We start from the raw sequence: 55,254 nt of genomic DNA, 5'->3' as shown, positions 1-55,254 counted from the left end.
GTGTCCTTGGGGGCGGCGTAGAAGGCGCAGAACTTGCACGCCGTCACGCAGACGTTCGTGTAGTTGATGTTCCGCTCGATGATGTACGTCGCGATGTGCTCCGTACCGGCGTAGCGCCGGCGGCGGATGGCGTCGGCGGCGGAGCCGAGCGCGTGCAGCGGGGCGTCCCGGTAGAGGACGAGCGCTTCCTCGGGGGTGATCCGCCCACCTGCGGCGGCACGGTCGAGGACGGCTGTGACATCAAACGACGTGAGGTCGGCCTTCTCGGTCACCGGGACGTCCCTTTCGTAAGGGTTGTGGACAGACCAAGCCAGCGTACGCCAGCCTTTCCGGGGCCCTGACGTCAGGCGGTGTACGCCCCGATCAGCACTCCCACGAAGGCGCCGCCCAGCAGGAAGGGCCCGAAGGGGATCGCCGTCTTGCGCCCGGCGCGGCGGGCGGCGACGAGCCCGATGCCGTACAGCGAGGCGAGCAGGAACCCGGCGAAGGTGCCGAGCAGCAGCACGCCCCAGCCGTACCAGCCGAGCACCGCCCCCAGCGCGAGGGCGAGCTTGACGTCACCGAACCCCATGCCGTTGGGGTTGACGAGGAACAGCACGAAGTACGCCCCGGCCAGCGCGAGCGCCCCGTACAGCGCCCCGGTCCACGAGCCGCCGTGCTCGGGCATCAGCGCGGCGCCCCCGAGCAGCGCGAGCGCGGCCCCGGCGAGCGGCAGCGTGAGGACGTCCGGCAGCCGGTGCACCCCGAAGTCGACGACGGTCAGGAGGACGCCGACGGGGGCGAGCAGCAGCCATGCGGCGAGTTCGGGGCGGGGCCCGGTGGCGGCGGCGAGGGCGGCGCAGACGAGGGCGGTGGTGGCGGTGACCAGGGCGGTGCGGGGTCCGTAGTGGTCGCCGTGCCCGCACCGCGCGAACCCGACCCAGCCGCCGAGGGGGTGTCCCTCGGGGCACTCCGCTCGCCAGGTGCCGTCCGGCGGTACGCAGAGCCGGTAGGCGGCGCGGGGAACGAGGGCGCCGACGAGGGCGCCCCAGAGCGCGCCGCCGAAGGCGAGGAGCACGAGCACGAGGTTCACCCCGCCGCCGAGACCCCACCGCGCCACGCGGGCAGCAACTCGTCCAGGAGGGCCTCCGTGCGGGGCGGCAGCCCTCGCGCCCCGCTCCGGGCGAGCAGATCCGCGGCCACCCGCTGGAGCCGGGCGGGATCCTCCGTGGCGGCGGTGGCCCGCAGCAGCTCGTTCCAGAGCCGCTCGTCGCCCGGCGCCGAGCCGAGCGCGGCGTTCAACGCCTCGATCGCCTTCTCCGCCCGCCCCTTCTCCAGGTGGAACTCGGACAGGGCGAGCCCGATGTCGGCGACGAGCAACGGCAGCTGCGCGTCGATGATCTCGTGCGTGAGCCAGGCGTAGCGGCCCTGCGGCCGGTCGGCGAGGAGTGGTCCGCGTACGAGCACCAGGGCGTCGGTGAGCATCCGCCCGCGCACGGCGCGGTTGCCGGCGCCGCGTCCCTGCGTGGCCTCGTGGTAGAGCGAGCGCAGCACGTCCAGGTCCGAGACGACGGACTTGGCGAGCGTGAGCCGCCCGTTCCGGTCGGCCCGCAGCCGGGGCGAGCCGTCGGGGTCGGTGCCGAGCCACTCGCGCAGCCGCTCGACGAGCGCGTCGCGTACGTCGTCGGTGACGCCGCGCGGCCAGAGCGCGGAGGCGAGCACGCGGGGGTGCACCCCTTCGCGGTGCATGAGCAGCAGGGCCAGAGCCTCGTGCATCAGCGCGCTGCGCTCGCCGTCCGGCGTGTCGAGGCCGATGATCTCGTACGTGCCGACGAGGCGGGCGTAGACCGCGGGCCGCCCCTGCTCGGTGACGTCGACGAGGAACGGCGGCGCGGCGCCCGTGGGCTCGTCGTCGGGGCCCGTGGGGCCGGAGCCGCTCTCCGGGTCCGCCTCGGTGAACAGCCGCACGACGGCGCGCTGTTGGGCCTCGGGCAGCGTCTGGGCCTGAAGTTCGAGGCCGAGCAGGGGCGCGAGGAGCTTGCCCGCGCGGGTGATCTCCATCTCCCAGGCGGCGCCGGGCAGGTCCCCGGACTCCGTACCGACGAGGTAGCCGATGCCAAGACGGCCGGCGTCGGCGGCGAGTTCGGCGAGCTTGACGGCGTCCTCACCGGTCGGCTCGGCGGCGAGCAGGACGAGGTGCGGGGCCCAGCGGGTGTGCCGGGCGGGCCCGGTGCGGCCGGTGAGCACGGAGTCGTGCCCGGCGGCGCCGAGCGCGCCGCGCCGCTGCCGCGTCTCGGCCTCCATGGTCTCCAGGAGGGCCTCGACGTCTTCGAGGTGCCGCAGCCGGTTGGGCGCGAGCGGGGTGAGGTCCTGGCCGAAGCCGACGACGGTGATGGTCATGCGGTCCGACCAGCCGTTGGTGGCGAGTTCGGCGGCGACCGAGGCGAAGACGGCGGCGCGGTCGCTCTCGCTGCCGCTCAGCGAGACGATGCCGGGCACGGACTCCAGGTTGAGGAGCAGCCGCGAGTCATCAAGGGTGCCGAGGCTGACGAGCCCCGGGTAGGGCGCGGCGGTGTCCACTTCCTCGTACCGCTCGGCGTCGGTGCGCGCCAGCACCCAGAACGTCTGGTCCTGCCCCAACTGCCAGGGCGCGGGCGGCCGTCCGGCGGGCTGGGCGAGCTGGAGGTGCAGGTCGCCGTTGGTCAGCCAGGCCGCGTACACGGTCGGCAGCTCGCGGTTCTCCTCGGCGAGGGAGGCGGCGAGGCCGCGCAGCGACAGGTCGAGCAGGCGTACGCCCTCGGGGTCGGCGCCCACGAGCAGCGCGTCCTGCGCGTCGGCGGCGTCCCCGGTCGGGGTCCGCGGCTGCATCCCGCGGTGCCCGCCGACCGCGCCCATGGCCGACTGCCACAGGGCGTGGCGGCGACGGCGGCCGAGGGCGCCGAGCAGGCCGGCGGCGAGGAGGGGCGCGCCGAGGAGGGCTTCCGGCAGGCCGAAGCCGGAGCCTTCGGACGTGCTGCCGCCGGTGGCTTCGGGAGCCTCGGGAGCTTCGGCGGCGGGTGTCTCGGGGGTGGCCGGGGCCTGCGGCATGGCGGGCTTCTCCGGTGCGGAGGGCCGCTGCTCGGGGAGGACGATGTGCGCGGTGTCGCGGTCGACGGAGCTGCCTCCGCCCTGCTCCTGGCCGCCGCCCTGCTCCTGGCCGCCGCCCTGTTCCTGGCCGCCGCCCTGTCGCTGGTCGCCGGTCTTGGAGTAGTCGGAGATCTGCTCCTTGACGTCCTTGGAGATCTTGGGGGCCTCGTCGGGCATCTCGACGAGCTCGCCGCCGTGCGCGTCCGCGGGCATCTCCATGATCCAGCCGGGCCGGATGAGGCTGGCCTCGGAGAGCTTCGAACCGTCGGGCTGCTCGCGGTCCTTGTTGAGCTGGTAGATCTCCTTGTACCGGCGGCCGTCGCCCAGGTGCCGCTCGGCTATCTCCCACAGGGAGTCGTGATGGCGGCCCTCGGGCGGCTGGATCCGGTAGTACTTCGTGTCCCCGTCCTTGCCGCTGCCGCCGACCTCGGCGTGCGCGGCGGCCTGCTCGGCCTGCGCGGCGAGGGCGTCGGCGGCGGACGCGGCGGCGTGCTGCCCCTGGCCGAAGAGGCCGGGGGTCTGCTGGGCGCTCGCGGCGGACGCGGGCTTCTGGTTCCCCTCCAGCGACTGCCCGAACTGCGAGAGGCCGGGCGCGAAGCTCGCGGCGGTGGCGCCGACGAGCAGCAGGGCGGCGACGAGCTGCCGCGCGAGCATCTGACTGCCACCGGCACCCGGCACCCGGCTCGGGATCCCGACCCCGGACAGCGCGGCCTTTATCTCCACGAGCACGCAGGCGGTGAACTGCGCCCAGGCGAACCAGACGACGACGGTCAGTACGTTGATGAACGTACTGACGGTGATCTCCTGCTGGAGCCAGCTCAGCGAGGGCGCCCCGCCCGGCAGCGGCCACCCCACGAACACCACCAGGGCCGCGGGCACGCCGACGAGGAGCACGGCCAACGCGACAAAGGCGAGGAAGGCCTTGACGAAGTCCCCGACGGTACGCCCGCGCCTCGGCAGGGGCTGCGGCGTCCGGTTCCGCGGCGACCGCGGGTCAGGCGGGCTCGTCGAGCGTGAGGTGGTGCGCGCCATGGCGGGTGTCCTGGTGTCCTGTGGGGGAGGAGTGGATGGGCAAGGGGTCCGGTGCGGTACTGATCCGGTGGGGTTACTGATCCGGTGGGACCACTGAGGTGATGGTACGGAAGGTGCGTCGCCCGGAGCGAGGTCACCCGTCACAGTTCCGGTACGGATCCGGGAGGCTGTCGGAGCCACGCGATAGCGTCGTCATGTCGCTTCCCGCGTACGGGAGGTGGTGGCTCGGCGAAGGGGGACACGACCATGGGTGGCAAGGGCAAGAGCGACCTCTCGATCCCGCTCACGGATCTGGAGGACTACGGCAGCAGGCTGCGCTCCATCAAGACCCGTATGAACCGCACCAAGAAGATCTTCGAGTCCTACCGCGACGACATAGGCGACGGCGGTGTCTACGACTCCCTCGACGACTTCGAGTCCAACTGGGAGGACGGCCGCGAGGACATCGGCCAGCAACTGGACCAGCTCGCGGACCTGTCCGACGCGGTCGTACGCGAGTTCAAGAAGCTGGACGACGACCTGGCGAAGGCCGTCAACGACGCGGTGAAAGTCAACGAGGGCAAAGGCGGCAAAGGCGGCGGGAAGGACACCAAAGGTGACGGAAAGGGCGGGGGCGGCGCCAAGTAGCCGCGCACTGCGCTCCGGAGGGGGCCGCGGTCTCAGCCCACCTCGTTCTCCGCGACCGCCCTGCCCTTCACCGTCACGTCCCCGCCGTAGAACATGCCCGTGAAGACGGGGCTGTAGGTCATCTGGACCTCGACCTCGACCTGCTGCGGGTTCGCCGTCACACACTGCGTGTTGGCCACGTCCGCGCCCCTGAGACCCGCCTCCTCCACGAAGGCCCTGACTCTGGCCGCGCAGTTCTCGTAGTTGATGGGCGCGCCCTTCACGCCCTCGTAGATGTCCTCCAGCTGAAGGTCCTGGGCGGCATAGCGGGCGGCCTGTTCCGCGATGTCCGCGGCGCGCTCCCGCTTGGAGATGGAGAGGCCGCCGTCGATGACGAACGCCGACAGTGTGAGGAAGACGATCGCGAAGACGATGACCGCGCCGGCGCCCGAGCCCCGGTCGTCGAGGTGGGCGCGGCGGGACGCGATCCAGTCGCGTACGACACGAGGGTGTGTCACGCCGACCTCCGGTACGGGTCGAGCGGCGAGCTGAAGGTGGCCTCCAGCGTCGTCGGGATGTCCAGGCCCAGCATGGCCAGGCCCTTGACCTCACAGCTGACCTCGACGGTGAAGAACGGGTCGACGTCCTCGTCGAAGCCGGTGCTCTTCTGGACGACCGAGACGGGGCCCGAGCACACGTCGGCGAGGTCGGCCGCCGCGGCCTTGCGCGCCTCGGCCATCGCCGTCCCGTGATCCTTCTGGATCGATCCCGCGCGGGCGGCGTCGCGCGCCGCCCCGTCGATGGCCCCCCGGCCCTCGACGAGCTGACCGAAGGCCACGAGGACCAGGATGAAGAGGATCATCACCGGGGCGAGGATCACCACTTCGACGGTCGAAAGGCCCCGGTCGTCCCGACGGCGGCGGCGCTCCCCCACCGCCGCCCGCGTCCCGGCCCACGCGCCCCGTGCGCTCCGCATCAGTCGGTCTCCTCCACGAACCGCTCCACCGGCCCCGCGGACCGCGCGTGCACCGTCAGGTCGAGACCCGGGAAGACCGTGGGGATGCGGGCCGTGATCTCCACGCCGACCGTGTTCTGCTCGGGCTGGATGGTCTTCACGTCCGGGCCGAGCACCAGCTCCGGGCCGAGCTGGCGGATGTACGCGTCGGCCACGCCATGGGCCTCGCCGCGCCAGCCGCCGGGGTTCTCGTCGGCCGTGGCGCGGGCCTTGCGCGCGCCCGCCTGCGCCGCCGCCTGGGCGACGTGGTCGGCGAAGAAGTACAGCGCGAACTGCACCGTAGCGAAGATCATGAAGAACAGCACCGGGGTGAGCAGCACGAACTCGATCGCGGTCATGCCGGATTCGCCGCGGGTGGAGGCGGCCTCCACCCTGCGGCGTACGAATCCCCGCATTCCGCGCGTTTCCCGCACCCCGTCGCCTTTCACGATGCCGTCAGCAGCCTGTCGTCAGTTCGTCAGTCGGTCCTCAGCCGTGCCGAGGTCAGCAGGTGCTGCCGGCGTCCGCGCCCTTGATGCAGTCGCTGACCTTGTCGGCGCCGCCCTTCAGCGCGGCGTTGATGACCGCGGCCACCACGCCCACGATGGCCACGACGACCGCCGAGATGATGACCCACTCGACCGCGGACGCGCCGCGGTCCAGCTCGCCGGAGCGGGCGCGCTGGACGCGGCCCCGCAGGAAGGTCACGAGGAAGTCGACAGCCGGGTGGCGGAAGTTCCGTCCGTTCATGATGTGTTGTCCTCTCAGGAGTGGTGGGGGGAAGGGCTGACGCCGAGCCACGACGTCATAGGGCCGCTAGACCTGGAACACGCGCATCGCCGCCGGGAAGATGAGGAAAACCAGGAACCCGGCGCACAGCAGCAGCTGCGCCACCAGCATCGACTGGGATTTCTCGCCCGCGCTGCCCTCGATCTCGGCCAGCTCGCGGTGCCGCATCGTCTCCGCGCGGGAGGCGAGGGACTCGCGCACCTTCGCGCCGTCGTCCGCCACCAGCGCCAGGGACGCCGACAGGTCCTTCAGTTCCTCGACGCCCAGTTCCTCGCCGAGCGCGCCGAGGGCCTGCCACTGGCTGACGCCGGTGATGCGGGCGTCGGCCAGTGCGCTGCGGATGCGTTGCGTCGCCCAGCCGTCGGAGACCTCCGCCGCCGCCATGAGCGCCTCGGGGAGGCCGCGACCGCCCGCGAGGCTCATCGACACCAGATCGAGATAGGCGCCGATGACGCGGCGCAGGTCGCGCCGCTTGTCCGCCGCGTCCCTGCGTACTTCCAGGTCGGGCAGGAAGAAGAAGAGCGCGCCGAACATCAGCGCGAGCCAGACCGGGATGATCGGGCTGCGGCCGACGCCGAGCGTGTAGATGACGGCGAAGAGGAACGGGCCGAAGAAGACACCGGCCGCGGCCAGCAGCACCTTCGTCGCGAGGAACTTCTCCCAGCTGCGGTCGAGGACCGCGAGGTCGGCCCGCAGCGACCGCTGCTCCCACCCCTGCTGAAGGTAGAAGTCGGCGACGCGCATGCCGACGCGCGCCCGCATCGACCCGATACGGCCCGGCTTCTCGGTGTCCGAGGTCGCCCGGTGCGACTCGTACGCCGCGCCGCGCGCCCGCATCGCGTCGATGCGGGCCACCGTGGCGACCGCGCTGCGCTTGGACGGCATCAGGGCGCGTACGAGGGTGAAGATGCCGAGGCCGAGGATCGCGCCGATCACTATCGGCGTCGTCACGCTCATCGACGTACCCCCTCGGGAGAGTTGGCATAGCCCGGCAGGCCCTGCTGGGACGGCTGCTGCGACGGCTGCGGGGGCTGGTCGGCCGTGGCGGCCGGGCCCCTCGGGCGGACGAACTGCACGCCCGGCTCGTCCCTGACCAGGAAGCGGTCCGGCGTCTCCACCGTCGACAGCTTCCGCAGCCACCAGAAGCCGAGCGCGAACAGCGCGCACACCATGGCGAGCACGAGCTGGCCGATGGGCGTGCCGTAGGGCTCTACGAACTCGCGGTTGAAGATGGACAGGCCGAGCACGAAGGCGATGGACACCGCCACCACGATCTGCACGGAGCGGCGGGTCGACGCGCGCTGCGCCATGACGCGCTGGCGCATGTCGACCTCCTCGCGCGCGGACTTGGCGAGCGCGCCGAGGACCTGACGCAGGCCGGGGCCGCGCAGCTTGGCGTTGAGGATGAGTGCCGCGACGATGATGTCGGCCGAGGCGTCGTCGATCTCGTCGGCGAGGATCTGGAGGGCCTCGGGGAGCGGGGTGCGGGCCCGCAGCCGGTCGACCAGGGCGTCCAGGTGGGGGCGGAGCACCGGCGCCGCCGCACGGGCGGAAGCGGGAATGGCCTGCTCCAGGCCGACCGCGCCCGCGATGGTGTCGCGCAGCGACTCCGTCCAGGCGGCGAGGGCCTCGACGCGCTTCATCTGCGCCCGCTCCTCCGCGGCGCCGCCGAAGAGCTTGTCCCAGAAGAAGACGAGGATGCCGGCGGCGATGCCCGCCACCGCCCACTGGGTCAGCAGGAGGACGACGAGGCCGACACCGGCGGCCAGGGATCCGCGCCGGCCCGCGAAGCGCAGCAGTTCGCTCGCGCGCTCGCTCGCCTTGTGCTTCTCGTGGGCGGGCTTGGCGGGCAGGCCGCGGAGCGCGATCGCGAGGAGCGCGAGGCCGCCGCCCGCGGCGACACCGCAGCCCAGCGCGTACAGGACGGGCAGCGAGAAGAGGCCGCCCATGGAGCCCAGCGTGTTCATGTCGTGCTCACCCCCATTGCCCGGCGGGGCGGTAGCCGAACGCCGCCAGGTCGTCCATGCAGGCTATCGGCGCGTGCGCGACGACCCGTCCGTCGGGGGCCTCCGCGAAGACCTCGCTGGACAGGACGCGGCCGTCGACGCCGTTGACCTCGCGGATCGAGGTCACCATGCGCTGGAGCTTGCCGCCGGACTGGTAGTTGTTGCGCCGCTGGATGAAGACGACGAAGTTGACCGCTCCCGCGACGAGCATCTGGCTCGCCTCGATGGGCAGCCGCTCGGACGCCTGGAGCGCGTAGGTGGAAATACGGTTGAAGACCTCGCTGGAGCTGTTGGCGTGGATCGTGGAGAGCGAGCCGTCGTTGCCCTGCGACATCGCGTTGAGCATCGTCACGATCTCGTCGCCGAGGACCTCACCGACGATGACGCGCGAGGGGTTCATGCGGAGCGAACGGCGCACCAGCTCCGCCATCGAGATCTCGCCCTGCCCCTCGGAGTTGGGCAGCCGTTCCTCGAACGCGACGACGTTCGGGTGCAGGTCGGCGAACTGGTCGAGGCCGAGTTCCAGGGCGCGTTCGACGGTCACCAGGCGCTCGTGCGGCGGGATCTCGTTGGCGAGGGCGCGCAGGAGCGTCGTCTTACCGGCGTTCGTCGCGCCCGCGATCATGATGTTCTTGCGGGCGCGGACCGCGCAGGCGAGGAAGTGGCCGATCTCCGGGGTCAGCGTGCCGTTGCCGACCAGGTCCGACATGAAGACCTTGCCCATGCGGGCGCGGCGGATGGAGAGGGCGGGGCGGCGCGTGACGTCCATGACCGCCGACAGACGCGAGCCGTCGGGCAGCCGCAGGTCGAGCTGCGGGTTGGCGGAGTCGAAGGGGCGCGAGGACAGGCCCGAGTACGCGCCGAGGACCTGGATGAGCTCGACGAGTTCCTCGTCTGTCTCGGCGACCGGGTCGGCCTTGGTCTCGCGGCCGTCGGCGTACCCGACGAAGACCTGGTCGCAGCCGTTGATGTCGATGTTCTCGACCTCGGGATCGTCGAGCAGCGGCTGGAGCCGGCCGACACCGAAGAGCGCGGCGTGCACGGCGGCCGCGTACTGCTCCTCGGTCTCCGCGTCGAGCGGGGTGCGCCCGGCGTTGATCTCCGCGCGGGCGTACTCCTCCAGGATCTGGGCGATGACGGCGCGGGCGTAGTGCCGCTCGTCCTCGCCCGACATCGGGGTGACGCCGGATATCTGGTCGAGGCGGCGCTGCTCGGCTATGCGGTCACCGGCGTCCTGCCGGAACCGCTTCACCAGCTGGTGGTCGACGGGCGTGCTCATCGGCCCGCTCCGGGCTGCGGCCGCTGGGCCACGCGGCCGGGCTGCTGCGCGACGGGGTTGGTCCAGGCGGCGCCGTACTGCTGGTACAGGTCGGCGGTGACCTTGCGCGCGGAGCGGATGAGCAGCGACTTGTCGAGCCGTCCGCGCTTGCGCCCGGCCAGCTGGTCGGCGCCCGACGGGTCGTCGGCGAGGGTGCCGACGACGCGGGCACCGGTCTGCGCGGCCATCAGCATGTCGTTGACCTGATGGACGAGCTTGGCCGAGGCCGACGGGTCCGTGATCAGCAGGACGCCGATGAGCGGGGTCGCGAGCGAGGCGGCGCCGCGCGAGCCGCCGTGCAGCTTGGCGGCGAGGGCCGCGGCACGGTCGCGTACGCGGGCGAGCGACTCGGGCTCGGTGCGCGAGACGAGGAGGACGAGGGCGGCCTGCGGGAAGAGTTCGACGGCCGGGGTGTCGCCGCTGACGCGCCCGCAGTCCGCGATGACGTCGGCGGGAGCGTGCGGTGAGTCGGCGAGCTGGGAGAAGGCGCGGCCGAGGGTCGGCCAGAGCCCGGCGAGGCCGGCCGCCTGCTCGGCGACGCCGAGCCCGACGAGCACTTCGAGACCGCCGCTCAGCGGCTGGACGTGGTCCCACAGTTGGTCGGGGACGAGGCCGCGGCGCGCCGTCGCCGCGATGGACAGCATGCCGGTGTTGGGATTGAGCGGTCCGCCGTGCGCGGCGGCGCTGCGGTAGACGAGGTCACCGCCCGCCGGGTCGGTCTCCGCGACCAGTACGCGGCGCGGCCAGACCGCGGCGAGCGCGACGGCGGCGGTGGTGACGCCGGGCGACCCTTTGTCGGCGGCGAGTGCGATGAGCGCCATGTCTCTTCTGCTCGCCTCTAGTTGCTGTTGCCGGTGACGCGTACGACGACGACCTTGCCCTCGGACGCGGCGCTCGCCAGAGCCGCGACCTCCTCCTGCGGGACGAGGAGGGTGATGTTCTGGTTGCCGGTGCTCACGGTGGCGTCGCTCTTGCTGCTGACCTTGCTCACCTTGGCGGCGGCGACCAGCGGGCTGCCGCCGGAGGAGCTGGAACCACTGCTTCCGGTGGAGCCCTTGCCGGTGGAGGTGCCGGAGAGAACGGGGTAGGCGGCGACGGTGTCACCGGACTTCAGGTCCGCCGGGTACTGGCCCTCCTTGAGGGCGAGACCGACGGACGCCTTGCCGGCGGGCAGGCTCTCCTTGGCACCGAACATCTCACCGACGGCGACGGCGCCACGGGGGATGGTGCTCTTGGCCTTCAGCTTGGAGAGGGCCCCGCGCTTCTCCCACGGCACGTAGTTGATCGATGTGTCCTCGGCGACCATCACGCCGGTGATGTTCACGTCCTCGGAGGGCGACTCGCCCGCCGGGATCTCCTTCGTCACCTTCACGACCTCGATCCGATCACCGGCGCGCAGCACCAGCACGGTGGCGCCGAGCGCGCCGACGAGGATGAGGAGGACGGCCAGTGCGGCGAGTGCCGGTTTGCGCTCGCGAGGCGGCGCGGGAAGGCGCTCACCGACCGCCGGCTGAACCGGTGCGGAGGAACGGCTGTTGCCCGCCCCCATACGCTCCTGGATCTTCACGCAACTGCTCCCCGCACGCCCAAGAAGATTCGGTCAATTTCCGTCATTCGTGACACTCGCGTCTCTCTCGCCCCACCTCGGGCGGGCTATTCAGCCCCAGGCTCAGTGTCAAGTCATCGCACCGTATCAGCAGCACATAAGCCCCTCAAGGCGCGTTAAAGATCGCGAAGCCCACACCCCCCATCGTTACCCACGCGCAATCGGGGCGGGTTGGTTCCGATGCCGTTCCTGGTATGCGAGGCGTGGTGGACATGTGCGTACGCGAAGACGTGAACTTTGCGCAACTGGCTGTCCGGGCCCGGCCGATGGCGACTTCCACACGGTTCCCACACGCCCCGCACCGGACCCGGCACAGCCGTGCCATGATCCGTCGGCCCCAAGGACGACGCCGGTGGGTGCCGTACCGGTTCCCGCCCGCGGCAACACGTGCGTCACCACGCCATGCCGCGCGCCTCACCACACCACGCCACGCCGCGCGAGCCACGTCACGCGCGCACCACGCACGACGGGAAAGGAACCGACTGTGAGCACCCCGGCCGAACGCACCCCACTCCTCCCCCTGCCCCACGCAACTCTCGCCTCCGACCCACGACTTCTCGCGGCCGTGCACGAGATCGGTGTCCGCCGCGGCTTCGACTACACGGACGACGCGGCGACGGCGGCGCTGCTGGAGGAGCGCCGGAAGGCGGTTCACCGGGCGGGCAACAGCGCTCCGGGCTGGATCGGCGCCCTGCTGATCGTCGCGGGCGTCCTCTGGCCGCTCCTCTCCCCCACGATCCCCGCCATGGCCGACAAACCCCCGGCCTTGCGGTTCGGTCCGGCCGCGCCCCTCCTGACGCTTGGGGCCTGGCTGTGGGTGCTCGTGCGGCGACGCTGGAAGCGGCAGTTGCTGCATCCGCTCCTGTCCGGTTACCGCGAGGTGATCGGTTGTGCGCGAGCACACGGGGTTTCGGTGACCCACATACCGGACTGGTTGGTGGGACGCACACAGAACGGCGGCGGGAAGGGGGCGGCGCCGATTCCTTCGTACGGAGAGGTTCCTTCGTACGGAGAGGTTCCTTCGTACCGGGAGGCTGAAGCGCCGCCGTGGCCGTCCTCCGCCGTGGCGGCCCCGGTCAAACCCATGGCCGTCAGCCGGTACGAGGCGACGGCGGACGAAGGGGGATGGCACGACGAGGCGGGCTGCCTCCTGCTGGTGGCCGGGGTGGCCGGCGTGGCCTGGGGCGCGACCCAGGACGTCCCGGCGGGCTACCTGGCAGGCGCGCTGGTCCCGTCGGCGGTCGTGACGTGGCTGGCGGGCGCTCGCCGGAGCAGGGAGAGGCAGCGGCTGCGCGAGGAGGCGGCGACGTACGTGCGGGCGCTCGCGGCGGCGCAGGCGGCGGGAGCACAAGTGCCGGAATTGTCCCCTGTGTTGCGGAAATCGCTCGCCGAGGAAACCGGCCGGTCGACGGGATGAACCTGTCCCGCGATATCGCCCTCTCTCTTTCGGGCGCGAGGGTCCGTGGGGAATTGTTGCAGTATTGAACAATCACCGCCCAGGCCAACGCCGTTGGCGCATTTCTGGTCCGGACCTTTCGCGCGCGCAGAGCGGTGCAGCAGGCGCACCGCATTCCGCAATTCCTGCCGTACGAAAGAGAAGCAACCCCCCATGCGTTTCAAGAGAACCCCCACGCGCAAGACATCCATGGCCGCCGGTCTCGCCGCGACCGGCGCCGCCCTGGCGATGGTCGCCACGTCCGCCCCCGCCGCGCACGCGATCATCGGCGGCACCGAAGTGCCGAACGACGCCTACCCGTTCATGACGGCCGTCCTGGACAAGGGCCCGGGCAGCGCGCTCGACCGCCAGTTCTGCGGCGCGAGCCTGGTCACGCCGGACACGGTCGTCACGGCGGCGCACTGCCTGGTCGACGACGCGGGCAAGCCGGTGAAGCCGAAGACGCTCCAGGTGGCGGTGGGCCGCACGGTCCTGTCCTCCCGGCAGGGCCAGATACGCGACATCGCCAAGGACGGCGTCGTCGTGCACCCGCGCTACCTCAAGGGCCAGGAGGCCTACGACGTCGCGTTCCTCCAGCTGAAGAAGCCGGTGCGGGGCATCTCCCCCGTCGCGCTGCCGACGCAGGGCACCGACGCCCTGATCCGCCCGGGCCAGAAGGCGACGGTCGCGGGCTGGGGCAACACGGACACGGAGCTGCCCCACACGCCCGACCGCCTGCGCCAGGTGCGGGTCCCGATCCTCTCCCACGCGGAGTGCGGGACGAGCTACGAGGAGTACGACGCCAAGGTCAACTTCTGCGCCGGCGTCGAGACCAAGGACTCCTGCCAGGGCGACAGCGGCGGCCCGATCTTCCGCAAGGTCCCCGGCCGCGAGGCGCCCATCCTGATCGGCGTCGTCTCCTACGGCGACGGCTGCGGCGCGCAGGGCGCCCCCGGCGTCTATACGTCGCTCAGCTCGTCGAAGCTGTGGAAGACGCTGGACGAGTCGCCCTCGGGCAAGAAGATCAAGCGGGCGATGAACCGCCGCTGATCGCGAGGTGATGCGGGTGGGCGGCCCGGGACGGACGACCGAGTCCCGGGCCGCCCTTCCCGAAAGACCCGCTTCAAAGACCCACTTCAAAGACCCGCTTCAGCGAGCACCCTCGGCAGGTTTCTCCAGTGCCTCGTCGACGGGATACAGATACGCGCCCGCTTCCTCACTGAGCACGTCGAAGACCTCGTCGTCCCATTCCCGCTGATCAGGGGCGGCCTTCGGTCAGAGGCGGCCTTCGGATCAGAGGCGGCCTTCCCGCTGCCGCCGCTACTCCGCGAAGCGGAACGTGGAGGTCACCGCGTCGAAGATGTCGAAGAACGAGTCCGCCAGGTCGAGGATCTGGCTGCTGCCCGAGACGAGGGCGACCTTGCCCTCCTGGCCGGGGACCGGGATGAAGGTCTGCATCAGGACGACGCGGATCGTACGGTCGTCGCCGTCCACGGAGATGTCCTCGATGCCGTACGTCCGGGCCGCGAGACCGACGCCCGGGATGTCGACCGTCGTGACCTTGCGCCACGCGTCGCCCTCCCGCTTGGCCTCGCGCACGCCGAGCTGGGCGACGATGCGCTCCGGATCGGTGGGGAGCAGGTCGCCGTCGGGTGTGCGGGCGCCGACCAGGGAGACGGTGACCGAGCCGGTGACCGGCGTAGCGCCGCCGAAACTCTCCGCCATGCAGCCGCAGTACAGCGCGCCGGACTGCCAGGCGTCCTTCGACGCCTTGCGCAGGAACGCCTCGAAGGTCTCCCGGTACGGAGCCAGCTCGGGGCGCGCACGCACCCGGTCGTTGATCATCTGGCGGATCGCGGCGTCGCGCGACTCGGGGCGTACGTCGAACTCCCACCACGTCTCCGGCACCTTGATGCTGAATCCGCCGCGCGCGATGGTCTGCGGTGCTGTGTAGCGGGCCATGGCTGTCCTCGTCCCCTTCGTCGGCGTGCGCCGGTCCGGCTGCTCACCGGTCCCGGCCAGCCTACGAGGCGCCGTTCGCCGCGGGAGCGCCACCCGCTACTCCCCCGTGACGCCGTCGATCCGTTCCCTCAGCAGGTCGGCGTGGCCGTTGTGGCGTGCGTACTCCTCGATCATGTGGGTGAGGACGTAGCGGAGCGAGTACGTGTCGCCGCGGAAGTCGGCGGTGGCATCCAGGGAGCCCAGGGCGTCCACGACGGCGCGGGAGCGGGCGCACTCCGCGTGCCAGACCTCGAAGGCTTCGTCCGGGTCGGCGTCCGCCACATCGAAATCGGCGTGCTCGCCGGGCACCCGTCCCGACCAATTGGCCCGCAGCGCCTCACCGTTCAGTACGTTCCTGAACCAGCTGCGCTCGACCTCGGCGAGGTGCCGGACCAGACCCAGCAGCGACATGTCCGAGGGCGGCACGGCCCGCTCCCTGAGCTGGTCGGCGGTCAGCCCCGCGCACTTCATCGCGAGGGTCTCGCGCTGGTACTGAAGGAAGGCGGTGAGGGACGCGCGTTCGCCGGCGGCGGCGTGCGGGGGTTCGGTGCGGCGGGGGACGCGGGGCACGTGCGCGGGGTTCTCGTCGGACATCGGTCCATCATGCCGAGACGGGGGCGGGGCTCGCTCGGAATTACGGACCGGGCGCCACAGCGGTCAACCGCGCTGACGACCGCAACCGAACAGCCCGCCACCACGGGCCCGGCAGCGACAATGCAGTCGCGGTCACCCGCCACCGCGGGTTCTGCGTCACGACACGGTGACCGTCCAGTCGAATCAGGTGACTTGCCCCGCAATCGAACCTGGCGGAACCAACAACCCCGTGGATAACGTCGGCCCGTTGGAGACACCCCTCGCCCCACCGGGAGCCGACCGTGAACCGCCGCACCCTGCCCGTCACCGCCGCGCTCTCCGCTGCCGCAGCCCTGCTCCTGACGGGCTGCGGCAGCGGAGGCGACGACAGTTCCAAGGACAAGGACGACGACAAGATCGCGGGCGCCGACCAGGGCACAGCGAAGCCGAAGAAGCCGACGGACCCGTCGGCCGCCCCCGCGGAGGACAAGCCGGACGGCGTGGACCTGTCCCTGCCCAAGGACATGAAGCTGGTCTTCGACTGGAACAAGCCGAACATCAAGGACGAGGCGGCGGCGATGGACGACGCCGCGAACTTCATGCGGGCGATCTATCGAGGCGTGGACAAGCGCACCACTAAGGACGCGGCCGTGACCGCGTACTCCACCGGTGATGGGCTGCATTACGCGAAAGTCCAGATCGACAGCAGGGTCGATGGCGGCTGGACGGCCACCGGCACCCGGCGTCACTACCAGGGCAGCACGCGGTCCGCCCCGAACGGCAAGTCGGTGGAAGTCGCGTTCTGCGTGGACTCAAGCAAGTTCTACGGCAAAGAGATCAAGTCTGGGAAGGTCCTGAAGAGCAAACCCAGCACCGAAGACTTCGACCACTTCAGAATCGTGATGGTCAAACTCCCGACGAGCGAGGGCTTGTGGCAGGCCTCCAAGGTGTTTGTCGAGACGAAGGCGAAGAAGTGCCAGTGACCAGATCGCGACGTACGGCCCTCGTCACCGGTCTCGCCCTTACCTTCGGTACCGTCGTCGTTCTCTCGGGCCACGCACACGCGGCGGAACTGGAGAGCAACGGCAAAATGAGGGATGTTCTGGGCCGCTGTCGAGAACCCCGACGAGCCGGACATCCTCAAACGCTCCTCATGCAGCGACATCCCCTTCTGGGTCGACGAGGGCGAGCAGCCGCCACCCCAGTACGAAGAGGCGATCAGGCCCGAGCTGCTCGCGGACCTCGCCTACCAGCGCATGCAACTGCCCGAGACCAAAGTCTCCCTCGCGTCCGAGGGCACCACGAAGGTGAATCTGCCCAGGTGGGCCTGGCTGAACAAGGCGGTCTTCGACGACGTCCAGGCCACGGCGACCGTCGATGTCCCCGGTTTCCACATCGAGGCGACGACGACCGCCAAGCCGAAGTCCCTGACGCTTAATGCGGGCACCGACGACGCCACCACCATCCCCACCAGCGGCGAATGCCCGATCGGGGACGGCAAGATCGGTGAACCGTACGCGAAGGGCAAGTCCGAGGAGACCCCGCCCTGCGGCATCGTCTACAATCGCTCGTCCTAGGGCGCCACCTTCCCGCTCAGGGCCGCTCTGACGTGGGAGATCAGCTGGACCGGCACGGGTCAGGACGCCGCGGTGGGCATGCCCGACGGCAAGATCGGGGCGGTCCGGGACGTTACCGTCGAGGAAGTGCAGTCGATCAACCGTTGAGGGTGCGCGCACATGGGAAAGGCCGCTCCCGACGAAAGAGAATCTCGCGGTGACGTCCAGGGGCAACCAGCACATGATCACCGAACGCCACGGCATCCGGGCTGAAGCGGCGGGATGGTGCACGATCGACAAGATCCCCGATCCTCCGGCCGAGGTGCTCCGGACAGCCGGTGAGCCTCGGCTGTGGCCGGCGACCATGCCTCCGTTGGGCATGCTCGGCACGGCGCTGGCCGTACCTCTCCTGCCGTTCGTCACGCTGCTGTCCCTGCTGGACCGCCTCCGCGAGTGGTTGTTCGAGAACAACGGAGACGAGAATCGGCGAGAGCGCGAGGACGAGGCGCGGCTCAAGATACTCGTCGACAAGCAGGGGCTCGACCGTGTCTTCGACGGCGACTGGAGCGGTGAGGCAGGTCAGTTCCTGCTGCGCTGGTACAGCCATTCCTCTCACCATCAGCGTTTCGTCGTCGCGACTCAGGACGAGGTCGTCCTGGCGGCCCCGCCGCGCCGCGTCTCTGTGGGGCGGGAGAAGAACATGGAGATCGTCGCCCGCCTGCCCGCCGGGACCGCCGAGCTCGTCGACCCGTTCCACGGTGAGTTCCGGTCACAGTTGCTGCTGCTGAAGTTCCGTGACTCGTCGTGGATCCGTCTCACGACGGAAGAGTTCCGCAGTGAACTCCATATGCACGCGATTGGACGGGCCCGGGCCGGCAACTGGCGCCAATGAGTGGACTTGCCCCGTTAATCACTCTGGTGGAGCCACCAACACCACGGATACCGTCGGCCCGTTGGAGACACACTCGCCCCACCGGGAGCCGACCGTGAAACGCCGCACCATGCCCGTCACCACCGCGCTCGCCGCGACCGCAGCCTTGCTTCTGACGGCCTGCGGCAGCGGGGATGACGACAAGCCCAAGGACGAAGACAAGATCGCAGGGGCCGACCAGCATCCCAAGAAGAACACGTCGGAGTCGCCCACGCCTGATTCGGGCGGTAAGACCGGTCGGCCCGACATGACACTCCCGCAGGATGTGACAGAGACGTTCGTCGGGTGGAAAACGGGCGACTCGCTGAAGGACGCAGTGCTGGCCGACGCCGGCCGAGCCCAGACCGCCGTCACATACGCAGTCACTCAAGGTGACGCCAATGAACCCGCGCTGGGCTTCTACCAAGACGGTGAGGCTCTTGTCGGCAGCGCTCGATGGGTCAAGTCGATCGTCGACTCGGGATCAACCTTCTCCGGAAAGGTGCGCTATTTCGCACCCAAGGTCTCGGTACTCGACAAGAGCTCGGCCGCTGTCGTCTATTGCTCCGATGAAACCAAAGCGTTCAACAAGAATCGAAAGACGAAGAAAGTCACCAAAACGCCTGTGTCTGACCAGTCCTACGTAACCTACAGCACCCGCTTGGCCAAAAATGAACTGGGCGTCTGGCAGACCACGAGGCTGGAATCAAAACGGGGAGACGCAACGTGCACGCCGTAACTGCACGCAGAAAGTGGTTCGTTGTCGGGGCTCTGACCGGGGCTTGTGCGCTCACGCCAAGCGCAGCGATGGCGGAGTGGGGAAAGCCAGGCGGATCCAATGGCGAGGTGCGGCAGGAAAACAAGCAGGAGAATCAGTCTCTCTCCTCTCGCATCACTTTCAAAGGTGCCATAGCCGGGCCTTCCGGCAGGTCGGGAAGTTTGGCACCCGTGGGTGATTGGACACCTCCCGCCTGCTGGTACGAGCCCTACTCGGCCGACCAGTTCGCGAAGGACACCGAGCGCGGCTATCGCATGGTCGCCGACGACCCCAAACAGCCCCCGTACGCCAGGAAGTCGGTGCACGAATTCCGGAACACCTACAAGGACGGAAAGTACAAGAACTATAACAGGGACAAAGCCGACGAGGGTAGTTGGTGGGTCGCGCAGCGTGACCCTGACCGCTGGCTGGAGGACGCCGCCCAGAAGTGCGACAGAGAGCCCTTCTGGGTCGAGAACGGTGAGTCGGTCGACGACCCGAACGCCGTGGACCCGGAAATCCTCGCCGGGCTCGCGTACAACAAGATCAAGCTGCCCGACACCCACGTCACTCTGGCCCCCAAGGGCAAGACCAAGGTCAATCTCCCCACCTGGGCCTGGCTCGACAAGGCCACGTTCAAGAAGGTCTCAGTGACCGCCGCACTGAATGCCCAGGGCATCAACATCGAAGCCACGACCACGGCCAGGCCCATCGCCCTGAAACTGGAGCCAGGGACAGCGGACGCCGAAACCTTCCCCGCATCCGGCGAATGTGGGTTCAACGAGGACGGATCGATCGGCGAAGCATGGGCTCGCGGCAAGAGCAACCAGACGCCGCCCTGCGGCATCAAGTACCTGCGCTCCTCCGGAAACGGGTCGTACGACCTCAAGGCGACCATCACGTGGGAGGTCACCTGGGAGGGGACGGGAGTTCCCGGCGGCAGGCTCCCCGACGGCAGCTTCGGCACCACCCAGAACGTCACGGTCGAGGAAGTGCAGTCCATCAACCGCTGACGTAAGCCCTGGGGGCTGGCCCCACCCCCAGTCCGGTGCTCCGGGCGCGCCGGCCGGCCCTCCTCCTCTATTCCCAGTGCAGCGTTCCGGCCACCGTGTCGAAGAGTTCCACCATCTTTGGGGCCAGGCCTTCCATCGGGGTGGAGAAGGTGAGGGTCAGCCACTGCTTACTCGCGGGGACGGGCACGTGGTACGCCACGGTGGTCGTCGCGAGGGTGTTGCCCATCTGGCTCTCGGGGTCGGGAGCCTCGGTCTTCTCGGTCCGTACGGCGTCACCCCCGGCCTCCAGCTTCCGCACCTCCGCGGGGCGGCCGGTGTCCGACAGCCGACGGGCCAGGTCGTACGCCGTGGTGCAGCCGGGCCAGCCGTCCGGAAGCAGACTCACCAGCAACGAGGACGCCAGCGGCAGGCCCCCGACGGTCAGCAGCGAGATGTACAGCTCGAGGCCGCCTTGGCGGTGCGCCGCCTTGGCCTGCTTCTGCAGGTCGCGCATCAGTCGCTCTTTGAGCACAGGGGCGTTGTCGATGCCCGCGAACTGGCGGTCCGCCAGTGCCGCGATACCGCGGTCGCGCTCGTCGGGGTCGAGATGCAGTTGGAACCAGCCGGCGGGGACGAGGATCGTGTAATCGCTGGGAGGAGTGTCCCATTCCGTCTGTAGGGGCATGTCAGGTCTCGCTGGGTGAGTCGGAAGCGCTGTCTGGGGCGGGTTCTGTGGGTTCAGCGGGTTCTGTGGATTCCGCGAGGACCGGCAGCAGGCGCATGGTGGGCATGAGGCGGTCGACGAGTTCGGTGAGCTCTTCCGTCCGTTCGAAGTTCAGCCATCTCGCCTCGACCACCAGGATTTCTTCCAGCCCGTCCGGCCAGACGCCGTACTGGACGGACTCGCTGAGCTTCTTGCCCCACCCGAAGCGTCGCTTTTCGATCAGCATCGCCTGGACGCGGACAGCCGCGCCGATCGGCAGTCTCACGTCGGAGACCTGCGGCTCACCCTTCACCTCGGCATAGGGCCACTTCAACAACCGGGGCAGATACTCCTGTGGTGAAGGCCGCTGGACGCCGTCCTCCCCGTAGGCGAAAACCGCCAAGTCCGCCAGCAACGCGCCGCCCTCCGTGTACGCGGCTGCCGCCAACACCGGGCCGGACTCGAATGCTGAAAGGGCGCGTTCCTCCAGATCTTTCTGGAGCGCGGCCCTGCCTCCGACCAGATTCAGCGGGTTGAACTGTCCCACGAGATATGCGGCCAGTTCTCGGGCCTCCGCTCGCGTGCCCTCCTGAAGTGTCAGGCCGAGCCAGTCACCGCCGAAGTCGAAGTCGACGACGTAATCATCCTCGGGGCCGGGAAAACTCCCGGCCGACTGCTGATGCTGCTGCTCCACTACGACACCTCGTCAAAAAGTAGACCGCCGGCCGTGACTCCACTACCGGCCACGCTCAGCTGTGTCGCTCTGCGCGACATCTTGTTGACTGCATACCCCTCGCCCAAAGTCTTGCCCAAGTGTTTCGCTTCATTGAGCGTTGCCGCCGCGGAAGGGTCTGCCAAAGTCATCGACTTGCCCATTCCCTTGATGTAGCTGCCGTTCCCGCGGTCCTTCGCCACACGTACCGACTCACGGAATCCACCCTTGAACGCATCCGTCCAAGTGGACCCCTTGAAGATCTCGGTGACAGGCTCCCGGATCGACTTCGAGATGTCACCCTTCTCCAGCCCCTTGACATGTCGCGCCTCACGGTTGAATTTATGCCGATTACGTTTGGTCTGTCGCGGAGTGGCCTTGCCTCCCTTGGCCACCTTCATGCGGTCCAGCAGGTTCTTGGCGTAGCGGCTACTGACTTTGGTCATCGCCTTGCCCGCCCCCATCAGCAGCAACCCCACAGCCGCCTCGGCGAGCGCTGTCCACGACTCGTCCCCCATGGCGACCTGCACCGCCGTACAAGCAATGTTGATCAACGTCGCCGCCATGGAGATGGCCCCCAAGAGCCCGGCCATCCCCTGGCCGATGACGGGGATCCAGCCAACGGCCAGCGCCGCGAGCCCCGCGTACTTCGAGATGTATTCCGTCCAGCCCGCCGCCCACTCCACAAAATCTGCGAAGTCGTCCCAGAAGCCGTCCTTGAGGGCGTCGTCGGAGATGACCTCGTCGATCGCCTCGCGCGCCACGCGCGCCGCCGCGTCGCGGATGCTCTGTGCCTTGCGCAGCTTCTCCCGGGCCGCCTCCAGTGACTTCCCGGCGGCTTCCGCCCGGTCCTCCAATTTCTCCTTGCGGTCCTTGCGGTCCTTGCCGTCGTCCCCCTTGGACCCGTCGCCCCCTGCCGAATTCCCGGACAGGGCGTCCAGTCCCTTCTTGGCGGCGCTCTTGTCGGCTTCGGCCTCCTGCGCTTCCTTACGGGCGATCTCGGCGATCCGCTGGGCCCTCTGGAGTTCGGTGGCGTAATTGCCGGGCCGTGCAGCGACGTTCGACTCGTAGTCGGTACCGTGGTCCACGATCCGGTCGCCGACCGCGTCGGCCACCGTCTCGTAGCGCTTGTGCGCGGCCTCCAGGCGCCCACGGCACTTCTTCGCCTTCTCGCGGAACTCCTTGCCCGCGTCGCTGTCCCAGGATTCCACCTCGGACGCCGCTTTGAGGTGCCGCACCTGTCGTTCGAGTTCGTCGGCCGTTTTACGGAGCTTGCGACCCAGCTGCTCCAGGCGCTCGGGGTCGCCGGGGATCGGGTCCTGATCGGCCAGCGGCTGCCAGTCCCGGGGGCGGGCGCTCGCCATCAGGACCTCTTCTCTTTCTTGTCGGCCTCGCGGAGGGCCTTGGCCAGTTCGCTGTCGATCGTTTCGTACGTCTTCGCGGCGGCCTTCGCCAGCTCACCGAGCCGCTTGACCTCTTCGCCGAGCTCCTCGCGGTGACTCTCCCAGTTCTCGACGAAGTCCCCGAACTGCCAGGACAGGTCGTGTTCCCCGAAGTCGTCCTCGTACTGGCCCTTCAACTTCCCGAGCCCGTCGAACGCGTCCTTGATCCTCCCGAGGCCGATGCCCATCTCCCGAATGACATTCAGGTCGTCGATCTTCGCGTACTCGCCCATCGGCATCCCCCAGTCACGTCGTGGTATCCCAGACCCTCGAGATGCAACGAGAACGGGGTGACGGCGATACCCCCGTCACCCCGGTCCAGATGCACGCAAGCCGAGCCGGCCGGCTACTTCCGCGCGGCCTTGCCCAGCTCGTCATCGATCTGCTCGTACTTGTCCGCGGCGTTGGTCAGGTAGTCGCCCATGCCGTCCAGGCCTTCAAGGGTCTTCTTCGCGCCCTCGACGAAGTCGTCGAAGTTCTCGTCGAACGCCTTCGAGGCGCTCTTGGTGACGAAGCCCGTCTCGACGAGGTTCTTGATGTACTTCTTCAGGCCGTCCAGCTTCTCGTTGAGCTTGTCCTTCTCCTTGACCACGTGCTTGGCCGCGTCACGCATGTCCTGATATGTGACATCAAGGTCCTTGGCCATGAGGCTCTCTCCCAATCAACTCGCCGCAGGGCCAACCCCCGTGGCTCCCGTAAGACGGACGCGAGAACGGATGATGTGATCGTCCGCTCTCGCGCCAGCAGCTTACGGGTGAGGCGGACGGGAACGCAGCCCGGTTGAGTCACAGGTCTGCTATGACGGCGTGCCCGGTTCCGGTATGAGCCGGTGCACAGGGCGTTGCCTGTGGGAAGGGTGGAGCGGCTATCGTCACAGCCATTGTCCAGCTCCGGGGAGGACCGTCGTGCGCCTGACTCTGACCGTCGTCGATCCGTTCGGCGGGGGCTCCGCCGACGTGGTCCTCGACGCCGATCCCGAGTCCTCCGTGCGGGACATCGCGGTGGAACTGGCCCGGCAGGTCGGCCACAGCGGTGCGCAGGTCATCCCCATCGGGCACGGTCAGCAGACGCCCGCCGGCGGCGCTCCGGTGATCTACGTGGACGGGTACGCCGTCGATCCCACGGCCACCGTCGTCACCTCGCCGCTGCGCGAGGGCGCCGTCGTCAGTCTCGACGACCCGGCGGGCTGCCTGCCGGGTGAGCCCTCCGGCTTGGTCGAGCTGCGCGTCGCCGGTGGGCCCCGCGCCGGGTCCGTGCACCGGCTCGGCATCGGGCGGTACGACATCGGGAGCGGGCCCGCCTCGTACGTTCGGATCGACGATCCCGAGATGGCTCCGCGCGCTCTGACGTTGTCAGTTGCAACCGATGGCACCTGCCACGTCACCCTGCACGGACAGGAGAAGGACAAGCAGGGCGTCACCCTCGACGGCGATCCTTTCGGCGTGGAGAAGGAAGAGCCCGAGCCGGCCGGGGCGACCCCGCCCGAGGGGGAGTCCAAGAAGGACCGGAAGGCCCGGGAGAAGCGGGAGAAGCAGGAGCGCAAGGAGTGGAAGGAGCGGAGGGAGGCGCGGGCCAAGGCCCGGGCGAAGGGGCGGCTCGATACGGTCCCCTGGCCCCTCGGCGCCCAGATAGCCCTCGGCAACACCCTCCTGGAACTCGTCCGGTACACGCCTCCGAACGCCGCCCTCAAGTGGTCCGAGGACGGCGCCGGGCTCGACTACAACCGGCCCCCTCGGCTGCGCCCGCCCGAGCGGCAGACCAACTTCCGGCTGCCGTCGCCGCCCCGCGAGTTCGAGGCGCGGCCGCTGCCGTGGCTGATGGCGCTGTTCCCGCTGGTCGGTGCCGTCGTCGCTGCGATGATCTTCGATCGCTGGTACTACCTGATCATGGCGGGGCTCAGCCCGATCATGCTCTTCGGCAACTACTTCATGGACAAGAAGCACGGGCGCAAGTCCCATGCGAAGCAGGTCAAGGAGTACAGGGAGACCAAGGCGCGGATCGAGAAGGACGCCCGGGACGCGCTGGTCGCCGAGCGGCTCGACCGGCGCAACGCCGTACCCGATCCGGCCACCGTCCTCGCGCTGAGCACCGGGCCCCGGACCCGGCTGTGGGAGCGGCGGCGGACCGACGCGGATCATCTGCTGCTGCGTTTCGGGACCGGGCAGCTGCCCTCCGAGGTCGTGCTCGACGACCCCGAGAAGGACGACCACCGGCGGCAGGTGACCTGGAAGATCGAGGACGCGCCGGTCACGCTTCCGCTGAAGGGGCTCGGCGTCATCGGCATCGCGGGGCCCGACGACTCCGCCGCCGCGCTCGGCCGCTGGGCCGTCGCGCAGACCGCGACGCTGCACAGCCCGATGGACGTGCAGTTCTATGTGCTGACCGAGAACACATCCAGGGACAGCTGGGACTGGGTGCGCTGGCTGCCGCACGCCCGGCCGTCGGGCGGGCAGGACATCAACGTACTCATCGGCACGGACGCCGAGACCGTCGGCGCCCGCGTCGGTGAGCTGACCCAGATCCTCGACGCACGCGTCAAGGCCATGGAGGAGAACAGGGGCCAGGGCGCCGGCTTCTCCGATCCGGACATCGTCGTGGTGTGGGACGGGTCGCGGCGGCTGCGGTCCCTGCCGGGTGTGGTGCGGCTGCTGCGCGAGGGGCCCGCCGTGCACATGTACGCGCTCTGCCTCGACACCGAAGAACGGTTTCTGCCCGGCGAGTGCCAGGCCTTCGTCGTCGCCGAGCCGAAGCCGGACCCCCACGCGTACGCGAGCGCAGGGGCCCCGCAGAGCGCGCCGAACCAGCCACCCCAGCCGCAGCACACCCCCGGCGGCTTCCCCTCCTTCCAGGCCTGGCACACCACCGCGGCCGACCCGCAGCGGGCCGACGCCACGAGGGAGTTGAGGCTGCGCGTGGAGATGACGGGCGCCGAGCGGCTGCGCGACGTACGGCCCGACTTCGTGTCCCCCTCCTGGTGTCTGCGCCTCGCGCGCTCCATCTCGCCGCTGCGCGACATCAGCGGGGAGACCGAGGACTCCGCGCTGCCGGGTGCCAGCCGGCTGCTCGACGTGCTCCAGTTGGAGCCGCCGACCTCGGGGGCGATCACGGCCCGCTGGCAGGCGGGCGGGCAGTCGACGATGGCGGTCATCGGTGAGTCGTACGACGGTCCGTTCGGCATCGACATGCGCAAGGACGGCCCGCACGGTCTGATCGCCGGTACGACCGGCTCCGGTAAGTCGGAGCTGCTGCAGACGATCGTGGCCGCGCTCGCCGTGGCGAACACCCCCGAGAACATGACCTTCGTCCTCGTCGACTACAAGGGCGGGTCCGCGTTCAAGGACTGCGTGAAGCTGCCGCACACCGTCGGCATGGTCACCGACCTCGACGCGCACCTCGTCGAGCGCGCCCTCGAATCGCTGGGCGCCGAGCTGAAGCGGCGCGAGCACATCCTCGCCGACGCCGACGCGAAGGACATCGAGGACTACCAGGACCTCGTGCGGCGCGATCCGTCGCACGCGCCCGTCCCCCGACTCCTCATCGTCATCGACGAGTTCGCGTCGATGGTCCGCGACCTGCCGGACTTCGTGACGGGGCTCGTCAACATCGCCCAGCGAGGCCGTTCGCTCGGCATTCACCTGCTCCTCGCCACGCAGCGGCCCTCCGGTGTCGTCTCCCCCGAGATCCGCGCCAACACCAACCTCCGCATCGCGCTGCGCGTCACCGACGGCGGCGAGTCCAGCGACGTCATCGACTCCCCCGAGGCCGGGCACATCAGCAAGAACACGCCCGGTCGGGCCTACGTCCGGCTCGGGCACGCCTCTCTCGTGCCCTTCCAGTCGGGACGCGTCGGTGGCCGCCGGCCCGGCGCCGCCGACCCGACGGCGCTCGCGCCCTGGGTCGACTCCCTGGACTGGTCGGCGCTCGGCCGCGCCTCGCTCGTGAAGCCGAAGGCCGAGGCCCGCGAGGAGGAGGAGATCACCGACCTGAAGGTCCTGGTCGACGAGATCATCGAGGCCAACCGGACCATGGGGATCCCCGCCCAGCACAGCCCGTGGCTGCCCGCGCTCGGCGAGACCGTCCTGCTCGACGAGATCCCCTCGCCCGCGCCGCGGACGGCGCCCGGGGCGCTCACCCCGGCCCCGTACGGCGTCGAGGACCTGCCCGCCGACCAGGCGCGCCGCCCGGTCGTCGTGGACTTCGCGACCTTCGGCCACCTGATGATCGGCGGCGCCCCGCGCTCGGGCCGCTCGCAGGTGCTGCGTACGATCGCGGGCTCCCTGGCGCGTACGCACTCCAGCGCCGACGTCCACCTGTACGGCATCGACTGCGGCAACGGCGCGCTGAACGCCCTGACCCGGCTGCCGCACTGCGGTGCCGTCGTCGGCCGCAACCAGACCGAGCGGGTCGTCCGCCTCATCAACCGCCTCAAGGGCGAGCTCAGCCGCCGCCAGGACCTTCTCGCCGACAAGGGGTACGCGGACATCGGCGAGCAGCGGGCCGACGCCGCCGAGGACGAGCGTCTGCCGCACCTCGTCGTGCTCCTCGACCGCTGGGAGGGCTGGCTGCCCACGCTCGGCGAGATCGACCACGGCTCGCTCACCGACGAGATCACCACGATCATGCGGGAGGGCGCGAGCGTCGGCATCCACATGGTGATGACGGGTGACCGGCAGATCCTGGTGGGCCGCATCTCCTCCCTCACCGAGGACAAGTACGGCCTGCGTCTCGCGGACCGCTCGGACTTCTCGATGCTCGGCATTCCGACCCGCAAGGTGCCCGAGGAGATCGCGCCGGGCCGCGCCTTCCGGAACGAGAGCGGCACGGAGACGCAGTTCGCGCTGCTCTCCGAGGACTCCACGGGTCAGGGCCAGGCCGCCGCCCTCGCCGCGATCGGTGAGCGGGCCGCGGCCCGGGACGCGGATGTGCCGCGCCACCGCCGCCCGTTCCGCGTCGACACGCTGCCGAGCCGCATCACGTTCGACGAGGCGTGGGAGCTGCGCGACCCGGACGCCTCCCGCTCCAAGCTGTGGGCGCTGGTGGGCATCGGGGGCGACGAGGTCATGGGATGGGGCCCCGACCTGTCCCAAGGCGTGCCCTCGTTCGTCATCGCGGGCCCGGCCAAGTCGGGCCGCTCCACGGTGCTGATGAACATGGCGCGGTCGTTCCGCGCGAAGGGCGTACGTCTCGTCGTCGCCGCCCCGCGCCAGTCGCCGCTGCGTGAACTGGAGGGCACGGAGGGCGTGCTGAAGGTCTTCACGGGCGACGACATCGACGAGGACGAGTTCGAGGAGCTCATCGACGGGGCGGAGGCGTCCCGCGAGGACCCGGTCGCCGTCCTCATCGACGACGCCGAGATGCTGGAGGACGCCGACGCGGCGAGCCAGTTCAAGCGGATCATCCAGCGCGGCGCCGACCAGGGCCTCGCGCTGGTGCTCGCCGGTGACGAGGAGGATGTCTGTAGCGGCTTCTCGGGCTGGCAGGTCGACGCGAAGAAGGGCCGCCGCGGCATCCTGCTCTCCCCGCAGGACAGCTCCAGCGGCGACCTCATCGGCCTTCGGATCTCGCGCAGCGTGGTCGGCGGTCCGGTGGCACCGGGCAAGGGCATGCTGCACCTGGGCAACGGCGAACTCGCCACGGTGACCACACCGTTGTAGACGGACAACTGTGTGAGCGGGCCTTGCTGGGAAACGGCGGGGCGGAGAAACGGCAGGGCGGCAGGGCCGAGAGACGCGGGGGCTTCTGGGCGCACCCGCCTACTCGACCCGGGACAGCCGTGCCCGCGGATCCCCCGCGTCCGGGTCCTCCGACGTGTACGTGAGGTTCTTGCCGTCGGGGCGGAGGTGGACCGTGTGGGTGGTCTGGGCGCACTGGGTGCCGTTCGACGCGGCGCCCTTGCCCGTCGCCACGAGTTCCTCGGGGGAGGCCGACGTGAGGGTGAGTACGTCCTTGCAGGTATTGCCGATCAGGTCGTGCTGCACGACCGTGCCGACCCGTTCCCCCGGCTTCGCCTGGCGCAGGGTGACCTCGAAGGTGCCGAGGGGGATCGTGCCGCCGCTCGCCGCCGCCTTGCCGCTCCACTTGCCGAGGTAGGCCTCGGGGACCTTCCCCGCGGCCGTCTCGGTGGGGCGGGGCGCGCCCGTCGCCGCCGGGGGCTGATCGTTCCTGTCCCGGCTGCCGTTCAGCGGCTCGTCCTTCGACAGCATCCCGAGGACGAACATCGTGCCCACCGTGACGGCGGCCAGCGCCCCGGCCACGGCGAGCGCCACCGTGCAACTCACCTTGCGGCCGCGCCCGTTCGGCCCTTCGGGCGCCGAGGTCGCGGCCACCGAGACGGAGAGCTTGCCGGGTGGACGGGGCGGGGGCGGGGCCGACAGGGCGGGGGCTTCTTCGGCGTCCGCAGGGGAAGGGGCATCCGCGGGCAAGGAGGCATATGAAGGGTCCGGTGGCCCGAACGCGCCTCCGACGGCGGCCTTGTCGAACGCCACGGGCCCTGAGGGGGCGTCCCCCGCCCCGGTGTCCAGGTCCAGCAGCCGCACCGCGCTCCGGCTCACCCGCTCCACCACCGGCCCCGGCAGCCACCCCGCCGCCACGAGCCGGGCAGCGCCTTCGGGGGCGAGGCGGCGGGCCAGTTCCTCGGGGGCGGGGCGTGCGGCCGGGTCCTTGGCGAGGCAGGCGGCGGCGAGCACGCGCACGTCACCCCGCAGCGCGCCCAGCTCCGGCTCCTCGTGGACGACCTTGTAGAGCAGCGCGGCCGACGAGTCACCGGGGAAGGGCGGCTGCCCCGTCGCCCCGTAGACCAGGACGGCCCCCAGGGAGAAGACGTCCGCGGCGCCCGTGACGCCCTTGCCGAGGATCTGCTCGGGTGCCATGTAGCCGGGCGAGCCGACGGAGACGCCGGTGGCGGTGAGCGAGGCCGTGCCGTCGGTGGCGCGGGCGATGCCGAAGTCGATGAGGCGCGGCCCGTCGAGGGTGAGCAGGACGTTCGACGGCTTCACGTCGCGGTGCACGAGCCCGAGGCCGTGGACGTGCGCCAGCGCCTCGGCGAGGCCCGCGCCGAGGACGCGTACGGAGTGCGCGGGCAGCGGAGCGCCCTCGCGGACCGCCTCGGTGAGCGAAGGCCCTGCCGCGTACCCGGTGGCGACCCACGGCACGGCGGCCTCCGGGTCGGCGTCCAGGACGGGCGCCGTCCAGTCGCCGCCCACCAGCCGGGCCGCCTCGACCTCGTTGCGGAAGCGGGCGCGGAACTCCTCGTCGAGAGCGAAGTGCGGGTGCACGATCTTGACGGCGACGGTACGGCCGCCCTCGCTGCGGCCCAGATAGACCCGGCCCATGCCGCCCGAACCGAGCCGGCCGAGCAGCCGGTAGGGACCGATCACGGTGGGTTCGCCGGCTTCGAGCGGACGCATGGCGTTGGCCTCCCCCCTTACCACTGCCGATCAGCGTAGTGCGCGACCGGCGCGGGAAGCGGCCCTCCGCACGCATTCCGGCCGACAATTGCCGCCCGGCGTTCAGTGGAGTGTTATCGGTGCGCAATCCGGACGCCGAGAACTATCCGGACGTCAGGAAACATCAACACCTATTACGAAGCCGACCATGGCGTCGGCCATACATCGGCTATGCGCCGGTCGTACGTAGGCCATGCGTCGGCGATATCCCCGGGAACGGAAACCAGCCGAAGTCCGCCCCCCCGGGCGACCACCCCGCTCAGGCCTCCAGCAGCCGTACCTCGACGTCCGCCGGGAACCCCGTCGTCGGGCCGACCCGGCGGGCGAACTCCGTGACGCCCTCCAGCTGCGCGGCCCCGAAGCGGAAGTCCAGCGTCGTGAAGTACCGCTCCAGGATCTCGGCGTCGAAGGACTCCCAGCGGGCGGCCTGCTCAGCGACCTTGGTGACCTCCTCCAGGGAGAGGTCACGGGAGGAGAGGAAGGCCTGGTGCACCTGGCGCACCACCTCCGGCTCACGCGCCGCATAGTCGCGCCGGGCGGCCCAGACGGCGAAGACGAACGGCAGGCCCGTCCACTCCTTCCACAGCTGGCCCAGGTCGTGCACGTCGAGCCCGAGCCGGGGCGCGTCGATCAGGTTCGCGCGCAGCGCGGCGTCGCCGATGAGGACGGCGGCGTCCGCCTCCCGCATCATCAGGCCCAGGTCGGGCGGGCAGGAGTAGTAGTCGGGCTGTACGCCGTACCGCTCGGCGAGCAGCAGCTGGGCGAGCCGCACGGACGTGCGCGAGGTCGAGCCGAGCGCGACGCGCGCCCCGTCCAGCTGGTCCAGCGGCACCTGCGAGACGATCACGCAGGACATGACGGGGCCGTCGCAGCCGACCGCGAGGTCGGGGAAGGCGACGAGGTCGTCCGCGTTCCTGAGGAACTCGACGAGGGTGACGGGGGCGATGTCGAGCTCGCCCCGCACGAGCTGCTCGCTGAGCTTCTCGGGGGTGTCCTTGGTCAGCTCGAAGTCGAGGAGGGTCCCGGTCCGCGCGAGCCCCCAGTACAAGGGCATGCAGTTCAGGAACTGGATGTGGCCGACGCGCGGCCGAGGAGTGCGACGGGAGTCGGGCAGCTGTTCGGCGCCTGCCCCCGCGAAGGCGCTCAGGGGAGAATTGTCCACATCGGGGAGGCTAGCCCCCATGCGGTACGGTGCAGGCGCCGGGTCCCTTCCGCGCCCTGTCAACCCCCTCGGAAGCCCGCACTGTCAACCCCCTCCGGAGCCTCTTCAAACCTCCGGGTGACGTGATCTTTGCCCCCTATTGCATTCCCCTGCCTGCGTGCTAAGCTCGCCGCAAGTTGCAGTTTGGTTTCCCTTGCAGTACAGAGCCTGCGGAGCATGTGACCCCGTAGGCTCTCGTCTTTTTCAGACTTATGCAGTTGTTTTAACAATCGCTGGTTCTGGAGCAGGGCAACCCTTTGGCCCAAGGAGGGCTTATGGCTACCGGAACCGTGAAGTGGTTCAACGCTGAAAAGGGCTTTGGCTTCATCGCCCAGGAAGGCGGCGGCCCGGACGTCTTCGTCCACTACTCCGCGATCAACGCGAACGGCTTCCGCTCCCTTGAGGAGAACCAGGCCGTCAGCTTCGACGTCACGCAGGGCCCGAAGGGCCCGCAGGCGGAGAACGTCACCCCGCAGTAATCGGACGCCTCACGTGAGTGAGGCGTGTGATGCTCCGGTGACTTGATCCGGACATGGATGCAGTACCCAAGGAGCCCTGCTCCTTCGCGCGAGCGGAGGAAGCGGGGCTCCTGCCTTTTCCCTTCGGCTCCTGCCTTTTCGCTTCCGGGCGCCCGGGACGGCGCTCCCGCATCACACGTGCTGCATGATCAGCACGAACGTCGTGCCGGGCTCCAGCGCCCGGTAGAGGTGCGGCACATCCCCCCGGTACGACATGTAGTCCCCGGCGGCCAGCTCCACCGTCTCGTCGCAGGGGCCCGCGACGAGGCGGCCCGTGCTGAGGACGAGGTGTTCCACCGAGCCCGGGATGTGCGGTTCGGACTCGCGCGCCGCCCCCGGCTCCATCGCCCCGTGGTAGACGTCGCGCCGCACGCCGGCCGGACCCGCCGAGAGCAGTGTGCCCACGTACGGCGCGTCCTCGGCCCGCATGGACGGGCCCTCGCCCGCGCGGATCACGGTCACCGCAGGGGCGGGCGACTCCACGAGCACGCTGAACGGCACGCCGAGCGCCACGGCCAGCGCCCAGAGCGTCTCGATGCCGGGGTTGCCGGTGGCCGCCTCCAGCTGGGAGAGCGTGGACTTCGCGATACCGGCGCGCTTGGCCAGTTCGGAGAGGGAGATCCCGGCCTTCGCGCGCTCGCGGCGCAGGGCCGCGGCTACCCACTCGCGCGGCAGGCGGGACCCTTCGGTCGTCACGTCGTCGGCTCCTGTCCCAGGGGTTCGTCATAGCGGTCCGCCCCATCTGCGGGCGGTGTTCGTTTTAGCGGACGATACGTTCGTCTTGACGAACGCTGTCCCTCCCGTTCATCCTACGACGCATGCGTTCGCCACACCGAACAGATCAACCGCCGAACCGAACGGAAAGCGACTCCGAGGCCGTCGGCACCGGTCTCGTCCGCCTCTCCGACCTCCCGCCCGGCGTCCTGCGCGACATAGCCCTCGTCTGGCTCGCCGACGCCGTCGTCGGCGTCTCCTTCGGCGCGATCGCCGTCGGCGGCGGCCTCCCGCTGTGGGTGCCGGTCCTCATGTCGCTGCTCGTGTACGCGGGCTCCGCCCAGTTCAGCGCGGTCGGTCTGCTCACCGCGGGCGGTGGGCCCGTGGCCGCGGCGGCGACCGGGCTGCTGCTCAACTCCCGTACGGCGGCGTTCAGTCTGGCCCTCGCCGAGGACCTCGGCCGCTCCTGGGCGGCGCGGCTGATCGGCGCGCACCTCATCACCGACGAGACGGCCGCCTTCGTCCTCGCCCAGCGGGGCCGCCGGCAGCGCAAGGCCGCCTTCTGGATATCCGGCATCGGCCTCTTCGCGGCGTGGAACGTCAGCGTCCTCGCGGGCGCCCTCGCCGGGTCCGCGCTCGGCGACACGGACCGCTTCGGGCTCGACGCCGCCTTCCCCGCGGTGCTGCTCGCCCTGGTGCTGCCCGCGCTGCGCGGCGACAGCGCGGCCCGCCGCGCCTCGGCCGCCGGCGCGGTGATCGCCGTGGCGGCGGCCCCGCTGCTGCCCGCCGGGGTACCGGTGCTGCTCGCCCTGCTGGGTCTGCTCGCGGCGCGCCGCGGGCCCCGCCGGCCCCGCACGGCCACCCCCACGACCACCCACGGGAGCACCTCGTGAACGCCACGCTCGCCTGTGTCCTCGTCCTCGCCGCCGGGACGTACGCCTTCCGCCTGGCCGGGCCGGTGCTGCACGGCCGGGTCGAACTGCCCGCGCGGGTTCAGGAGTTGCTGACCATCGGCGCCACGGTGCTGCTCGTCGCGCTGCTCGCCACGGGAGCGCTCACGCAGGGCCAGGAGTTCGCGGGCTGGGCGCGGCCCGCCGGTGTCGTGGTCGGTGGCGTCCTCGCCTGGCGCCGGTCCCCCTTCGTGGTGGTCGTGGTGGGCGCGGCGGCGGCGACGGGTCTGCTGCGGCTGGCGGGAGTGGCCTAGCCCGGAGCCGGCGTGCCGGTGTCGGTGTTGGCACCGCCGTACAACCCCTCCACCACCTCCGCGTACCGCTCCGTGACCGCCCGCCTGCGCACCTTGAGGCTCGGCGTGAGCAGGCCGCCCTCCACCGTGAAGTCCTCGTCGAGCACGGCGAACGCGCGCAGCCGCGCCGGGCGCGAGACCGTGGCGTTGGCGGCGTCCACGGCCTCCTGGACGAGCGCGCGCACTCGGGGGTCGCGGGAGAGCGGCTCGGTCAGGGTCACGCCCTCGCGCGCGGCCCAGCCGGTGACCTCCTCCGCGTCCAGGGTGATCAGTGCCACGGGATGCGGGCGGCGGTCGCCGACCATCACGGCGCGGGAGACGAACCGCGAGTTCTGCACGGCGAGTTCGCTCAGCGACGGCGTGAGGTTCTTGCCCGCCGAGGTGATGATGAGGTCCTTCTTGCGGCCGGTGATCGTGAGGTAGCCGTCCTCGTCCAGCTCCCCCAGGTCGCCGGTGTGCAGCCAGCCGTCGCCGTCCAGGGCGGTGCGCGTGGCCTCCAGGTCGCCGTGGTAGCCGGGGAAGACCATGGGACCGCGGGCGAGGACCTCGCCGTCCGCGGCGATCCGGATCTCGGCGCCCTCCACGGGCCGGCCGACGGTGCCGTACCGCACGGCTCCCGGCACGTTGAGGGTGAGGACCCCGGCCGACTCGGTCATGCCGTACCCCTCGAAGACGGGGACGCCGCAGGCCCGCAGGAAGTCGATGGTGTCCGGCGCGATGGGCGCGCCGCCGGTCAGCGCCCACCTGACCCGGCCGCCGAGCGCCTGCCGGACCAGACCGTAGAGGGCCTTGTCGGCCTCCTCGTACGCGTCCCGCAGCTCGGACGGCAGCCTGCCCTCGGCGGCCAGCACGCCGACGCGGATGGCCTCCTCGAACCGTTCGCGTCCGCCCTGGCGCGCCTCGGCGAGGGACAGCACGACCGAGCGCACCTTCTCGAAGAGGCGGGGCACGGACGGCAGATGGGTGGGCCGCGCCTCGGCGAGTTCGGCCACGACGTCCTCGACGCGCCCGCCGAAGAAGGTCAGCTCACCGCCCTGGAGGAGCGTCGTGAACTCGATGAGCTGGGCGAGGAGATGGGCGAGCGGCAGATAGAGGTACGTGGAGTCGCCGGGGCCGCCGTCGACGACCGGCACGGTGGCGCGCTGCACGGCCAGCAGGTTCCCGTGCGTGAGCAGGCAGCCCTTGGGGAGCCCGGTGGTGCCGGAGGTGTAGATGATGGTGGCCGGGTCGGCGGCCGTCCGCCCCCGGGCGCTCTCCAGAAGGGCTGAATCCGCGGCAAGTACGCCGCTCGGCTCCGTCAGCGGCACCACCTGCCGCACGCCGGGCAGCCGCCCCCGCCCCCGCAGCCGTTCGACCTTCGCCGTCTGCGCCGCGTCCTCGCAGAGCACCACCGCCGCGCCCGAGTCGTCCAGGACCCACGCGACCTCGTCGTCGCCCGCCGTCGGGTAGACCGGCACGACGACCGCGCCCGCCGCGAACGCGCCGAAGTGGGCACACGTCCACTCCGGGCGGGTCTGCGCGAGGATCGCCACGCGGTCGCCGGGACGGACGCCGAGCGCGATCAGGCCGCGGCCCACGCGCCGCGCGGAGTCCCGCAGGCCGGTGTAGGACAGCGTGGTCCACTCCCCCTCGCGCCGGTACCGCAGGGCGGGCAGCGTGCCGTACCGCTCGGCCGCCCACTCGGCCAGCATGCTCAAGGTTTCCGGCAGTTCGGACGGCTTCACGGCGTTGCGCAGGTGGTTCCGAGTCCGCTCCATGCGTACGACGCTAGGGAGCGCAGCCCGCGCACGGGATGACCCGAAACGTCAGCGGCGCCGGCCTGGGCGCTCAGCGCGGCGGGCGCTAACGTCGTGTACATGGCCAGGCGGACGATCACCGTGCACCATGTGCGGGCCGTGCTGCGCGGCGCGCAGCGGCATGGCCTGGACACCGTGCCGCTGCTGCGGGACGCCCAGATCCCGCCGCTGCTCCTCGGCGACGACCGGGCGCGCGTCACGGCCCCGCAGTTCGCGCGGCTCTTCCGGGAGCTGTACCGCGCCACGCAGGACGAGTTCCTCGGCCTCGGCTCCACCGTCAGCAGGCCGGGCACCTTCGCCATGATGTGCCACGCCGCGCTGGGCTGCCCCGACCTCGGGGCGGCGGTGCGGCGCGGCGTCACCTTCTACGGGCTGTTCCCCGGCGGCCCCGACCTCGCCCTGGAACGCCGCGACGCGGAAGCGGAAGCCGTGTTCGGCGTCCGCAGCGACCTCGAACAGGACTACTTCCTCGCCGAGTGCCTGGTCATCATCTGGCACCGCCTGTGCAGCTGGCTCGTCGGCCGCCGCATCCCGCTGTGCTGGGCCGAGTTCCGGCACCCGCCGCCCCCGCACAAGGACGAGTACGAGGTGCTGTTCGGCTGCCCCGTGCGGTTCGGCGCGGAGCGCACCGGCGCCGGGTTCCCCGCGCACTGGCTGGACGCGCCGCTGGTCAGGGACGAGGCGGCGCTCGACGAGATGCTGCGCCGCGCGCCCTTCGAGCTGCTCAGCCGCCACGAGTACCGCACGACGGTCGCCGAACAGGTGGGCCGCGCCCTCACGCGGTCCCTGCGCTCCTCGCCCCGCCTGCCCTCGCTCGGCGAGATCGCGGCGCGGCTCGCGGTGAGCCCGGCGACGCTGCGCCGCCGCCTCGCCGAGGAGTCCACGTCGTACCAGCGGCTGAAGGACGCGGTGCGGCGGGACGCGGCGATCGCGGGTCTCGCGGAGGGCGGCGAGCCGATCGCCGACCTCGCGGCGCGGCTCGGCTTCTCCGAGGACACGGCCTTCCACCGGGCGTTCCGCCGCTGGACGGGGACGACACCGGGCGCGTACCGCGGCACGACACCGGGTGCGTACCGCGGCACGACGCCGGGTGCGTACCGCGGCACGGTGCCTGCGAGCCGGGGTCAACGAAGCTGAGCGTCTCGGTCAGCCCTCTCCTTACTCGCCGGTCACTACCGTCATACGTCCAAGTTCCCAGCCTCTGCGTACCGTTGGGAGAGCCGCATGCACATACGCACCAGCTGCCGGGCGTGGGCCGTGGTGGCCGCCCTCGGCCTGTCGGCCGTCGTCCCGCTCGGCGCCGCCCACGCCGAGGAGCGCGGCCCGGCCGCCCCCGGCGACGTCGTGCGCTCCGAGCCGAGCGCCTTCCATCCCCTGCCGGGCCAGCCGACGAACACCAAGGCATGGAAGGTGCACTACCGCTCGACCACGGCCAAGGGCGACCCCACCACCGTGTCCGGCACGGTCATCGTGCCGCAGGACGGCAGGAAGGCCCCGCGCCCCCTGATCACATACGCCGTGGGGACGGTCGGTGTCGGCGACCACTGCGCGCCCAGCGCCAACCTCCCGAGGGGGACCGCCCTCGAAGCCAACCTCATCCAGCAGCTCACCCTGCGCGGCTGGGCGGTGGCCGTCACGGATTACGAGGGCCTCGGCACCCCCGGCGACCACACCTACACGGTGGGCCGCTCCGCCGGTCAGGCGATGCTCGACGCGGCCCGCGCCGCGATCCGCCTCCCCGAGGCGGGCCTCGGCGAGGACACCCCGGTCGGCATCATGGGCTACTCGCAGGGCGGCCAGGCCTCCTCGTGGGCGGCCGAACTGCACGGTTCGTACGCACCCGAACTCGACGTCAAGGGCACGGCGACCGGTGGCGTGCCCGGCGACCTGATGAAGGTGGCGGACTTCAACGACGGTTCGTACGGCTCCGGCCTGATCTTCATGGCGGCGCTCGGCCAGAACGCGGCGTTCCCCGAACTGAGGCTGGATGCCTACCTGAACCCGGTCGGCAAGGCGCTCGTCGGCGCCATGAAGAACTCCTGCGTGGCGGACGGCGCGGTGCTCGGCTCCTTCAAGACGATCGACTCGATGACCACGAAGAACCCGCTCGACGAGCCCGACTGGCAGCAGCGGCTGCGGGAGTCACAGGTCGGCACGGTGAAACCGGACGCGCCCGTGTACCTCTACCACGCGCTCGCCGACGAACTGATCCCCTACGGCGTGGGCAAGCAGGTCCGCCGGGACTGGTGCGCACGGGGCGCGGACGTGGAGTGGCACACCATTCCGCTCGGTGAGCACGTCAGCGGCGTCATCACGCAGTCACCGCTGGCGGCACAGTGGCTGGCGGACCGTTTCGCGGGCAAGGCGCCACGCGGCAACTGCTAGACATACCAAGGGCGTTGCGGCGGCTTCCGTCTCCCGGGAGCCGCCGACACGCACGCCGGAAAAGGAGTGGGCAGCTCCGCCCCGCCCCCCATAGGATCTTGAGGTTCGTCCGCAGGACTTCGAGAACCCGGGGGGAATTCTCACCGTGCTCCTGGCACCCACCGCACTGACCCTGGCCATGCTGGCCCTGTTCGTCCTGGCGATGAAGTCGTCCGACGCGGCGCCGCTGGGGCAGCCGGCGGACCCGGCGGCCACACCGGACGGCGCCCGCCCGCCGGAGCCGGCCGCCCGATGACCACGCCGCTGACGCCCCCGCCCGAGGACCCCTCGCACGCCGACCCCGCGCCCGGCCCCGACTTCGTCACGCCGGTCGGCAACCTCTTCGTACGCACGCACCTGGGCATCCCGGAGATCGACGCCGACGCCTGGACGCTGACCGTCGAGGGCCTGGTCGAGCGGCCCCTGCGCCTGGACCTGCCCGCGCTCCTGGCCCTGCCCGCCCGGCAGCTCACGGCGGTCCACGAGTGCTTCGGCAGCCCGTCGCGCCCCGACGTGCCGACGCGCGCGGTGGCGAACATCGAGTGGACGGGCTTCCCCCTCGCCGCCCTCCTGGACCGCGCGGCCCCCCTGCCCGCCGCCCGGCACGCCGTCTTCGAGGGCGCGGACACCGGCTCCTTCGACGGCGTGGACGGCCTGTCGTACGTCAAGGACCTCCCCCTGGAGACCGCGCGCCGCCAGGTGTTCCTGGCCCACCGCATGAACGGCGAACCCCTGCGCTCCCGGCACGGCTTCCCGCTGCGCGCCGTGGTCCCCCGCATGTTCGGCACGAACTCCGTGAAGTGGCTGACACGGATCGTCCTGACGGACGAGCGCCCGGAACACATGTTCACGACCACCTTCTACACGCGTACGTCGCCGGGCACCGACACCCCGCAGCCGGTGCGCGAGGTGGACGTCAACAGCAAGCTGCTGACACCGGCGCCGGACGCCCGACTTCCCCACCCGTCAGTGGGTTTCCGGGGCCGCGCCTGGAGCACCACGGTGGTCGTCCGCGTCGACCTCTCCGTGGACGGCGGCCCCTGGGAACCCGCCACCCTCGACGCCCTGGGCGCCGACCCGACCTGGCAGGGCTTCTCCCTGCGCCGCACCCTCGCCCCGGGCCCCCACACGGTCCGCGCCAGGGCCACGGACGCCGCGGGGCGCGTGCAGCCGCCGCCGGGGGCGCGGAACTCCGTCCATGAGGTGTCGTTCACGGTCAAGGGCGCGGCGGTTCCTCCCTCCTGGCAGAGGGGCTGATCATGAAAAAACTCGCGGTTCGCGCGGCCGCCGCCGTCTCCCTGCTGACCCTTGCGTGCGGCTGTTCCCCGGGTACCTCCGGGGACGAGGGGAAACGTGTCGGCCCTCTGAAGTCCTACGCCCCCGCCGACCGGAAGCAGGCCCCGGCATGGTCGGGCGAGACGGTGGACGGCAAGAAGATCGACCTCGCCTCGTACCGGGACAAGGTCGTCGTGGTCAACGCGTGGGCGTCCTGGTGCGGTCCCTGCCGCGTAGAGGCCCCCGGCCTCTCCCAGGTGAACAAGGACCTGAAGAGCAAGGGCGTCGCCGTGGTGGGCATGAATGTGGACGCCTCCGTGGCCAACGCCCGCTCCTTCGAGCAGGACAAGAAACTGTCCTACCCGAGCCTGTACGACCCTTCGGGCCGCAAACTGCTCCAGATGCCCGAGGGCCTCGCCAACCCTTCGACTTATCCCTTCACTCTCTTCTTCGACCGCGAGGGCCGCGTAGCCGCGTCATACATCGGCCCCATCAGCGAGTCGAAGGTGAGGTCCATCGTGACGCCGCTGACGAAGGAGTGAGCCGTCCGGGTCATGACGCGGGCACGGCCTCGATGACGGAGAACGGCGCGGCCTCCGTCAGCGGTGTGACGGCGGTGACGCGCAGGCCCGCGCGGTGGCAGACGTCCTCGAAGTCCTGGCGGGTGCGCTCGCGGCCACCGACGTTCACGAGCATGTTGAGGTCGCTCAGGTAGGTCAGCGCGGCCTCGGTCAGGCCCGGTTCCGGCCCGGGGTCGACGACTTCGGGGAGCACGGGCTCCAGGATCAGGACGCGGCCGCCGGGCGGCAGCACCTCGCGGCAGTGGCCGAGGATCGTGACCGCCTGGTCATCGGTCCAGTCGTGCAGGATGCTCTTCACCAGGTAGGCGTCCGCGCCCTTCGGCACCGAGTGGAAGAAGTCCCCGGCGACCACGGAGCAGCGGTCGGTGAGCCCGTGCCGCCGGAGCGTCTCCGGGGCCTGGGCGAGCCCCTCGGCCGTGTCGTAGAGGACACCGCTCAGCGCCGGGTACGCGGCGAGCACCCCCGCCAGCAGCGTGCCGTCACCGCCGCCCACGTCGGCGACCGCCGTGAACCGGCCGAAGTCGTACGCGCGGGGCAGCGCGGCGGCGGCCTCCCCCGCGGCCTGGCTCATCGCCGCGTTGAACTCCGCCGACAGCTCCGGGTGCCGGGCCAGGTGGCTGAAGAAGTCCGTGCCGAACACGCCGTCGAAAGCGATGTTCCCGGTACGGACACTGCCTTCCAGGTGCTCCCAGGCACGCGTCAGCGCCGGATCGGTGAACATCCGCGCGAACGAGGTGAGCGAGTCGGCCCGGCGGGAGTCCAGGAGCGTCCCGGCGGGCGTCACGGAGAAGGTGCCGGGCGTGTGCTCCCGCACCAGGCCCAGGCCGGCCAGGGCCCGCAGCAGCCGCGTCATGGGCTGCGGCTCGGCCCCCGCCTCGGCGGCGACGTCGGCGGCCGTGCGGCGCCCGTCCCCGATCAGCTCGACGACCCTCAAACGGACCGCCGCGCGCAACGTCTGCGCGGCCATGCTTCCGAACGCGATCCGGACGATGAGGTCGCGGTCGGCCATGTCTGCGGTGTCACTCACGGGTGGCATCCTCCCCTGCTTCTACGGTTGTTCGGCGGGCCGCACCACCGTCACCGACTCCGGCGGGCTCCGTCTTGGACGAAAGTTCCACGGTCAGACCTTCAGCTCGGCCCAAACAGCCTTGCCGACCTGGCGCTCGGTGACACCCCACGCGGTGGCCAGCGCCTCGGCCGGGCACAGCCCGCGCCCCGACTCGACGTCTCCCTCACCGGGTTGGCGGCGGGGCAGCCGGTCGCCCCGCGCGTCGGCGACCTCGACACGGAGTGTGTTCGGCTCCCGCCGGGCGAGGCGCAGCTCGAAGTCCCGTCCGTCGACATGGCCGTGCGTGATGGCGTTCGCCGCGAGCTCGGCGACGATGTGCGCGACCGCGTCGGACACGTCGCTGCCGTGCGGGAACCCCCAGACGTCCAGCTGGTGCACGGCCAGCCGCCGGGCGAGGGGGCGCCTCTGGGGTGGCGCTCAGCAGCTGCCGGAACGCGCTGAACTCTCCCGTGGGGGTGGAGATTTGTGGATTCATGTCACTGAGCGTGGCGGGTCGGTTCTACGCTGCCCAGGAGCGACACCACGACGCCGGGTACGTGTATGAGCGCGACAGCTTGGCTGTATGAGGCGTCGACCGTGACCACGCGAAGGCGGTACGGGGCATGGCGATGAGGGACCACGAGGAACGCCCGGAGCGGCCTTCCCAGGCAGACGGCACGGCGCACCTTTTCAGCGCCCTGGGCAAGCAGATCAAGGTGCTGCGCGAGCACGCGGGGATGAGCCGGCGGGAGCTGGGCAAGGCGGCGCACTGCGGGGAGGCGCTGCCCTCGGCGATCGAGCGGGGAGTGCGGACGCCGCAGCCGGATCTCCTGATCCGGGTGGACGCGGTGCTGGGCGCGCGGCGTCCGCTCCTCAGCGAGGAGATCATCGAGAAGAGGGCGATGGACCGCCTGGCTCGTCAGCAGATCTTCGAGCGCTGGCCCTCCCCGGCTTTCACCCACGTACTGGAGGAGGGCGTACTACAGCGCCCGATCGGCGGCCAGGCTGTGCACCGGCGTCAGTTGGAGCACCTGGTGCGTGTCGGCAGCAAGCGCAACGCGGACCTCTACGTCCTGCCGACCAACAGCGAAGAGCACCCGAACCTGGACAGCGCATTCAACCTCGTGACCCCCAAAGGCCGTCAGCAGGTGGCGTATACGGAGGCGCAAGGACACCCTCGACTGGTCACCGACCCTGAGGAGGTCCGGTTGATCGCCGACCGCTATGGGAGCATGCGAGGGCTGGCTCTCAACCCACGGAAGTCGGTAGCCCTGATCGAGAAAATGCTGGGAGAGCGATGAGCGCCTCGGAACTAGCCTGGTCCCACTTCCTCGCCTACGCCGCCACGGCCTGACATGCAAAGCAACCACGACCACACCCCCGACGCCTCGCTGATCCACGCCCTCCTCAAGGACCAGCACCCCGACCTCGCGGACCTTGACATCCGCCCGCCGGTCAGAGGCTGGGACAACGAACTCTGGCGGCTCGGCGGCGAGTTGGCGCTGCGGCTGCCCCGTACGGACCGCGCCCCCACCTTGATCCGCAAAGAGCACCGGTGGCTGCCGGGGCTGGCCGTGCGGCTGCCGCTGCCCGTGCCGACGCCCCTGCGCCTCGGTGAACCCTCGGACCTCTTCCCCCAGCCGTGGACCATCGTGAAGTGGCTCAAGGGCGTACCCGCGGACCGTACGCCGCTCACCCCCGCGCAGGGCGCCCGCGCGGCCGACACCCTCGCGGACTTCCTGCGTGAGCTGCACGAGCCGGCGCCCGGGGACGCCCCGTCGAATCCGGGCCGGACCGCGCCGCTGGACACGCTCACCGAGGTGTTCGAGCGGCAGGTGCGGGAGGTCGCCGACGACGTACCGCCCGGTGTACGGGCCGTGTGGGAGGACGCGGTGGCGGCGCCGGGCCCGCAGGGGCCGCCCGTGTGGCTCCACTGCGACCTGCACCCGGCCAACGTCGTCATCACGGACGGCGCCCTCTCCGGGGTGCTGGACTTCGGCGAGCTGTGCGCGGGCGACCCGGCCATCGACCTCGCGGCGGCGTGGATGCTGCTGCCGGACGGCGCGGCGGCACGGTTCTTCGCGGCGTACGCGCACGCCGACGACGCGGCGGTCCGCCGCGCCCGGGGGCGGGCGATCCTGCACAGCCTCGCCCTGATCGGCATCGGCCGCGCCGGTGAACGCGGCCTGCCCGGCGGCAAGACCACGTGGGGTCATGCGGGCCGGGCCGCGCTGGGCCGGGTGGTGGCGGACGGCTGACGGTGGCCGGGTCAGTCCCTGGGCAGCAGCCACGCGGCGAGAGCGGTGGTGGCGCACAGGGTGAGCCCCGCCACCAGGAGCCCGACGCGCATGCCCGGCAGGGAGAACGCGTCACCGGAACCCGCGAGGAGGGCGCCGAAGAGGGCGACGGACAGCGCGCCGCCCGTCTGGCGCAGCGAGTTGAGGAGCCCGGAGGCCGTGCCCGCGCGTTCGCCGGGAACGCTGTCGATGAGTTGCGCGGTGAGCGCGGGGACGGCGAGCGCGCCGCCGATGCCGGTCGGGATGAGCAGCACCAGGACGAGCCACAGCGGGGTGTGCGGTGCCAGCGGCAGCAGGGCGAACATGGCGAGGGCCAGGACCGCCTGCCCGATGACGACGACCCGGCGGCGGCCGACGCGCTCGGCGAGACGGGGCGAGACCAGGTTCGTACCGGTGACGAAGGCGGCCATCGGCACGAACATCAGACCCGCCGTGACACCCGACATGCCGCGCAGCTGCTGGTAGTAGAGGCCGAGGAGGAAGGTCACGCCGTAGAACCCGGCGTTGACCGCGAAACCGACCGCGAGGGCCACCGACACCTGCCGCTGCCGCAGCATCCCCAGCGGGACCATGGGCGCGCGGTGCCGCTTCTCGGCGCCATAGAAGGCGTACGCGGAGCCGACGGCCACGGCGGCCGCGGCGAGGACGGACGGGTGCGTCCACCCCAGGTGCCCGCCCTCGATGACGGCGAACGCGAGCCCGGCGAGGGCCAGTACGGCACTCACCTGCCCCGCGAGGTCGAGCGGCGCCGGGCGGCGGGGCGAGCGGGCGGTGCGGGCCAGGAGCGCCAGGATCACCGCACCCACCGGCAGGTTGAGGAGGAAGACCGCGCGCCACCCGGCGGTCTCCGTCAGGATGCCGCCGAGCACCGGCCCGACCGCGACGGCCGCCGAGCCGCCCACCGTCCACAGCGCGATGGCGCGGGCCCGGCGGCGCGGATCGTCGTACGCCTGGCGGATCAGGGCGAGCGAGGCGGGCATCACGATGGCGGCGGCCCCGCCCTGCGCGACGCGGGCCGCGATCAGCGAGCCGATGCCGGGCGCGAGAGCGCAGGCCAGCGAGGCGGCGGTGAAGAGCCCCACGCCCCAGGCGTACGCCCGCCGCGCCCCCGCCCGGTCGGCGAGCGCCCCCGCGGAGAGCATCAGCGCGGCGAACATGAGTGTGTACGCGTCGACGACCCACTGGAGGCCCGCCATGCCGCCGTGCAGGGAGGCGCGGATGTCGGGCAGCGCGATGTTCACGGCGGTGACGTCGATGGTGATGACGGTGAAGCCGAGCAGGGACGCGAGCAGGGCGGCGGGTGACCCCGCGGGGGAAGAAGCCGCGGAGGGCCCGGCCTCCGTACGTATGGGGCCCGGGGCGGGCTTGAGCGTGACGGACATCGTGCTCCTACGGTGGGGGCCCTCTGCGGGGCGTACGGGGACGTGACGTGAGCGCGGGCGGCCGACGGTCGCCGGGGCCGCGGCCCGGCGGCGACGCGCCCCCTGGGCCCCGGTGGCCGTGCCGCCCGCGACGCCACTCACTCTGCGCCCCGCGCGGCCGGCGCGGCAGACCGCCGCGTTCCTGGCCCTGACACGGCCCCCCACGGCCGCGGCGCACCGAGGACAATGGACGGATGACGGACAGCACACCGCGAGGCGCCACAGCCACACCGGCCACCGGCACCGGCACCGGCACCGAACTGGGCAGATACCTCCGCGCCCGCCGCGCCCGCGTGACCCCCGCCGAAGCGGGCCTCCCGGCGGGCACCGGACTGCGCCGCACGCCCGGCCTGCGCCGCGAGGAGCTGGCGACCCTCGCCGGGGTGAGCGTCGACTACTACACGCGCATGGAGCGCGGCCGGGAGACGAACCCCTCCCCCGCCGTCATCGACGCGCTGGCCCGCGCCCTGCGGCTGACGGGCGACGCCCACGAGCGCCTGCACGAACTGGCCGAGCTGGCCTCGGGCCGCCTGACGGAACCGCACCCCACGGCCGACGACGCGGTCCGCGAGTCCACCCTGCGCATGCTGGACGCGCTCGCCCCGCTGCCCGCGTACATCACCGACAGGCACAGCTACATGCTGGCCGCCAACGCCCCCGCCAAGGCGCTGCTGCCCGGCCTGTGGGACTGGCCCGCCGAGCAGCGCAACGTCACCCGCTACCTCTTCCTGCACCCGGTGGGCCGCACGCTCTACCAGCCGTGGGAGGAGACGGTCGCCACATCCGTCGCCCACCTGCGCGCGGTCGGCGGTACGGACCCGGACTCGCCCCGCCTGACGAACCTGGTCGGCGAACTCCTCCTCAAATCACCGGAGTTCGCCCGCATCTGGGAGCGCTACGACGTACGCGAGCGCGGCGGCGGCACCAAGTCCTTCGCCCACCCGCAGGTCGGCGCGATGACTCTCACGTACGAGGTGATGAAGCCGGCGAGGACCGGCGGCCAGCGCATGGTGGTCTACCAGGCCAAGCCGGGCACCCCGGACGAGAAGGCCATGCTGGCGCTCACACCGGCTGAAGGAACAGCCAAGGCCTGATCACTCCTGGGCCCGCGGATCGACCGGACACGAAGTCCCGCTCTTGGGCGTCTCCCCGTACAACAGAAAACCGTTCACCTTGTCGTGCACACACGTGGAGCCCAGGTAACCGGTGTGCCCGTCCCCCTTGTTGTCCAGGACGACGGCCTGGGAGCCGAGCCGCCGCGCGGTCTCCTCCGTCCAGCGGTAGGGCGTCGCGGGGTCGCCGCGCGTGCCGACGAGCAGCAGCTTCGGCGTCTTCACGTCCCGTACGCGCTCACGGATGAAGTCGGTCCCGGCGGGACGTCCGAAGCACAGCAGCACCGGCATCAGCATCGACTTGCCGAAGACGGGCGACGCCTCATCGAACTCCTCGCGGAGCTTGCCCACTTCCTTCTCTATGCGCGCGGCGTCGGGCCGGTCGGGGTCGTCGGCGCAGTTCACGGCCATCAGGGCAGCGGACATGTTGTCCATGGGCACGTCTTCACGGGGACCGCCCACACCTCCCGCGAGGCCACCGCTCATCCGTATCAGCGCCCGGGGGTCCCCGTCCGCGAGCAGCGCGCCGAGCGCCTGTGACAGCGCGGGCCAGGCCTGCCTGCTGTAGAGGGCCTGACTGAGGACGCCGACGACGTCCTGCCCGGTGAACTCCTCGCCCTCCATGGACCGCAACGGCATCTCGTCCATGTCCTGGATGAGCTTCACCATGCCGTCCCGCGCGGCCCGCGCGTCGGTGCCGAAGACACAACCGGGGTTGCCCGTGCACCACTCCAGGAAGTTGTCGAGGGCCGTCTGCCGTCCTTCGGCGGTCGCGAGGGACTGCTCGGCGACGGGCTCGGTGAGCGTGTCCACGCCGTCGAGGACCATCCGCCCGACCTTGTTCGGGAACTGGGCGGCATAGACGGCACCGAGGCGCGTCCCGTACGAGAATCCCAAATAGTTGAGCTTCTTGTCCCCGAGGGCCTTCCGCATGACATCCAAGTCACGCGACACGTTCACGGTCCCCATGTGGGGCAGAACGGGCCCGGACTTGTCCTCACACACCTTGGCGGCCTTGCGCAGCTCGGCGAGGACGGCACCGGGGGACTGGCCGCCGAGACCACTGTCCAGCGGGTCGGTTCCCAGGTCACCGCAGCTGACGGGGTCGGACTGGCCGACCCCGCGCGGGTCGAAGGAGACGATGTCGTAGTCCTTGCTGAGGAAGCCGAACTCCTTCTGCGACCCGGCGAGCGCGGAGACGCCGGGCCCACCGGGCCCGCCGAAGTTCAACAACAACGACCCACGCGGCTCACCGCTCGCGCTGGACTTCATCCGGATCATGGCGACCTCGACGTCCCCGCCACGGGGGTCGGCGTAGTCGATCGGTACGCGCACCTTCCCGCACCGCACGTCCTTGGCGTTCCCGGTGGCTTCCGCCATGGCCTCGGTCTCGCCCTCGCAGGCGTCCCATTTGATCTTCTGCGTGTAGTAGCGCGACAGGTCGGGCGACCCTCGCCGGTCGGCGGCGGCACCCGACATCAGGCCCGGCACGCCCGCTCCCACGACGGCCAGCACGGCTATACCGGCGACTGCGCACGTTCCCCGCACGACAACCAACCTCCCAGGGGTCTCCCCCTCGGCCCACCCTAAGGTCCCTCACGCCCCTCCGCCTCTCGCACGCCACACCCTGGTGGAGACACGCGCCCACACCCCGCAGCCACGAGCACACCCAAGGAACACCCCCCACACCCCCACAGCCGCAAGCCCACCCCGGGGGACACCCCACCCACCCACACCCACAGCCGCAAGCGCACCCCCGGGAGACACCCCCCACACACCCGCAGCCGCAAGCACACCCGAGGGGCCCCCACCCACCCGCAGCCGCAAGCACACCCGAGGGGCCCCCACCCACCCGCAGCCGCGAGCGCACCGGAGGGGACCCGGGGGTATGTGCGCGCGGAGCACAGTGGTGGTGTGTCCCCAGCCGATGAGCACCCGGGGTCCGGCGCCAAGATGGCGAGCACGGACATACCCCCGGGGCCCCGCCCCACGGGAGCCCCGGGGCGCCCGTACGAGACGGGCACGGCGAAGGCGGCCTAAGCCGAATCCCAGGTCCGCCCCTCCAACAGCCCCCCGAGCCCGGCCCAGGCAAAGTTCATGAGGGTCGTCGCCGCCTCCTTGGCGGAGACCGACGCGTCCGCGTCGGCCCAGTCCGCCAGCGACTCCGCCGCCCCCACCAGCGCCGCCGCCAGCCCCGCGACCTCCCGCTCCGGCAGCGCCGGATCCCCATGGGCCTCCCGCGCCGCCGCCACGATCAGCGACGTCACGAACGCCAGCACCTCCGCCCGCATCGCCGCGACCTCCGCCGCGAACGGCTCCCCCTGCGTCCGTGCCTGCCCGTGCAGCACCGCCCACCCGTCCGGCCGCTCAGCCGTGTGCGCGAAGAACGCCCGCAGCCCGTCCCACAGCTGCCGCTCGGCAGACTCCCCCGCGGCGCCGCTCACCCCGCCCCGCACCCCGCCCCGCACCGCGCCGACGAGCGCGGCGGCCTCCCGCCGGATGCACGCGCCGAACAGCTCCTCCTTGGAGTTCAGATACAGGTACACCAGCGGCTTCGAGACCCCCGCGAGCTCCGCGATCTCGTCCATGGACGCGGCCCGGTACCCCCGCTGCCCGAAGATCCGCACCGCCGCGTCCAGCATCTGCTGCTCACGCACGGCCCGCGGCATCCGCTTCTGCCGCCGCTTCTCGCCCACCCCGACCGACCCCCGCCTTCTCCCGCTCGCCGCCGCCCGTTCACGGCTCAGCGTACGGTCACCGGAGAAACCCCCACGATTACCGGACCACTCCGCCTCCCCCGAACACCAAAGATCCCTGCCCCGGATCAACTCCGGGGCAGGGATCTCTCGTTGAAGGCGCCGAAGGCGCCGAAGGCGCGTGGCCGCGCCGCTCAGGCAGTCGCGGGCACCGAAGACCGCGACCCCGGCACCGCGTCCTCCACCGCGTCGAAGTCATCGAGCGGCGACGCCGAAGCACTCTCGTACGCCTCCCGGTCGAGGATGTTCTCGCGGGCGGCGACGATCACCGGCACCAGCGCCTGCCCGGCCACGTTCGTGGCGGTGCGCATCATGTCCAGCACGGGGTCGATGGCGAGGAGCAGACCCACGCCCTCCATCGGCAGCCCGAGCGTCGACAGCGTCAGCGTCAGCATGACGGTGGCGCCGGTCAGGCCGGCCGTCGCCGCCGAACCCACCACCGACACGAAGGCGATGAGCAGGTACTCCTTGATGCCGAGGTTCACGTCGAAGATCTGCGCGACGAAGATCGCGGCGATCGACGGGTAGATGGCGGCGCAGCCGTCCATCTTCGTCGTGGCGCCGAACGGCACCGCGAAGGACGTGTACTCCTTCGGGACGCCGAGCCGCTCGGTGACCTTCTGGGTGACCGGCATGGTGCCGACGGAGGAGCGGGAGACGAAGGCCAGCTGGATCGCGGGCCAGGCGCCCTTGAAGAACTGGACGGGGTTGACCTTGGCGACGAAGGCGAGCAGCAGCGGGTAGACGCCGAACAGCACCAGGGCGCAGCCGACGTAGATGTCCGCGGTGAACGTCGCGTACTTGCTGATGAGGTTCCAGCCGTAGTCCGCGATAGCGAAGCCGATGAGGCCGACGGTGCCGATCGGGGAGAGCTTGATGACCCACCACAGGGCCTTCTGGAGGAGCGCGAGGACGGACTCGCTCAGCTCCAGGATCGGCTGGGCCTTGTCGCCGATCTTCAGTACGGCGACACCGGCGACGGCGGCCATGAAGACGATCTGGAGGACGTTGAGCTGGGTGAACGGCGTGATGACGTCCGTCGGGATGATCCCGGTCAGGAAGTCGATCCAGGAACCGGCGTCTTCGGGGGCCTTGCCGTCCTTCGGGGTGAGGCCGGTGCCGGAGCCGGGGTTGGTCAGCAGGCCGATGGTGAGGCCGATGGCCACCGCGATCAGCGAGGTGATCATGAACCACAGCAGGGTGCGGCTGGCCAGGCGCGCGGCGTTGTTGACCTTCCGCAGGTTGGTGATGGACACCAGGATCGCGAAGAAGACGAGCGGGGCGACGGCCAGCTTCAGCAGTCCGATGAAGGTGCTGCCGACCTTGTCCAGGGTGGTGACGAGCCAGGAAACGTCCTGGCTGCGGGCGATCCAGCCGAGCAGGACACCGAGGGCCAGACCGAGGAGGATCTGCGCCCAGAAGGGGATCTTGAGGAACTCGGATATCCGGAAGCTCGGCTCGGGCTGTCGGCTCTGGCCCGCCTGGTCGGCGGACGGCGCGGAATTCGCGGACACGGACACACTCCGGTGAGGGAAATCAGGGGGAGATCAGGGAGGGGGACGTACGGGAGCGGCGACCGCGAAGGGTCAGCGGCGCCGCTGCATCGGGGGTCACGGTTCAGACGTGACAGGCCGCGGACATGCAGCGGCAGAGATCGACATGCAGGCGCGCCACGAGCGGGACGCTCATGGCGTGGCGGTGCGCTGCTGCTGTCTCCATGTCGAACACGTTAACACTCGCACTTTGAGAACATCAAAGGCCTTGTTTGAGGTAATGCCCGGACCGAAGCGGCGCCCGAGCCCCGCCCGAGCCCCGCCCGAGCCTGCGGAACGCACGAAACCCCGGCCCGGAGCGTGATGGCTCCGGACCGGGGTCCGAGGAGAGTGTGACGGAGGTTACGACCGCTGGGCGCGCGCCAGGTCGTCCGCGGTGTCCTCCTGGGTGCGGTTCGCGTCCAGGCCGGCCTTGGCGCGGTCCACGCGCGCGACGACGTCGGCCGAGGCGCGGTCGCGCTCCTTGCGCAGCACCACGAAGCTGATGGGGGCCGAGACGACCAGCGCGAGCAGCAGGACCCACAGCAGGTTGGAGTCGCCGAGGCCGCGCGGCAGCATCCCGGAGTAGACGAGGCCCCAGACGGCCAGGAAGCAACCCACGAAGACCCCGAGGCGCATCAGCGTGTAGCGGAGCATGTCAATCCACTCTTCCGTTCCGAAATGGGCCCGAGCTGGACGAGCCTCTCCAGTGAAGCATGGAGGGACCCGCGCCCGGCAAGGGGGTCAGACCCGCATCGCCTGCGGCGTCTCCCGCAGCATCGGGTCGGGACCGTCGTACTCGCGGATCGCCTCGTAGCGCGTGTTCCGCTCGACCGGGCGGAAGCCTGCCTCGCGGATCAGGTCGAGCAGGTCCTCGCGGGTCAGCTTGTTCGGCGTACCGAAGTTGTCCGCGTCGTGCGTGATCTTGTACTCGACGACCGAGCCGTCCATGTCGTCGGCGCCGTGCTGGAGCGCGAGCTGCGTGGTGTGCAGGCCGTGCATGACCCAGAAGACCTTGACGTGCGGGACGTTGTCGAACAGCAGCCGCGAGACCGCGAAGGTCTTCAGGGCCTCGGCACCGGACGCCATCGTGGTCCGCGCCTGGAGGCGGTTCCTGACCTTGCCGTCCTTCATGTCCACGAAGTCGTGCTGGTAGCGCAGCGGGATGAAGACCTGGAAGCCGCCGGTCTCGTCCTGGAGCTCCCGCAGGCGCAGCACGTGGTCCACGCGGTGGCGCGGCTCCTCGATGTGGCCGTACAGCATCGTGCACGGGGTCTTCAGACCCTTCTCGTGCGCGAGGCGGTGGATGCGCGACCAGTCCTCCCAGTGGGTGCGGTGGTCGACGATGTGCTGCCGCACCTCCCAGTCGAAGATCTCCGCGCCGCCGCCGGTCAGCGACTCCAGACCGGCCTCGATCAGCTCGTCGAGGATCTCCGAGGCCGAGAGGCCCGAGATCGTCTCGAAGTGGTGGATCTCCGTGGCCGTGAAGGCCTTCAGAGAGACGTTCGGCAGCGCCTTCTTCAGCTCGCTCAGCGAACGCGGGTAGTAGCGCCACGGCAGGTTCGGGTGCAGGCCGTTGACGATGTGCAGCTCGGTGAGGTTCTCGCCCTCCATCGCCTTGGCGAGGCGGACGGCCTCCTCGATGCGCATCGTGTACGCGTCCTTCTCGCCCGGCTTGCGCTGGAAGGAGCAGTACGCGCACGACGCGGTGCAGACGTTCGTCATGTTGAGGTGGCGGTTGACGTTGAAGTGGACCACGTCGCCGTTCTTGCGGGTGCGCACCTCGTGGGCGAGGCCGCCGAGCCAGGCGAGGTCGTCCGACTCGTAGAGCGCGATGCCGTCCTCGCGGGACAGTCGCTCACCGTCCCGGACCTTCTGCTCCAGCTCGCGCTTGAGACCTGCGTCCATGCCCTCGCCCTTACCTCTCCAGCGACCTACGACCTACTGCTACGACCTACTGCGGCCTACCGCAAACTCCCGCCAACCGTACGCCCCCGCCCCCGCTCACTCCTCCTCGGGCAGCTCCCCGACCCTGTTCTCCCACTTGGTGGAGAGCACGATCGTCGTACGCGTCCGGGAGACCCCCCGCGTGCCGCTGAGCCTGCGGATCGTCTTCTCCAGGCCGTCCACGTCGCTCGCCCTGATCTTGAGCATGTACGAGTCGTCGCCCGCGATGAACCAGCAGTCCTCGATCTCGTGCAGGTCCTTCAGGCGCCGCGCCACATCCTCGTGGTCGGCGGCGTCGGAGAGCGAGATGCCGATGAGGGCGGTGACGCCGAGGCCGAGCGAGGCGGAGTCGACGGTCGCGCGGTAGCCGGTGATGACACCGGCCGCTTCGAGGCGGTTGATCCGGTCCGTGACGCTGGGCCCGGAGAGACCGACGAGCCGCCCCAGTTCGGCGTACGAGGCGCGGCCGTTCTCCCGCAGGGCCTGGATGAGCTGCCTGTCCACGGCGTCCATAGGTGCGATGCCTTTCATTATTCAGCGATACCGCGAGTCTATGTGTAGAATCTAAGGCGCAACAGGGCTTACACCCCGCAAATCTTTCTCAATCTCAGCGGTTCAACGACGATCCTTCGACTTCAGGAGTGAGACACCCCGTGTACTCGATCGAGATGGCCTACGCCCGTATGCGCGAGCTTCAGGACCTGGCCAACCGCTCGCGTGCGAATGTTCCGGCGCCGCGCAGGGCCGCCAAGAAGGCTCGGGGCGCCAAGAAGCGGTAGTCCCGCCGCGGGGGTGGGGATCGGCGCCGACCGCGGCTTCGTCGTGGTCGCTCGCGCAGTTCCCCGCGCCCCTTCGGGGCGCTCACCCGCCACCGGAAGCGCCCCCCAGCTCCCCTTTCCACCGGCGGTACAGCTCGTGCGGCACACCCGCCGCGTCCAGCACCCGCCCGGCGACGAAGTCCACCAGATCCTGGATGTGCGTCGCCCCCGCGTAGAACGCCGGAGAGGCGGGCAGCACGATCGCGCCCGCCTCGTCCAGGCTCACCAGGTGCTTCAGCGTCTGCCCGTTCAGCGGTGTCTCGCGTACGCAGACCACGAGCCGCCGGCCTTCCTTGAGCGTCACGCTCGCCGTCCGCTGGAGCAGGTCCTTCGAGAGGCCGAGCGCCACTCCGGCCACGCACGCGGTCGACGCCGGCGCGATCAGCATCCCCTTCGTCGCGTACGACCCCGAGGACGGGCCCGCCGCCAGATCACCGGCCGCCCAGTACCGCACGTCGGCCAGGGCGTCCGGCGGCACGTCGAAGGCGTCCGGCTTCCCGTCCGCGCCGCGCGCGAGCCACTGCCGCAGGTCCTCCCGCCAGTGCGCGTCCCGGAAAGAGATGCCCGTCTCGTCGAGCAGCGTGAGCCGCGAGGCCCGCGACACGACGAGGTCCACGCTCTGTCCGGCCGCGAGCAGCGCGCGCAGCACGGCGGCGGCGTACGGGGTCCCGGAGGCGCCCGACACCCCCACGATCCAAGGCTTACGCTCCGTATCTCCTGGGTTCACGCCGCGAAGCCTACCCATGGAGGTTTCAGACGGTGAGCCCGCGTACGAGCAGATCGAGCAGCGCGCACGCGAACAGGGCGATTCCGATGAAGCCGTTCACCTGGAAGAAGGCGCGGTTCAGGCGGGACAGGTCATGCGGCTTCACGATCGAGTGCTCGTACACGAAAGCGCCCGCCACGACCGCGAGGCCGAGCCAGAAGAAGACGTCCGCGCCGGTGGCGGCGGCGTACCAGACCAGGAGCGCCGTGGTCACCAGGTGGCAGCCGCGCGCGCCCCGGATGGCGGCCGGGATGCCGAACCGCGCGGGCACCGACTTCACGCCGACCTCGCGGTCCGTCTCCACGTCCTGGCAGGCGTAGATCAGGTCGAAGCCGCCGATCCAGACGCCGACCGCGAGCCCGAGGACGACCGCCTGCCACGACCACTCGCCGGTGACCGCGATCCACGCGCCGACCGGACCCATCGCCTGGGCGAGGCCGAGGATCGCCTGCGGGAAGTTCGTGAACCGCTTGCCGTAGGGATAGACCACCATCGGGATCACCGCGACGGGCGCGAGCGCCAGGCAGAGCGGGTTCAGCAGGGCGGCGGCGCCGAGGAAGACGACGAGCGCGATCAGCGCGCCCGTCCACGCGGACTTCACCGACACGGCGCCGGTGACCAGCTCGCGGTGGGCGGTGCGCGGGTTGCGGGCGTCGATCTCGCGGTCGATGATCCGGTTCGCCGCCATGGCGAACGTCCGCAGGCCCACCATGCAGACGGTGACGAGGAGCAGCCGCACCCAGTGGATGTTCTCGTCCACCTGGAACATCGCGGTCAGCGCGGCGATGTAGGCGAAGGGCAGCGCGAACACGGAGTGCTCGATCATGACGAGCCGCAGGAACGCCTTGGTCCTGCCCGGCTGCCGCGGCAGCGCGGCGGAGGCCGAGGTCACAGTCCGTACTCCTTCCAGCGACGGTCCACCTTCGAGGCGGTCTCCGGGTCGGACACGACCATCTCCGGCCAGCCGCCGTCCCGCGTGTACCCCTCCTCGGGCAGCTTGCGCGTGGCGTCGATGCCCGCCTTGCCGCCCCAGAACTGCTGGTAGGACGCGTGGTCGAGGTGGTCGACCGGGCCTTCGACGACGGTGAGGTCGCGGGCGTAGTCGGTGTTGCCGAGCGCCCGCCAGGACACCTCGTGCAGATCGTGGACGTCGCAGTCCTTGTCCACGACCACGATCAGCTTCGTCAGCGACATCATGTGCGCGCCCCAGATGGCGTGCATGACCTTCTGCGCGTGCTTCGGGTACTTCTTGTCGATCGAGACGATCGCGCAGTTGTGGAAGCCGCCCGACTCCGGCAGGTGGTAGTCGACGATGTCCGGCACGATCACCTTGAGCAGCGGCAGGAAGAACCGCTCGGTGGCGCGGCCGAGCGGGCCGTCCTCCGTCGGCGGGCGGCCGACCACGATCGACTGGAGCAGCGGGCGCTTGCGCATCGTCACGCAGTCGATCGTCAGCGCGGGGAACGGTTCCTGCGGCGTGTAGAAGCCGGTGTGGTCGCCGAAGGGGCCCTCGGGCAGCATCTCGCCCGGCTCCAGCCAGCCCTCGATGACGACCTCGGCGTGCGCGGGCACCCGGAGCGGGACCGTCTTGCAGTCGACCATCTCCACCCGCTTGCCCTGGATGAACCCGGCCAGCATGTACTCGTCCATGTCACCGGGCAGCGGCGCCGTGGAGGCGTACGTGACCGCCGGCGGGCAGCCGAAGGCGATCGCGACGGGCAGCTTCTCGCCGCGGCGGGCGGCCACCTGGTAGTGGTTGCGGCTGTCCTTGTGGATCTGCCAGTGCATGCCGATGGTGCGCTTGTCGTGGCGCTGGAGGCGGT

55 protein-coding genes and 1 pseudogene (2 of these 56 cut by a window edge) are annotated in these 55,254 nt (G+C 70.8%); 21 read left to right on the top strand and 35 right to left on the bottom strand.

All coding sequences use genetic code 11. The annotated features are described in order from the left end of the window. The 3 genes from mqnC to ACOBQB_RS31615 all read right to left on the bottom strand — a co-directional run. On the bottom strand, positions 1-272 hold the beginning of the coding sequence (mqnC, locus tag ACOBQB_RS31625) for a cyclic dehypoxanthinyl futalosine synthase (RefSeq protein ID WP_423596571.1). It extends 943 nt beyond the left edge of the window; the window shows 272 of its 1,215 coding nt (coding positions 1-272); its start codon is at positions 270-272; its stop codon lies off the left edge, out of view. Between the two features lie 71 nt (positions 273-343). Beyond that, complete coding sequence (locus ACOBQB_RS31620) at positions 344-1,099, bottom strand: prepilin peptidase (RefSeq protein WP_423596569.1); 756 nt, start codon at positions 1,097-1,099, stop codon at positions 344-346. Further along, on the bottom strand, positions 1,069-4,137 hold the full coding sequence (locus tag ACOBQB_RS31615) for a BTAD domain-containing putative transcriptional regulator (RefSeq protein WP_423596567.1): 3,069 nt from the start codon (positions 4,135-4,137) through the stop codon (positions 1,069-1,071). Before ACOBQB_RS31615 ends, ACOBQB_RS31620 begins: the two co-directional genes overlap by 31 nt. Positions 4,138-4,383: 246 nt before the next feature. Here ACOBQB_RS31615 and ACOBQB_RS31610 point away from each other — a divergent pair, with 246 nt between their 5' ends. After that, complete coding sequence (locus ACOBQB_RS31610) at positions 4,384-4,764, top strand: hypothetical protein (protein ID WP_423596565.1); 381 nt, start codon at positions 4,384-4,386, stop codon at positions 4,762-4,764. 32 nt (positions 4,765-4,796) lie between these two features. Here ACOBQB_RS31610 and ACOBQB_RS31605 read toward each other — a convergent pair whose 3' ends face one another. From ACOBQB_RS31605 to ACOBQB_RS31565, 9 genes are all read right to left on the bottom strand, one after another. After that, positions 4,797-5,261, bottom strand: coding sequence for a Tad domain-containing protein (locus ACOBQB_RS31605; RefSeq protein WP_423596563.1), 465 nt, complete (start codon positions 5,259-5,261; stop codon positions 4,797-4,799). Beyond that, complete coding sequence (locus tag ACOBQB_RS31600) at positions 5,258-5,719, bottom strand: TadE/TadG family type IV pilus assembly protein (RefSeq protein ID WP_423596561.1); 462 nt, start codon at positions 5,717-5,719, stop codon at positions 5,258-5,260. Before ACOBQB_RS31600 ends, ACOBQB_RS31605 begins: the two co-directional genes overlap by 4 nt. Further along, positions 5,719-6,153 carry a TadE/TadG family type IV pilus assembly protein gene (locus ACOBQB_RS31595; protein ID WP_423596559.1) on the bottom strand — a complete coding sequence of 145 codons (435 nt, stop codon included), beginning with the start codon at positions 6,151-6,153 and terminating at the stop codon, positions 5,719-5,721. The genes ACOBQB_RS31600 and ACOBQB_RS31595 overlap by 1 nt, the downstream gene beginning before the upstream one ends. A gap of 88 nt (positions 6,154-6,241) precedes the next feature. Beyond that, complete coding sequence (locus ACOBQB_RS31590) at positions 6,242-6,487, bottom strand: hypothetical protein (RefSeq protein WP_423596557.1); 246 nt, start codon at positions 6,485-6,487, stop codon at positions 6,242-6,244. A 66-nt stretch (positions 6,488-6,553) separates the two neighbouring features. Then, complete coding sequence (locus ACOBQB_RS31585; protein ID WP_423596555.1) at positions 6,554-7,483, bottom strand: type II secretion system F family protein; 930 nt, start codon at positions 7,481-7,483, stop codon at positions 6,554-6,556. Beyond that, positions 7,480-8,493, bottom strand: a complete 1,014-nt coding sequence (locus ACOBQB_RS31580; RefSeq protein ID WP_423596553.1) for a type II secretion system F family protein — start codon at positions 8,491-8,493, stop codon at positions 7,480-7,482. Before ACOBQB_RS31580 ends, ACOBQB_RS31585 begins: the two co-directional genes overlap by 4 nt. Before the next feature lie 7 nt (positions 8,494-8,500). Next, a complete protein-coding gene (locus ACOBQB_RS31575; protein WP_398548672.1) occupies positions 8,501-9,811 on the bottom strand; it encodes a CpaF family protein in 1,311 nt (436 codons plus the stop codon). Next, positions 9,808-10,671, bottom strand: a complete 864-nt coding sequence (locus tag ACOBQB_RS31570) for a hypothetical protein (protein WP_423596551.1) — start codon at positions 10,669-10,671, stop codon at positions 9,808-9,810. Before ACOBQB_RS31570 ends, ACOBQB_RS31575 begins: the two co-directional genes overlap by 4 nt. Before the next feature lie 17 nt (positions 10,672-10,688). After that, positions 10,689-11,417: a hypothetical protein gene (locus ACOBQB_RS31565; RefSeq protein ID WP_423596549.1), complete on the bottom strand. Its 729-nt coding sequence runs from the start codon at positions 11,415-11,417 to the stop codon at positions 10,689-10,691. Between the two features lie 523 nt (positions 11,418-11,940). Between ACOBQB_RS31565 and ACOBQB_RS31560 the strand changes: the two genes are divergently transcribed. Both ACOBQB_RS31560 and ACOBQB_RS31555 read left to right on the top strand, forming a co-directional pair. Beyond that, positions 11,941-12,873 carry a hypothetical protein gene (locus tag ACOBQB_RS31560; RefSeq protein ID WP_423596547.1) on the top strand — a complete coding sequence of 311 codons (933 nt, stop codon included), beginning with the start codon at positions 11,941-11,943 and terminating at the stop codon, positions 12,871-12,873. Between the two features lie 192 nt (positions 12,874-13,065). Continuing rightward, the gene (locus ACOBQB_RS31555) at positions 13,066-13,941 is read left to right on the top strand and encodes a S1 family peptidase (protein ID WP_423596545.1); all 876 of its coding nucleotides are present in this window, start codon (positions 13,066-13,068) and stop codon (positions 13,939-13,941) included. A 270-nt stretch (positions 13,942-14,211) separates the two neighbouring features. On the opposite strand, the gene ACOBQB_RS31550 is transcribed toward ACOBQB_RS31555, so the two are convergent. Next, a complete protein-coding gene (locus ACOBQB_RS31550; RefSeq protein WP_423596543.1) occupies positions 14,212-14,853 on the bottom strand; it encodes a hypothetical protein in 642 nt (213 codons plus the stop codon). A gap of 96 nt (positions 14,854-14,949) precedes the next feature. After that, entirely contained in the window at positions 14,950-15,486 is a 537-nt protein-coding gene (locus tag ACOBQB_RS31545) for a DinB family protein (RefSeq protein WP_423596541.1), read from the bottom strand. A gap of 281 nt (positions 15,487-15,767) precedes the next feature. Here ACOBQB_RS31545 and ACOBQB_RS31540 point away from each other — a divergent pair, with 281 nt between their 5' ends. The 5 genes and pseudogenes from ACOBQB_RS31540 (at position 15,768) to ACOBQB_RS31520 (ending at position 19,701) form a co-directional block, all read left to right on the top strand. Further along, a complete protein-coding gene (locus ACOBQB_RS31540) occupies positions 15,768-16,448 on the top strand; it encodes a hypothetical protein (protein ID WP_423596539.1) in 681 nt (226 codons plus the stop codon). Between the two features lie 111 nt (positions 16,449-16,559). Further along, positions 16,560-17,189: pseudogene (locus ACOBQB_RS31535) on the top strand (hypothetical protein); the annotation flags it as partial. Positions 17,190-17,238: 49 nt separating this feature from the next. Next, the gene (locus ACOBQB_RS31530) at positions 17,239-17,913 is read left to right on the top strand and encodes a hypothetical protein (protein ID WP_423596537.1); all 675 of its coding nucleotides are present in this window, start codon (positions 17,239-17,241) and stop codon (positions 17,911-17,913) included. A 94-nt stretch (positions 17,914-18,007) separates the two neighbouring features. Next, complete coding sequence (locus ACOBQB_RS31525) at positions 18,008-18,670, top strand: hypothetical protein (protein ID WP_423596535.1); 663 nt, start codon at positions 18,008-18,010, stop codon at positions 18,668-18,670. A gap of 209 nt (positions 18,671-18,879) precedes the next feature. Beyond that, a complete protein-coding gene (locus ACOBQB_RS31520; RefSeq protein ID WP_423596533.1) occupies positions 18,880-19,701 on the top strand; it encodes a hypothetical protein in 822 nt (273 codons plus the stop codon). A 67-nt stretch (positions 19,702-19,768) separates the two neighbouring features. On the opposite strand, the gene ACOBQB_RS31515 is transcribed toward ACOBQB_RS31520, so the two are convergent. The 5 genes from ACOBQB_RS31515 to ACOBQB_RS31495 all read right to left on the bottom strand — a co-directional run bounded on the left by ACOBQB_RS31515 (position 19,769) and on the right by ACOBQB_RS31495 (position 23,183). After that, a complete protein-coding gene (locus ACOBQB_RS31515; RefSeq protein WP_423596531.1) occupies positions 19,769-20,365 on the bottom strand; it encodes a hypothetical protein in 597 nt (198 codons plus the stop codon). Position 20,366: 1 nt separating this feature from the next. Beyond that, positions 20,367-21,077: a hypothetical protein gene (locus ACOBQB_RS31510; RefSeq protein ID WP_423596529.1), complete on the bottom strand. Its 711-nt coding sequence runs from the start codon at positions 21,075-21,077 to the stop codon at positions 20,367-20,369. Continuing rightward, positions 21,077-22,459 (bottom strand): hypothetical protein, encoded by a 1,383-nt coding sequence (locus ACOBQB_RS31505; RefSeq protein WP_423596527.1) that lies wholly within the window; start codon positions 22,457-22,459, stop codon positions 21,077-21,079. The genes ACOBQB_RS31510 and ACOBQB_RS31505 overlap by 1 nt, the downstream gene beginning before the upstream one ends. Further along, complete coding sequence (locus tag ACOBQB_RS31500) at positions 22,459-22,770, bottom strand: hypothetical protein (protein ID WP_423596525.1); 312 nt, start codon at positions 22,768-22,770, stop codon at positions 22,459-22,461. Before ACOBQB_RS31500 ends, ACOBQB_RS31505 begins: the two co-directional genes overlap by 1 nt. Before the next feature lie 113 nt (positions 22,771-22,883). Then, the gene (locus ACOBQB_RS31495; protein ID WP_392138763.1) at positions 22,884-23,183 is read right to left on the bottom strand and encodes a WXG100 family type VII secretion target; all 300 of its coding nucleotides are present in this window, start codon (positions 23,181-23,183) and stop codon (positions 22,884-22,886) included. Between the two features lie 259 nt (positions 23,184-23,442). Between ACOBQB_RS31495 and ACOBQB_RS31490 the strand changes: the two genes are divergently transcribed. Next, the gene (locus tag ACOBQB_RS31490) at positions 23,443-28,191 is read left to right on the top strand and encodes an FtsK/SpoIIIE domain-containing protein (protein WP_423596523.1); all 4,749 of its coding nucleotides are present in this window, start codon (positions 23,443-23,445) and stop codon (positions 28,189-28,191) included. 99 nt (positions 28,192-28,290) lie between these two features. Here the strand turns inward: ACOBQB_RS31490 and ACOBQB_RS31485 are convergent, their stop codons facing one another. Both ACOBQB_RS31485 and ACOBQB_RS31480 read right to left on the bottom strand, forming a co-directional pair. Further along, positions 28,291-29,943: a serine/threonine-protein kinase gene (locus ACOBQB_RS31485; protein WP_423596521.1), complete on the bottom strand. Its 1,653-nt coding sequence runs from the start codon at positions 29,941-29,943 to the stop codon at positions 28,291-28,293. A 298-nt stretch (positions 29,944-30,241) separates the two neighbouring features. Next, the gene (locus ACOBQB_RS31480; protein ID WP_423596519.1) at positions 30,242-31,144 is read right to left on the bottom strand and encodes a menaquinone biosynthetic enzyme MqnA/MqnD family protein; all 903 of its coding nucleotides are present in this window, start codon (positions 31,142-31,144) and stop codon (positions 30,242-30,244) included. Positions 31,145-31,458: 314 nt separating this feature from the next. On the opposite strand from ACOBQB_RS31480, the gene ACOBQB_RS31475 reads away from it, so the two are divergent. Then, a complete protein-coding gene (locus tag ACOBQB_RS31475) occupies positions 31,459-31,662 on the top strand; it encodes a cold-shock protein (protein ID WP_018528239.1) in 204 nt (67 codons plus the stop codon). Between the two features lie 171 nt (positions 31,663-31,833). Here ACOBQB_RS31475 and ACOBQB_RS31470 read toward each other — a convergent pair whose 3' ends face one another. After that, complete coding sequence (locus tag ACOBQB_RS31470; protein WP_423596516.1) at positions 31,834-32,397, bottom strand: helix-turn-helix domain-containing protein; 564 nt, start codon at positions 32,395-32,397, stop codon at positions 31,834-31,836. A gap of 122 nt (positions 32,398-32,519) precedes the next feature. Here ACOBQB_RS31470 and ACOBQB_RS31465 point away from each other — a divergent pair, with 122 nt between their 5' ends. Then, positions 32,520-33,308, top strand: coding sequence for an AzlC family ABC transporter permease (locus ACOBQB_RS31465; RefSeq protein ID WP_423596514.1), 789 nt, complete (start codon positions 32,520-32,522; stop codon positions 33,306-33,308). Further along, the gene (locus tag ACOBQB_RS31460; RefSeq protein WP_423596512.1) at positions 33,305-33,619 is read left to right on the top strand and encodes an AzlD domain-containing protein; all 315 of its coding nucleotides are present in this window, start codon (positions 33,305-33,307) and stop codon (positions 33,617-33,619) included. The genes ACOBQB_RS31465 and ACOBQB_RS31460 overlap by 4 nt, the downstream gene beginning before the upstream one ends. On the opposite strand, the gene ACOBQB_RS31455 is transcribed toward ACOBQB_RS31460, so the two are convergent. Then, positions 33,616-35,415 carry an AMP-dependent synthetase/ligase gene (locus ACOBQB_RS31455; RefSeq protein ID WP_423596510.1) on the bottom strand — a complete coding sequence of 600 codons (1,800 nt, stop codon included), beginning with the start codon at positions 35,413-35,415 and terminating at the stop codon, positions 33,616-33,618. The two genes, ACOBQB_RS31460 and ACOBQB_RS31455, sit on opposite strands and share 4 nt — an antisense overlap. 99 nt (positions 35,416-35,514) lie before the next feature. Here ACOBQB_RS31455 and ACOBQB_RS31450 point away from each other — a divergent pair, with 99 nt between their 5' ends. The 5 genes from ACOBQB_RS31450 (at position 35,515) to ACOBQB_RS31430 (ending at position 39,695) form a co-directional block, all read left to right on the top strand. Further along, positions 35,515-36,591 carry an AraC family transcriptional regulator gene (locus ACOBQB_RS31450; protein ID WP_423596508.1) on the top strand — a complete coding sequence of 359 codons (1,077 nt, stop codon included), beginning with the start codon at positions 35,515-35,517 and terminating at the stop codon, positions 36,589-36,591. Positions 36,592-36,678: 87 nt separating this feature from the next. Next, positions 36,679-37,839: a lipase family protein gene (locus ACOBQB_RS31445; RefSeq protein ID WP_423596506.1), complete on the top strand. Its 1,161-nt coding sequence runs from the start codon at positions 36,679-36,681 to the stop codon at positions 37,837-37,839. A gap of 145 nt (positions 37,840-37,984) precedes the next feature. Further along, complete coding sequence (locus ACOBQB_RS31440) at positions 37,985-38,134, top strand: hypothetical protein (RefSeq protein ID WP_423596504.1); 150 nt, start codon at positions 37,985-37,987, stop codon at positions 38,132-38,134. Then, complete coding sequence (locus tag ACOBQB_RS31435; protein WP_423596502.1) at positions 38,131-39,135, top strand: molybdopterin-dependent oxidoreductase; 1,005 nt, start codon at positions 38,131-38,133, stop codon at positions 39,133-39,135. Before ACOBQB_RS31440 ends, ACOBQB_RS31435 begins: the two co-directional genes overlap by 4 nt. Before the next feature lie 2 nt (positions 39,136-39,137). Continuing rightward, positions 39,138-39,695 carry a TlpA family protein disulfide reductase gene (locus tag ACOBQB_RS31430; RefSeq protein ID WP_423596500.1) on the top strand — a complete coding sequence of 186 codons (558 nt, stop codon included), beginning with the start codon at positions 39,138-39,140 and terminating at the stop codon, positions 39,693-39,695. 10 nt (positions 39,696-39,705) lie between these two features. Here ACOBQB_RS31430 and ACOBQB_RS31425 read toward each other — a convergent pair whose 3' ends face one another. After that, on the bottom strand, positions 39,706-40,770 hold the full coding sequence (locus tag ACOBQB_RS31425) for a methyltransferase (protein WP_423596498.1): 1,065 nt from the start codon (positions 40,768-40,770) through the stop codon (positions 39,706-39,708). 84 nt (positions 40,771-40,854) lie between these two features. Further along, positions 40,855-41,181, bottom strand: coding sequence for an ATP-binding protein (locus ACOBQB_RS31420; protein WP_423596496.1), 327 nt, complete (start codon positions 41,179-41,181; stop codon positions 40,855-40,857). Positions 41,182-41,405: 224 nt separating this feature from the next. Here ACOBQB_RS31420 and ACOBQB_RS31415 point away from each other — a divergent pair, with 224 nt between their 5' ends. Continuing rightward, positions 41,406-42,083 carry a helix-turn-helix domain-containing protein gene (locus ACOBQB_RS31415; RefSeq protein WP_423596494.1) on the top strand — a complete coding sequence of 226 codons (678 nt, stop codon included), beginning with the start codon at positions 41,406-41,408 and terminating at the stop codon, positions 42,081-42,083. A gap of 54 nt (positions 42,084-42,137) precedes the next feature. Then, entirely contained in the window at positions 42,138-43,040 is a 903-nt protein-coding gene (locus ACOBQB_RS31410; RefSeq protein WP_423596492.1) for an aminoglycoside phosphotransferase family protein, read from the top strand. Positions 43,041-43,051: 11 nt separating this feature from the next. On the opposite strand, the gene ACOBQB_RS31405 is transcribed toward ACOBQB_RS31410, so the two are convergent. After that, positions 43,052-44,461 (bottom strand): MFS transporter, encoded by a 1,410-nt coding sequence (locus tag ACOBQB_RS31405; protein WP_423596490.1) that lies wholly within the window; start codon positions 44,459-44,461, stop codon positions 43,052-43,054. 233 nt (positions 44,462-44,694) lie between these two features. Here ACOBQB_RS31405 and ACOBQB_RS31400 point away from each other — a divergent pair, with 233 nt between their 5' ends. Then, positions 44,695-45,594, top strand: a complete 900-nt coding sequence (locus ACOBQB_RS31400; RefSeq protein ID WP_423596488.1) for a helix-turn-helix transcriptional regulator — start codon at positions 44,695-44,697, stop codon at positions 45,592-45,594. Here ACOBQB_RS31400 and ACOBQB_RS31395 read toward each other — a convergent pair whose 3' ends face one another. The 6 genes from ACOBQB_RS31395 to ACOBQB_RS31370 all read right to left on the bottom strand — a co-directional run bounded on the left by ACOBQB_RS31395 (position 45,595) and on the right by ACOBQB_RS31370 (position 52,360). Continuing rightward, positions 45,595-47,091: an alpha/beta hydrolase gene (locus tag ACOBQB_RS31395; protein ID WP_423598884.1), complete on the bottom strand. Its 1,497-nt coding sequence runs from the start codon at positions 47,089-47,091 to the stop codon at positions 45,595-45,597. A gap of 557 nt (positions 47,092-47,648) precedes the next feature. Continuing rightward, positions 47,649-48,281, bottom strand: coding sequence for a TetR/AcrR family transcriptional regulator (locus ACOBQB_RS31390; RefSeq protein WP_423598882.1), 633 nt, complete (start codon positions 48,279-48,281; stop codon positions 47,649-47,651). 221 nt (positions 48,282-48,502) lie between these two features. Continuing rightward, complete coding sequence (locus ACOBQB_RS31385) at positions 48,503-49,882, bottom strand: dicarboxylate/amino acid:cation symporter (RefSeq protein ID WP_423596486.1); 1,380 nt, start codon at positions 49,880-49,882, stop codon at positions 48,503-48,505. 381 nt (positions 49,883-50,263) lie between these two features. Next, entirely contained in the window at positions 50,264-50,557 is a 294-nt protein-coding gene (locus tag ACOBQB_RS31380; RefSeq protein ID WP_423596484.1) for a DUF4229 domain-containing protein, read from the bottom strand. A gap of 87 nt (positions 50,558-50,644) precedes the next feature. Beyond that, positions 50,645-51,808, bottom strand: a complete 1,164-nt coding sequence (gene mqnE, locus ACOBQB_RS31375) for an aminofutalosine synthase MqnE (protein ID WP_423596482.1) — start codon at positions 51,806-51,808, stop codon at positions 50,645-50,647. A 96-nt stretch (positions 51,809-51,904) separates the two neighbouring features. Continuing rightward, a complete protein-coding gene (locus ACOBQB_RS31370) occupies positions 51,905-52,360 on the bottom strand; it encodes an Lrp/AsnC family transcriptional regulator (RefSeq protein ID WP_205037122.1) in 456 nt (151 codons plus the stop codon). A 140-nt stretch (positions 52,361-52,500) separates the two neighbouring features. Between ACOBQB_RS31370 and ACOBQB_RS31365 the strand changes: the two genes are divergently transcribed. After that, positions 52,501-52,626, top strand: a complete 126-nt coding sequence (locus ACOBQB_RS31365) for a hypothetical protein (RefSeq protein ID WP_423596480.1) — start codon at positions 52,501-52,503, stop codon at positions 52,624-52,626. Positions 52,627-52,708: 82 nt separating this feature from the next. Here ACOBQB_RS31365 and ACOBQB_RS31360 read toward each other — a convergent pair whose 3' ends face one another. The 3 genes in view from ACOBQB_RS31360 to ACOBQB_RS31350 are tightly spaced (at most 25 nt apart) and all read right to left on the bottom strand, a layout consistent with a single transcriptional unit that may run on beyond the window. After that, positions 52,709-53,392 carry a UbiX family flavin prenyltransferase gene (locus tag ACOBQB_RS31360; protein ID WP_423596478.1) on the bottom strand — a complete coding sequence of 228 codons (684 nt, stop codon included), beginning with the start codon at positions 53,390-53,392 and terminating at the stop codon, positions 52,709-52,711. Positions 53,393-53,417: 25 nt separating this feature from the next. Beyond that, entirely contained in the window at positions 53,418-54,323 is a 906-nt protein-coding gene (mqnP, locus tag ACOBQB_RS31355) for a menaquinone biosynthesis prenyltransferase MqnP (RefSeq protein ID WP_423596476.1), read from the bottom strand. Next, positions 54,320-55,254: the 3' portion of a menaquinone biosynthesis decarboxylase gene (locus ACOBQB_RS31350; RefSeq protein ID WP_423596474.1), read on the bottom strand. The gene runs 523 nt beyond the window's last position; only the last 935 of its 1,458 coding nucleotides appear in the window; the start codon falls outside the window, past its right edge; the stop codon is at positions 54,320-54,322. The genes mqnP and ACOBQB_RS31350 overlap by 4 nt, the downstream gene beginning before the upstream one ends.

Source organism: Streptomyces sp. G5(2025) (assembly GCF_049542075.1).
GTDB lineage: Bacteria > Actinomycetota > Actinomycetes > Streptomycetales > Streptomycetaceae > Streptomyces.
The sequence above is the reverse complement of the archived record's forward strand: the minus strand, read 5'-3'. Positions and strand labels throughout refer to the sequence as shown.

Excerpts from the sequence above, each read along its gene's own strand:
- ACOBQB_RS31615 (WP_423596567.1), bottom strand. The coding sequence starts at position 4,137 with ATGGCGCGCACCACCTCACGCTCGACGAGCCCGCCTGACCCGCGGTCG.
- ACOBQB_RS31610 (WP_423596565.1), top strand. The coding sequence starts at position 4,384 with ATGGGTGGCAAGGGCAAGAGCGACCTCTCGATCCCGCTCACGGATCTG.
- ACOBQB_RS31600 (WP_423596561.1), bottom strand. The coding sequence starts at position 5,719 with ATGCGGAGCGCACGGGGCGCGTGGGCCGGGACGCGGGCGGCGGTGGGG.
- ACOBQB_RS31595 (WP_423596559.1), bottom strand. The coding sequence starts at position 6,153 with ATGCGGGGATTCGTACGCCGCAGGGTGGAGGCCGCCTCCACCCGCGGC.
- ACOBQB_RS31590 (WP_423596557.1), bottom strand. The coding sequence starts at position 6,487 with ATGAACGGACGGAACTTCCGCCACCCGGCTGTCGACTTCCTCGTGACC.
- ACOBQB_RS31585 (WP_423596555.1), bottom strand. The coding sequence starts at position 7,483 with ATGAGCGTGACGACGCCGATAGTGATCGGCGCGATCCTCGGCCTCGGC.
- ACOBQB_RS31580 (WP_423596553.1), bottom strand. The coding sequence starts at position 8,493 with ATGAACACGCTGGGCTCCATGGGCGGCCTCTTCTCGCTGCCCGTCCTG.
- ACOBQB_RS31575 (WP_398548672.1), bottom strand. The coding sequence starts at position 9,811 with ATGAGCACGCCCGTCGACCACCAGCTGGTGAAGCGGTTCCGGCAGGAC.
- ACOBQB_RS31570 (WP_423596551.1), bottom strand. The coding sequence starts at position 10,671 with ATGGCGCTCATCGCACTCGCCGCCGACAAAGGGTCGCCCGGCGTCACC.
- ACOBQB_RS31555 (WP_423596545.1), top strand. The coding sequence starts at position 13,066 with ATGCGTTTCAAGAGAACCCCCACGCGCAAGACATCCATGGCCGCCGGT.
- ACOBQB_RS31550 (WP_423596543.1), bottom strand. The coding sequence starts at position 14,853 with ATGGCCCGCTACACAGCACCGCAGACCATCGCGCGCGGCGGATTCAGC.
- ACOBQB_RS31545 (WP_423596541.1), bottom strand. The coding sequence starts at position 15,486 with ATGTCCGACGAGAACCCCGCGCACGTGCCCCGCGTCCCCCGCCGCACC.
- ACOBQB_RS31515 (WP_423596531.1), bottom strand. The coding sequence starts at position 20,365 with ATGCCCCTACAGACGGAATGGGACACTCCTCCCAGCGATTACACGATC.
- ACOBQB_RS31505 (WP_423596527.1), bottom strand. The coding sequence starts at position 22,459 with ATGGCGAGCGCCCGCCCCCGGGACTGGCAGCCGCTGGCCGATCAGGAC.
- ACOBQB_RS31500 (WP_423596525.1), bottom strand. The coding sequence starts at position 22,770 with ATGGGCGAGTACGCGAAGATCGACGACCTGAATGTCATTCGGGAGATG.
- ACOBQB_RS31495 (WP_392138763.1), bottom strand. The coding sequence starts at position 23,183 with ATGGCCAAGGACCTTGATGTCACATATCAGGACATGCGTGACGCGGCC.
- ACOBQB_RS31485 (WP_423596521.1), bottom strand. The coding sequence starts at position 29,943 with ATGCGTCCGCTCGAAGCCGGCGAACCCACCGTGATCGGTCCCTACCGG.
- ACOBQB_RS31475 (WP_018528239.1), top strand. The coding sequence starts at position 31,459 with ATGGCTACCGGAACCGTGAAGTGGTTCAACGCTGAAAAGGGCTTTGGC.
- ACOBQB_RS31465 (WP_423596514.1), top strand. The coding sequence starts at position 32,520 with ATGCGTTCGCCACACCGAACAGATCAACCGCCGAACCGAACGGAAAGC.
- ACOBQB_RS31455 (WP_423596510.1), bottom strand. The coding sequence starts at position 35,415 with ATGGAGCGGACTCGGAACCACCTGCGCAACGCCGTGAAGCCGTCCGAA.
- ACOBQB_RS31450 (WP_423596508.1), top strand. The coding sequence starts at position 35,515 with ATGGCCAGGCGGACGATCACCGTGCACCATGTGCGGGCCGTGCTGCGC.
- ACOBQB_RS31445 (WP_423596506.1), top strand. The coding sequence starts at position 36,679 with ATGCACATACGCACCAGCTGCCGGGCGTGGGCCGTGGTGGCCGCCCTC.
- ACOBQB_RS31435 (WP_423596502.1), top strand. The coding sequence starts at position 38,131 with ATGACCACGCCGCTGACGCCCCCGCCCGAGGACCCCTCGCACGCCGAC.
- ACOBQB_RS31430 (WP_423596500.1), top strand. The coding sequence starts at position 39,138 with ATGAAAAAACTCGCGGTTCGCGCGGCCGCCGCCGTCTCCCTGCTGACC.
- ACOBQB_RS31425 (WP_423596498.1), bottom strand. The coding sequence starts at position 40,770 with ATGCCACCCGTGAGTGACACCGCAGACATGGCCGACCGCGACCTCATC.
- ACOBQB_RS31415 (WP_423596494.1), top strand. The coding sequence starts at position 41,406 with ATGGCGATGAGGGACCACGAGGAACGCCCGGAGCGGCCTTCCCAGGCA.
- ACOBQB_RS31410 (WP_423596492.1), top strand. The coding sequence starts at position 42,138 with ATGCAAAGCAACCACGACCACACCCCCGACGCCTCGCTGATCCACGCC.
- ACOBQB_RS31405 (WP_423596490.1), bottom strand. The coding sequence starts at position 44,461 with ATGTCCGTCACGCTCAAGCCCGCCCCGGGCCCCATACGTACGGAGGCC.
- ACOBQB_RS31400 (WP_423596488.1), top strand. The coding sequence starts at position 44,695 with ATGACGGACAGCACACCGCGAGGCGCCACAGCCACACCGGCCACCGGC.
- ACOBQB_RS31395 (WP_423598884.1), bottom strand. The coding sequence starts at position 47,091 with ATGTCGGGTGCCGCCGCCGACCGGCGAGGGTCGCCCGACCTGTCGCGC.
- ACOBQB_RS31390 (WP_423598882.1), bottom strand. The coding sequence starts at position 48,281 with ATGCCGCGGGCCGTGCGTGAGCAGCAGATGCTGGACGCGGCGGTGCGG.
- ACOBQB_RS31380 (WP_423596484.1), bottom strand. The coding sequence starts at position 50,557 with ATGCTCCGCTACACGCTGATGCGCCTCGGGGTCTTCGTGGGTTGCTTC.
- mqnE (WP_423596482.1), bottom strand. The coding sequence starts at position 51,808 with ATGGACGCAGGTCTCAAGCGCGAGCTGGAGCAGAAGGTCCGGGACGGT.
- ACOBQB_RS31370 (WP_205037122.1), bottom strand. The coding sequence starts at position 52,360 with ATGGACGCCGTGGACAGGCAGCTCATCCAGGCCCTGCGGGAGAACGGC.